Source organism: Chitinophaga sp. W3I9, assembly GCF_050434025.1.
Classification (GTDB): Bacteria; Bacteroidota; Bacteroidia; order Chitinophagales; family Chitinophagaceae; genus Chitinophaga.
Genome location: NZ_JBNPWC010000001.1, coordinates 5,270,076 through 5,327,746, shown reverse-complemented (window position 1 = coordinate 5,327,746; position 57,671 = coordinate 5,270,076). Strand labels below are relative to the sequence as shown.

General features: G+C 48.3%; 46 protein-coding genes (2 of these 46 cut by a window edge). 22 read left to right on the top strand and 24 right to left on the bottom strand.

The window, feature by feature from the left end:
* The 6 genes from QFZ51_RS21565 to QFZ51_RS21540 form a co-directional block, all read left to right on the top strand.
* Window positions 1-878, top strand: partial view of a hypothetical protein gene (locus QFZ51_RS21565; protein ID WP_429048759.1) — the 3' portion only. Its footprint begins 793 nt before the window's first position; only the last 878 of its 1,671 coding nucleotides appear in the window; its start codon lies beyond the left edge, outside the window; it ends in the stop codon at window positions 876-878.
* A 153-nt stretch (window positions 879-1,031) separates the two neighbouring features.
* Window positions 1,032-1,478, top strand: coding sequence for a hypothetical protein (locus QFZ51_RS21560; RefSeq protein ID WP_429048758.1), 447 nt, complete (start codon window positions 1,032-1,034; stop codon window positions 1,476-1,478).
* A 3-nt stretch (window positions 1,479-1,481) separates the two neighbouring features.
* Complete coding sequence (locus tag QFZ51_RS21555; RefSeq protein WP_429048756.1) at window positions 1,482-2,384, top strand: DMT family transporter; 903 nt, start codon at window positions 1,482-1,484, stop codon at window positions 2,382-2,384.
* Between the two features lie 38 nt (window positions 2,385-2,422).
* Complete coding sequence (locus QFZ51_RS21550; protein WP_429048754.1) at window positions 2,423-3,649, top strand: MFS transporter; 1,227 nt, start codon at window positions 2,423-2,425, stop codon at window positions 3,647-3,649.
* 6 nt (window positions 3,650-3,655) lie between these two features.
* Window positions 3,656-5,344: a GH39 family glycosyl hydrolase gene (locus QFZ51_RS21545; RefSeq protein WP_429048752.1), complete on the top strand. Its 1,689-nt coding sequence runs from the start codon at window positions 3,656-3,658 to the stop codon at window positions 5,342-5,344.
* Window positions 5,345-5,599: 255 nt separating this feature from the next.
* Entirely contained in the window at window positions 5,600-6,877 is a 1,278-nt protein-coding gene (locus QFZ51_RS21540; RefSeq protein WP_429048750.1) for a TCR/Tet family MFS transporter, read from the top strand.
* Window positions 6,878-6,881: 4 nt separating this feature from the next.
* Here QFZ51_RS21540 and QFZ51_RS21535 read toward each other — a convergent pair whose 3' ends face one another.
* From QFZ51_RS21535 to QFZ51_RS21525, 3 genes are all read right to left on the bottom strand, one after another.
* Complete coding sequence (locus QFZ51_RS21535; RefSeq protein WP_429048748.1) at window positions 6,882-7,916, bottom strand: hypothetical protein; 1,035 nt, start codon at window positions 7,914-7,916, stop codon at window positions 6,882-6,884.
* Window positions 7,917-8,047: 131 nt separating this feature from the next.
* Window positions 8,048-9,238, bottom strand: coding sequence for a formaldehyde dehydrogenase, glutathione-independent (fdhA, locus tag QFZ51_RS21530; protein ID WP_429048746.1), 1,191 nt, complete (start codon window positions 9,236-9,238; stop codon window positions 8,048-8,050).
* An 18-nt stretch (window positions 9,239-9,256) separates the two neighbouring features.
* Window positions 9,257-9,658, bottom strand: coding sequence for a GlcG/HbpS family heme-binding protein (locus QFZ51_RS21525; protein WP_370910470.1), 402 nt, complete (start codon window positions 9,656-9,658; stop codon window positions 9,257-9,259).
* A gap of 174 nt (window positions 9,659-9,832) precedes the next feature.
* On the opposite strand from QFZ51_RS21525, the gene QFZ51_RS21520 reads away from it, so the two are divergent.
* A complete protein-coding gene (locus QFZ51_RS21520; protein WP_429048744.1) occupies window positions 9,833-10,735 on the top strand; it encodes an AraC family transcriptional regulator in 903 nt (300 codons plus the stop codon).
* Between the two features lie 2 nt (window positions 10,736-10,737).
* On the opposite strand, the gene QFZ51_RS21515 is transcribed toward QFZ51_RS21520, so the two are convergent.
* A complete protein-coding gene (locus QFZ51_RS21515) occupies window positions 10,738-11,877 on the bottom strand; it encodes a M23 family metallopeptidase (RefSeq protein ID WP_429048742.1) in 1,140 nt (379 codons plus the stop codon).
* 180 nt (window positions 11,878-12,057) lie between these two features.
* Between QFZ51_RS21515 and QFZ51_RS21510 the strand changes: the two genes are divergently transcribed.
* Both QFZ51_RS21510 and QFZ51_RS21505 read left to right on the top strand, forming a co-directional pair.
* Window positions 12,058-13,686 carry a glycosyl hydrolase family 18 protein gene (locus tag QFZ51_RS21510; protein WP_429048740.1) on the top strand — a complete coding sequence of 543 codons (1,629 nt, stop codon included), beginning with the start codon at window positions 12,058-12,060 and terminating at the stop codon, window positions 13,684-13,686.
* A 46-nt stretch (window positions 13,687-13,732) separates the two neighbouring features.
* Window positions 13,733-14,611: a polysaccharide lyase gene (locus QFZ51_RS21505; RefSeq protein WP_429048738.1), complete on the top strand. Its 879-nt coding sequence runs from the start codon at window positions 13,733-13,735 to the stop codon at window positions 14,609-14,611.
* An 87-nt stretch (window positions 14,612-14,698) separates the two neighbouring features.
* On the opposite strand, the gene QFZ51_RS21500 is transcribed toward QFZ51_RS21505, so the two are convergent.
* Window positions 14,699-15,382 carry a response regulator transcription factor gene (locus QFZ51_RS21500; protein ID WP_429048737.1) on the bottom strand — a complete coding sequence of 228 codons (684 nt, stop codon included), beginning with the start codon at window positions 15,380-15,382 and terminating at the stop codon, window positions 14,699-14,701.
* Between the two features lies 1 nt (window position 15,383).
* Window positions 15,384-16,886 carry a sensor histidine kinase gene (locus QFZ51_RS21495; RefSeq protein WP_429048735.1) on the bottom strand — a complete coding sequence of 501 codons (1,503 nt, stop codon included), beginning with the start codon at window positions 16,884-16,886 and terminating at the stop codon, window positions 15,384-15,386.
* A gap of 159 nt (window positions 16,887-17,045) precedes the next feature.
* Between QFZ51_RS21495 and QFZ51_RS21490 the strand changes: the two genes are divergently transcribed.
* On the top strand, window positions 17,046-17,861 hold the full coding sequence (locus QFZ51_RS21490; protein ID WP_429048734.1) for a GLPGLI family protein: 816 nt from the start codon (window positions 17,046-17,048) through the stop codon (window positions 17,859-17,861).
* A gap of 63 nt (window positions 17,862-17,924) precedes the next feature.
* On the opposite strand, the gene QFZ51_RS21485 is transcribed toward QFZ51_RS21490, so the two are convergent.
* The 7 genes from QFZ51_RS21485 to QFZ51_RS21455 form a co-directional block, all read right to left on the bottom strand.
* Complete coding sequence (locus QFZ51_RS21485) at window positions 17,925-20,741, bottom strand: outer membrane beta-barrel protein (RefSeq protein WP_429048732.1); 2,817 nt, start codon at window positions 20,739-20,741, stop codon at window positions 17,925-17,927.
* Window positions 20,742-20,883: 142 nt separating this feature from the next.
* A complete protein-coding gene (locus QFZ51_RS21480) occupies window positions 20,884-21,669 on the bottom strand; it encodes a hypothetical protein (protein ID WP_429048730.1) in 786 nt (261 codons plus the stop codon).
* An 11-nt stretch (window positions 21,670-21,680) separates the two neighbouring features.
* A complete protein-coding gene (locus tag QFZ51_RS21475; RefSeq protein WP_429048729.1) occupies window positions 21,681-25,037 on the bottom strand; it encodes a TonB-dependent receptor domain-containing protein in 3,357 nt (1,118 codons plus the stop codon).
* 100 nt (window positions 25,038-25,137) lie between these two features.
* Entirely contained in the window at window positions 25,138-26,151 is a 1,014-nt protein-coding gene (locus QFZ51_RS21470) for a FecR family protein (RefSeq protein ID WP_429048727.1), read from the bottom strand.
* A 61-nt stretch (window positions 26,152-26,212) separates the two neighbouring features.
* On the bottom strand, window positions 26,213-26,779 hold the full coding sequence (locus tag QFZ51_RS21465) for an RNA polymerase sigma-70 factor (RefSeq protein ID WP_429048725.1): 567 nt from the start codon (window positions 26,777-26,779) through the stop codon (window positions 26,213-26,215).
* 52 nt (window positions 26,780-26,831) lie between these two features.
* Complete coding sequence (locus tag QFZ51_RS21460) at window positions 26,832-27,035, bottom strand: helix-turn-helix transcriptional regulator (RefSeq protein ID WP_429048723.1); 204 nt, start codon at window positions 27,033-27,035, stop codon at window positions 26,832-26,834.
* A gap of 6 nt (window positions 27,036-27,041) precedes the next feature.
* Window positions 27,042-27,395: a hypothetical protein gene (locus QFZ51_RS21455; protein WP_429048721.1), complete on the bottom strand. Its 354-nt coding sequence runs from the start codon at window positions 27,393-27,395 to the stop codon at window positions 27,042-27,044.
* 124 nt (window positions 27,396-27,519) lie between these two features.
* Here QFZ51_RS21455 and QFZ51_RS21450 point away from each other — a divergent pair, with 124 nt between their 5' ends.
* Complete coding sequence (locus tag QFZ51_RS21450; RefSeq protein WP_429048719.1) at window positions 27,520-29,070, top strand: alpha/beta hydrolase-fold protein; 1,551 nt, start codon at window positions 27,520-27,522, stop codon at window positions 29,068-29,070.
* A gap of 3 nt (window positions 29,071-29,073) precedes the next feature.
* On the opposite strand, the gene QFZ51_RS21445 is transcribed toward QFZ51_RS21450, so the two are convergent.
* The gene (locus tag QFZ51_RS21445; protein WP_429048717.1) at window positions 29,074-30,072 is read right to left on the bottom strand and encodes a lipid A-modifier LpxR family protein; all 999 of its coding nucleotides are present in this window, start codon (window positions 30,070-30,072) and stop codon (window positions 29,074-29,076) included.
* Between the two features lie 85 nt (window positions 30,073-30,157).
* Window positions 30,158-32,608: an ABC transporter permease gene (locus tag QFZ51_RS21440; RefSeq protein ID WP_429048715.1), complete on the bottom strand. Its 2,451-nt coding sequence runs from the start codon at window positions 32,606-32,608 to the stop codon at window positions 30,158-30,160.
* A gap of 182 nt (window positions 32,609-32,790) precedes the next feature.
* Between QFZ51_RS21440 and QFZ51_RS21435 the strand changes: the two genes are divergently transcribed.
* Entirely contained in the window at window positions 32,791-34,344 is a 1,554-nt protein-coding gene (locus QFZ51_RS21435) for an MFS transporter (RefSeq protein WP_429048713.1), read from the top strand.
* A 66-nt stretch (window positions 34,345-34,410) separates the two neighbouring features.
* On the top strand, window positions 34,411-34,812 hold the full coding sequence (locus QFZ51_RS21430; protein WP_429048712.1) for a DoxX family protein: 402 nt from the start codon (window positions 34,411-34,413) through the stop codon (window positions 34,810-34,812).
* Between the two features lie 2 nt (window positions 34,813-34,814).
* Here the strand turns inward: QFZ51_RS21430 and QFZ51_RS21425 are convergent, their stop codons facing one another.
* Window positions 34,815-35,405, bottom strand: coding sequence for a TetR/AcrR family transcriptional regulator (locus tag QFZ51_RS21425; RefSeq protein ID WP_370910493.1), 591 nt, complete (start codon window positions 35,403-35,405; stop codon window positions 34,815-34,817).
* A gap of 67 nt (window positions 35,406-35,472) precedes the next feature.
* On the opposite strand from QFZ51_RS21425, the gene QFZ51_RS21420 reads away from it, so the two are divergent.
* Window positions 35,473-36,270 (top strand): alpha/beta fold hydrolase, encoded by a 798-nt coding sequence (locus tag QFZ51_RS21420; RefSeq protein ID WP_429048710.1) that lies wholly within the window; start codon window positions 35,473-35,475, stop codon window positions 36,268-36,270.
* 169 nt (window positions 36,271-36,439) lie between these two features.
* Window positions 36,440-37,258: an HAD-IIA family hydrolase gene (locus tag QFZ51_RS21415; protein ID WP_429048708.1), complete on the top strand. Its 819-nt coding sequence runs from the start codon at window positions 36,440-36,442 to the stop codon at window positions 37,256-37,258.
* Between the two features lie 48 nt (window positions 37,259-37,306).
* Here QFZ51_RS21415 and QFZ51_RS21410 read toward each other — a convergent pair whose 3' ends face one another.
* From QFZ51_RS21410 to QFZ51_RS21375, 8 genes are all read right to left on the bottom strand, one after another.
* Window positions 37,307-38,104, bottom strand: a complete 798-nt coding sequence (locus QFZ51_RS21410) for a glycerophosphodiester phosphodiesterase family protein (RefSeq protein WP_429048707.1) — start codon at window positions 38,102-38,104, stop codon at window positions 37,307-37,309.
* On the bottom strand, window positions 38,104-39,456 hold the full coding sequence (locus tag QFZ51_RS21405) for a PhoPQ-activated pathogenicity-related family protein (protein ID WP_370910497.1): 1,353 nt from the start codon (window positions 39,454-39,456) through the stop codon (window positions 38,104-38,106). Before QFZ51_RS21405 ends, QFZ51_RS21410 begins: the two co-directional genes overlap by 1 nt.
* A gap of 44 nt (window positions 39,457-39,500) precedes the next feature.
* Window positions 39,501-41,210 (bottom strand): SusD/RagB family nutrient-binding outer membrane lipoprotein, encoded by a 1,710-nt coding sequence (locus tag QFZ51_RS21400; protein ID WP_429048706.1) that lies wholly within the window; start codon window positions 41,208-41,210, stop codon window positions 39,501-39,503.
* Between the two features lie 21 nt (window positions 41,211-41,231).
* Window positions 41,232-44,681: a SusC/RagA family TonB-linked outer membrane protein gene (locus QFZ51_RS21395; protein ID WP_429048705.1), complete on the bottom strand. Its 3,450-nt coding sequence runs from the start codon at window positions 44,679-44,681 to the stop codon at window positions 41,232-41,234.
* 86 nt (window positions 44,682-44,767) lie between these two features.
* Complete coding sequence (locus tag QFZ51_RS21390) at window positions 44,768-45,778, bottom strand: FecR family protein (RefSeq protein WP_429048703.1); 1,011 nt, start codon at window positions 45,776-45,778, stop codon at window positions 44,768-44,770.
* A 49-nt stretch (window positions 45,779-45,827) separates the two neighbouring features.
* The gene (locus QFZ51_RS21385; protein ID WP_429048701.1) at window positions 45,828-46,367 is read right to left on the bottom strand and encodes a sigma-70 family RNA polymerase sigma factor; all 540 of its coding nucleotides are present in this window, start codon (window positions 46,365-46,367) and stop codon (window positions 45,828-45,830) included.
* Window positions 46,368-46,468: 101 nt separating this feature from the next.
* Entirely contained in the window at window positions 46,469-46,981 is a 513-nt protein-coding gene (locus QFZ51_RS21380) for a hypothetical protein (RefSeq protein ID WP_429048699.1), read from the bottom strand.
* A gap of 98 nt (window positions 46,982-47,079) precedes the next feature.
* Window positions 47,080-47,937 carry an AraC family transcriptional regulator gene (locus QFZ51_RS21375; RefSeq protein ID WP_370910504.1) on the bottom strand — a complete coding sequence of 286 codons (858 nt, stop codon included), beginning with the start codon at window positions 47,935-47,937 and terminating at the stop codon, window positions 47,080-47,082.
* A gap of 138 nt (window positions 47,938-48,075) precedes the next feature.
* On the opposite strand from QFZ51_RS21375, the gene QFZ51_RS21370 reads away from it, so the two are divergent.
* From QFZ51_RS21370 to QFZ51_RS21340, 7 genes are all read left to right on the top strand, one after another.
* The gene (locus tag QFZ51_RS21370; RefSeq protein WP_429048697.1) at window positions 48,076-49,605 is read left to right on the top strand and encodes a sodium:solute symporter; all 1,530 of its coding nucleotides are present in this window, start codon (window positions 48,076-48,078) and stop codon (window positions 49,603-49,605) included.
* 19 nt (window positions 49,606-49,624) lie between these two features.
* Window positions 49,625-50,569: a dihydrodipicolinate synthase family protein gene (locus tag QFZ51_RS21365; protein WP_429048695.1), complete on the top strand. Its 945-nt coding sequence runs from the start codon at window positions 49,625-49,627 to the stop codon at window positions 50,567-50,569.
* A gap of 87 nt (window positions 50,570-50,656) precedes the next feature.
* Window positions 50,657-51,253 (top strand): RNA polymerase sigma factor, encoded by a 597-nt coding sequence (locus tag QFZ51_RS21360; protein WP_429048693.1) that lies wholly within the window; start codon window positions 50,657-50,659, stop codon window positions 51,251-51,253.
* A gap of 282 nt (window positions 51,254-51,535) precedes the next feature.
* Window positions 51,536-52,516 carry a FecR family protein gene (locus QFZ51_RS21355; protein WP_429048692.1) on the top strand — a complete coding sequence of 327 codons (981 nt, stop codon included), beginning with the start codon at window positions 51,536-51,538 and terminating at the stop codon, window positions 52,514-52,516.
* Window positions 52,517-52,536: 20 nt separating this feature from the next.
* On the top strand, window positions 52,537-56,004 hold the full coding sequence (locus tag QFZ51_RS21350) for a SusC/RagA family TonB-linked outer membrane protein (protein ID WP_429048690.1): 3,468 nt from the start codon (window positions 52,537-52,539) through the stop codon (window positions 56,002-56,004).
* Window positions 56,005-56,016: 12 nt separating this feature from the next.
* Complete coding sequence (locus QFZ51_RS21345; RefSeq protein WP_429048688.1) at window positions 56,017-57,495, top strand: SusD/RagB family nutrient-binding outer membrane lipoprotein; 1,479 nt, start codon at window positions 56,017-56,019, stop codon at window positions 57,493-57,495.
* A gap of 5 nt (window positions 57,496-57,500) precedes the next feature.
* Window positions 57,501-57,671: the beginning of a fibronectin type III domain-containing protein gene (locus tag QFZ51_RS21340; protein WP_429048686.1), read on the top strand. 1,050 nt of this gene lie beyond the right edge of the window; the window shows 171 of its 1,221 coding nt (coding positions 1-171); the start codon lies at window positions 57,501-57,503; its stop codon lies off the right edge, out of view.

Below are 57,671 nucleotides of genomic sequence, written 5' to 3'. Positions count from 1 at the left end.
ATTTTTCGCAGGCTACCACACTGGCTACCCTGCTTAACTTTAGCGCTACCGGTGGTACAGAAAACGCCAATATATACAGCAACGCCACACAAATGAGGTCGGATTACGCCAGGGACAGGATGGTGGAATCCGTTGTAATGCCTGAAGAGGCGCCATCGGAAAATAATGTGGCAGTGGAAAACGAAGACCTCTATTTTTATACACTGAAAAACATTAGCCTCCGCAAAGGAGAAAGGGCGCAATATCCGGTGTTTAAAAAAACGGTGAAGATCCGCCATTTTTATAAAACGGTATTGCCCGCATCTGTGATGAGTACCTACCGGACAAACGGCGATGACGATGCGGCATCAGAAGAAATGGAAGCCGCGAGTCATGCAGCGCGTAGTGCATCGCCCAACAAAGTGAACCACTTTGTTGAAATCTACAATAATACCGACAATCCATTTACATCAGGCGCTGTTTTAATCTTACAAAAAAATACACAAAAGCCCATTGCACAGGATGTGCTTAAGTTTACCGCCAAAGGCGCCTCTACGCCCATATTTATTACCACTTCGCCGGATATCCTGGTACAGGAAAAAGAAGCGCTTGTTTCGGTGAAAAAAGAGGCCAAAACGTATAACGGGTATAAATACACGTTAGCTACCGTAAAAGGCACCATTACTGTTGTTAACAGCAAGGGCCGGTTGGCCGATATACAGGTACAGAAAACAATAAGCGGCGCGGTTACTTCGGCCAGTACCAAATATAGCCAGTCACTGAACCTTGAATACAAAAACGATATCAACCAGGGACGGCAACTGGATTTTGAACTGGCCGTAAATGCCGGCGCAAAAAAATCATTCACGTATACATATGAAATGTATATCCGCGAATAAGGGGCTATAACCACGCCTGGATGTGAATAAGCAAACATCACCCTGTCCCATCCTGAAAAAACGCTATCTTATTTTAAGGGGCAAACCCAGGAAATGCCGCATAAGCAGCTTTTTCGTTAATTTGGTACAATATAATTTTACATTTCAGATAGGATGACGTTAGACACAGCAAGACAAATTGGTAGAAAGCAGGCAATCGCCGCTCAACTGGTGGCAATGATTATACTGGAGTTGATATGGTTTTTGGGAGAAGCAGGGTCCGACCTTTCGAACGGACTGATCTTTTTTATAGATGCGCAAATCAACATCGATATGCTGTTGTTTTTTGTGTTCCTTTTTTGTGCCACCTGGTTTTGGGGTGGCAGAGCCGGCATGGCGATTTTTGCTGATCCCCGCCGGTATCAGGTAACCGGAATTAAGTACAGCCTGCGAGTTTCCGGCGTAATGGTCCTCTATATATCGGTTATTTACGTGATGCATAATGGGTTTGATCCGTTATTTTATCAGGCACTTGCAGGCGCGGCTTTAGTGATAACCCTGTGTGTAGTAATTGCCTGGCTCTGGGCGTCCAGGCAGATGATGTTAAAAATGAAAAACTGATTCGTGAAAAAAAATGCTGTAGCTGACCGGACGAAAGGAATAATCAGCATCGTGTTTGTTATGCTCATTTGGGGCAGTTCATTTGCGGTTACCAAAACAGTGGTGCAGGAAGTATCCCCGTACCTGTTTGCCACGCTGCGCCATATCGTTGCCTGCGCATTGCTGTTACCATTTTATTTTCATCAGCGTAAAAAAGTAAAACAGCAGCTGCCTTATAAAAGGCTGGCGGTAATGGGCATCCTGGGAATTACGGTATACTATGGTCTGTTCAATTTTGCCATGCTTTATATCCCGGCATCTACCGGTGCACTGGTGGAGGGCCTGATACCGGTGGCTATTGCCATACCGGCAGCATTACTGCTAAAAGAGCATATCAGTGGCAGGAGTATTGCCGGTATTATATTATGTGTAACCGGAGTGGTGCTGGTAGGTTTTGTGGGAAGCCCGCAGGGAACGCATACATTGCGGGGAAGTATACTGATGCTGCTGGCAGTTTGCTGCTGGAGCGCATATACGTTGTTGTCGAGGAGCCTGAAAGATACAGATACGATCTTAGCTACTGCGGTCAGTACTTTTATTGGTTCGGCTTTCTTAATACCCATATCGGCGGTTGAATTGTACCAGCACGGGATGCCTGAAATATCGGGGAGGGCCTGGGCCGGAATTATTTACCTGGGAGTGTTTGCTTCTGCGCTGGCCTATTTTCTTTATAATAAAGCATTGGAAAGTTTACCCGCTGCCCAGGTGGGTAATTTCCTGAACTTAAACCCCGTGATCGGCGCCGTGATTGCCATGATCTTCCTGAAAGATACCTTTACTCCCTGGCAGATGGCCGGCGGCGTATTGGTGTTGGCGGGTATCTGGCTAAGTTCAAAACGGGTGAAACAGGCAAATAAAGTTGATTAGATACCGTATTTTGGGTACGCGAATCAACAGCTATTGTAATGATTACCAGCCCTGTTACGGACAAAAGAATAAAGGACAGCAATATAAGAATAGCCACCCTGCTGGCTTTTGCCATGATCCCGATGTCGGGTTTTGCCACGGATATTTACATCCCGTCACTGCCGGGTATGGCCAACGCCCTCGGCATTTCCAGCAGCCAGGCCCAGCTGACGGTGAGCCTTTTCCTGATCAGCTACGGTGTATCGCAGCTTTTTATAGGAGGCTTGCTGGACAGCTTTGGCCGGTACCGGATTGCATTGGTAGCGATGCTCATCTTTTGTGCATCGTGTGTGATCATTGCCAATACGCATAACATTTACGTCATTTATGCCATGCGGGTGCTGCATGGTATTACCATAGCGATGATGGTGGTGAGTAAGCGCGCCTTTATTGTAGACCTCTACAAGGGGGAGCAGCTGAAGCATTACCTGAGCCTGTTTACGATCATTTGGTCTACCGGGCCTATTGTGGCCCCTTTTATCGGTGGATATCTTGAAATCACCTTTGGGTGGGAATCTAATTTTTATTTCCTGGGTGGTTTTGCCGCAATATTATTCCTGCTGGAAATAATTTTCAGCGGGGAAACCATCCAGCATACCACGCCGTTTCACCCGGCGAAGATCCTGTCTATTTATTATGGGATGATCCGTACCGGCAGTTTTACACTGGGTATTGTGATGCTCGGACTGGCCTATTCGATGGTGATGGTATATAACATGTCCGGTCCTTTTATCATTGAACATTATTTTAACCTGTCGTCTGTGATCACGGGTTACTGTTCGCTGTTACTGGGCATCGCGTGGATGTTGGGCGGCTTTTTGAGCAAAGGAATGATCCGCAAACCTTTTGTGGAGAAGATCAGCATCAACCTTGCGTTGCAGCTGGTGATGGCTTTGCTGTTGCTGGTGTTGTTTTCGCTGTATGGCGGGTTGTGGACGATACTCGTGTTTGCTTTCCTGGTGCATATGGGCGCCGGGTTTACCCACAATAACTATTTTACTTTTTGTTTGCAGATATTTCCCAGGAATGCGGGGATTGCCGGCGGGCTGACGGGCGGCTTATGCAATGTAATTGTTTCCATGCTGAGTTACGGGTTGATATATGTGTTGCCTGCGGAAGATGGGAAACACCTGTCGTTTAGCTATATCTTGCTGATTATGACGAGTGGGTTGGTGATGTACCGGGTGTTCCGGTTGTACCGTGATTTTTATATAACCAGAAAATAATTGACCATGCAGAAATACCTGTTACAATTTTTTACACTCCTGCTGCTCTTAACGGCATTGCCGGGACATGCGCAACAAGACACGCTGTTGATAGGCGTAGATGCCCGGAAAAGCAAAGGGCCGCTGAAACCCATATGGGCCTGGTTTGGCTACGATGAGCCCAACTACACCTATATGAAAGATGGTAAGAAATTGCTGACGGAAATTGCTGCATTGAGTAAAGTGCCGGTATACGTACGGGTACATAGCCTGCTGGTAACCGGCGATGGCACGGCTGCGCTGAAATGGGGTTCCACCAATGCATACACCGAAGATGCCGCCGGGAATCCTGTGTACAGCTGGACGATCATCGACAAGATCTTTGATACTTTTATAGAACGGGGCATGAAGCCGATTGCGCAGATCGGGTTTATGCCGGAGGCGCTGTCGGTAAAGCCCTCGCCTTACCGCCATCACTGGCAGCCGGATAATAAGTATGGCGATATATTTACCGGCTGGGCGTATCCTCCGAAAGACTACCAGAAATTTGCGGCGCTGGTATATGAATGGGTAAAGCATTCTGTAGCGCGTTATGGAAAAGCGGAAGTGGAAAGCTGGTACTGGGAATTATGGAACGAGCCTAATATCGGCTATTGGAAAGGTACTACAGAAGAATACATCAAGCTGTATGATTACACTGCCGACGCCGTGAAACGCGCATTGCCCACTGCCAGGATCGGCGGCCCTGAAGTAACAGGCCCCAACTGGGATGTATCTGCCAAGTTTTTTAAAACCTTCCTGGATCACGTGGTGAGTGGTAAAAACTACGCCACCGGCAAAACCGGCGCGCCGCTGGATGTGATCACCTTTCACGCCAAAGGTGCGCCCAAAGTGGTGAACGGCGTGGTACAGATGAACATGGCCGCACAGCTGCGTGATATTGATAAAGGCTTTGAAATAGTAGCTTCCTATCCGTCACTGAAGAAGCTACCCATTATTATCGGTGAATCAGATCCTGAAGGATGTGCTGCGTGTTCAGAAGCATTTCATCCTGCCAATGCTTACCGTAACGGCACCATGTATTCGAGTTATACCGCCGCATCGTTTGCGCGGAAGTACGACCTGGCGGCTGCCCGTGGCGTAAACCTGGCAGGCGCAGTGACCTGGGCCTTTGAGTTTGAAGACCAGCCCTGGTTTGCAGGCTTCCGCGACCTTGCCACCAACGGGGTGGACAAACCCGTTTTAAATGTATTCCGGATGTTTGGCCTGATGCAGGGCAACAGGCTGGAGGTAAGTGGGTCCACGAACTATAACTACCAGCAGATCCTCGACAGCAGTGTGCGGGGAGCCAGGCGTGATATTAATGCATTAGCATCCGGTGATGAGCGCAGTGTGAGCGTAATGGTGTGGAACTATCATGACGACAACATTATTCCGGCACAATCATCTCCCGTAAAAATAAAAATAAAAGGACTGCCGGCCCGTGTATTACTGAAGCATTACCGGATTGATACTGCGCATAGCAACGCCTACGAAGCGTGGAAAAAGATGGGATCGCCTCAGCATCCTGACGCTTCGCAAATAGCGCAGCTGGAAAGTGACGGGCAATTACAGTTGCTGTCGTCGCCCGCATGGATGCAGCCGGAGAACGGTGAAATAGTGCTGCCAAATGATTTACCCGGACAAGGTGTATCGTTGCTCCAACTAACGTGGTAACATTTATATCTGTCGCAAACTGCCCTTTTATTGTCTTATTTTGCCCGCTCATTTGACAATGAAGTAAATATCTTTGTGCCCTGAGGTTTTCACCGGTAAAACCAGGTGTTTTACCGGTGGAACAATGATCCTGACCGGAAAGGTTTTCCATAAAAAAACAGTGCATCCTATATTTGAAACCGAATCAGGATACCCGTTGTGAGAAGGAGAAAACATCCGCCAAAGATCTGAAAGATACTTTACAAAAACACCAATATGCACACATCCAGAAAGGCAGCTATCAGCTTTATTTTTGTTACACTATTAATTGACGTAATGGGGTGGGGATTGATTATTCCCGTGATGGCAGATCTCATTGCGCAGTTAAAACACATCCCCGTTAACGAGGCCAGTACTTATGGCGCGTTGCTGTTATCCGTTTTTGCGATCACGCAGTTTTTATTTTCCCCGGTGATCGGGAACCTGAGTGATAAATACGGCCGCCGGCCGGTATTATTACTTTCCCTGTTAGGTTTTGGGATCGATTATATTATCCTGGCATTGGCGCCTGCATATGGATGGTTATTTGCAGGACGCGTTATTGCAGGTATTACCGGCGCCAGCTTTACTACCGCTGCTGCTTACATTGCAGATGTAAGCACGGATGAAACTTCCAGGGCAAAGAACTTCGGGCTGATAGGTGCGGCTTTCGGACTGGGATTTGTGCTTGGTCCGGCGCTGGGCGCATTGCTGGCCAACTGGGGCATCCGTGCGCCTTTTTATGCCGCTGCTGTATTGTGTTTGGTTAACTGTATATGGGGATACTTTTTCCTGCCGGAATCTTTAAGTAAGGAAAACCGCCGGTCTTTTGAATGGAAAAGGGCTAATCCGTTCGGATCGCTGAAATTTTTAACCAGGCATCCGGAAATCGGCGGACTGGCGTTCGGCTTCTTTCTTATTTACCTGGGCGCCCAGGCAGTGCAGAGCAACTGGAATTTCTTTACCATTTATAATTTTAACTGGAGTGAGAAAATGGTGGGTATTTCCCTCGCAGTAGTGGGAGTATTGGTAGGAGCGGTACAGGGCGGATTAACCAGGGTGGTGAACCCAAAAATCGGTAATGAAAAAAGTATTTATCTCGGGCTGGCGCTTTATGCAGTGGGATTGGTATTGTTTGGCTTTGCCACACAGGGATGGATGATGTTTGTATTCCTGATCCCTTATTGTTTGGGCGGGATCTGCGGACCGTCGCTGCAGTCGGTGATATCGGGTCATGTGCCGGCTAACCAGCAGGGAGAACTGCAAGGAGCACTGACCAGCCTGATGAGTCTTACCACTATCATTGGTCCGTTGATCATGAACAGCACCTTTGCTTATTTCACCTCCTCGAAAGCGCCGTTCCATTTGCCGGGCGTACATTTCCTGATCGGCGCTGTTTGTATATTAATCAGTATCGTTATTATCCATAAGGTGCTGAGCAGGGAAAAGAAAGAACATCCGGAGCTGCTGGACGTGATCAACAACAAAGACCTGAGCAGCACACCGATGCACTAAGTCATTACATTTTCAGCCATTTCATCATATCTGCCGTCATTTCCTGCTTGTGGGAAATGACGGTGTCTTTTCCGTTAACCCGTTTCATTTCCTGGAAAGAGTGATCGGTGGGATACACCCGGAATGTAAGGTTCTTTTTGCCCAGCCGCAGAAACTCCAGCTTTACATATTCCAATCCGTAAATGGGCGAGCTGACATCATTGGTACCTGCCGTCATAAAAATGGGAATGTTCAGTTTTGTGAGGTTGTCCATTGGAATGTCTGAGCAGAAGCTGGCCCAGCGTTGATAGGAATGCCCCTCCCATTCGCGTTGGGTATCATGAGGGGTGGCGTAGATGGAAGCGAATTGCACAAATAGTGAATCCACCTGTTGCTGTGCTTCCTGCGGGGAAATGGCGCCCTGGGCGGCTTTCATGCGCACGGCGGTTATAAAATCGTAGAACTGGTTAAGACCTGATCCATTGATGCAGGCGCAATGGGTAATTTTTTTATTCGCCACCGACAGTCCCGGTACTACCTGTGCACCTTCGGAGTAGCCATACGCTACCACTTTCGATTTATTCACGGGGAAGTGACTGTATACATAGTCGAGCACCCTGGAAGCCGCGGCTATGCGCCATTGCAAGCCGGCCCGCTGCCGGTATTCCGTTGAAGGGGACAATAGTGCAACCGCATCTGCCACACTGGCGCTGTCCTTATCTATATTGATTGTATCACAGAAATTGATGCCGGGTTTGCTGATCATTACCACGTGAAATTTATCTGCCAGTTCCAGCAACCCTTGATCAAATGAATTAGCGACAAAGGAGCCTTTCCGGAGCTGCACGAATAACGCCATCGGGTACTGACCGGAGCCATCCAGCGCCAGTAAAACTGGTTTCTTTTTGCCGATATCTTTACTGCTCACATAAAAACGAATGGTTCCAAGGGTGTTATCGTGAATGGTGAAAGCCTGCAATCCGTAATCGGCGGGTTGAGTAGGTTGGCTTTGCGATATAGCGCAATACATCAGCAGGAAAAATAAAAGGCGGAAACGCATACCGGGCTGGGTTTTGGTAAAGGAGATGAATATAAACAGGTTTCCGTGAATATACAAATCGTTGGCGGTTGGGAACTAAAACAACAATGGCCGCCGTTACTGGCAGCCATTGTTGTTTTAGTTCCCGTTTATTATGCCCTTATCATGCCATGCGGATCAATCACAAACTTTTTCGCTGCGCCTTTATCAAAATCGTGGTAGCCTCTTACCGAGTCGTTAAGGGTGATCACTTCTACATTTACGGCATCGGCTATTTTTATTTTATCGTACAGAATGGCGTTCATCAGCTGACGGTGGTATTTCATGACGGGGCACTGACCGGTATGAATGGAGTGCGATTTTGCCCAGCCGAGGCCGATGCGGATGCTCAGGCTTCCTTTCTTGGCGGCCTCGTCTACCGCGCCGGGATCGCCGGTAACATACAGGCCGGGTATGCCCAGTTGTCCGCCTGCACGGGTAATCTCCATAATTGAATTCAGCACGGTGGCCGGTTGTTCCACATTGCTGTTGTGCCCATGTCCCTTGGCTTCAAAGCCTACGCAGTCGACAGCAGAATCCACTTCCGGCGTGCCGGTGATGGCGGCAATCTGGTCGGCGAGGGAGGCCTCCTGTTTCAGGTCGATGGTTTCGCAGCCAAAGCTCCTGGCTTGTGCCAGCCGTTCATCGATCATATCTCCCACAATTACTACCGCTGCTCCAAGCAGGTGGCAGGAGGCGGCGCATGCCAGTCCTACGGGACCTGCACCAGCGATATAAACAATACTGCCTGGTCCTACGCCTGCGGTCACAGCGCCATGAAAGCCCGTCGGGAAAATATCCGTGAGCAGCGTGAGGTCCCGGATCTTTTCCATGGCCTGGTCGCTGTCGGGAAATTTAAGCAGGTTAAAATCGGCGTACGGCACCATCACGTATTCTGCCTGTCCGCCTACCCAGCCGCCCATGTCTACGTAGCCATAAGCTGCGCCGGGGCGGGCAGGATTTACATTCAGGCAGATGCCTGTTTGCCCTGCTTTGCAGTTGCGGCAACGTCCGCAGGCAATATTGAAAGGCACCGAAACGAGGTCGCCTACTTTGATAAATTCCACATCCCTGCCTGCTTCAATGACCAGGCCGGTAATCTCATGTCCCAGTACCAGTCCGGCAGGAGCGGTAGTACGTCCCCGCACCATGTGCTGATCGCTTCCGCAGATATTAGTGGACACTATTTTCAGGATCACCCCATGTTCACATTTACGGTCGCCCAAAGCCAGTTTGGGGTAATCAATTTCCCTTACCTCCACCACACCGGGTTCTATATAAGCAACACCATGATTTTTACACATACCATATCTTTTTAGAAGTTATTTAATCGCATCTGCGCCTGCCTGCGCCACTATATGATCATTTTCCACGGAGTCGCCGGATACGCCTACGGCGCCGATGATCTCATTTTTTTCATTGCGGATGACCACGCCGCCGGGGAAGGTGATGAGGCCACCATTGGAATGTTCAATATTATACAAGGAGCCGCCTGGTTGCGACAGCTTGCCGATTTCGCCGGTGGGCATATTGAAGTATCGTGCCGTGCGGGCTTTTTTCTGCGAAATATCTATAGACCCCAGCCAGGCGTCGTCCATGTGAACAAAGGCGATAAGGTTGGTACCTGCATCCACGACTGCAATGTTCATCAGTGTTTTAATTTCGGTGGCTTTGGCTTTAGCAGCAGCAATAACAGCTTCCGCCTGTTTTAACGTGATATTCATAACAGGATTTTAATGTGAAGGAATGACCAATATTAGGCATATTGGAGATGGGGGAATTGAACGATTATCCTGATTGATAGAACGATGCTATTTTTTTATTTCTTTGATGATCCAACGGGAATTTATCGATAAATTTATAAGGCGGAAAACCTGCGTTACGATAAAAATTCCACCATGAACCAGATATGCCATCTTTCTCCTATTAACCTGAGTGATGCCACTTCGCTGGATACGATGGTAGAGCACCGCCGGGTGTTTAACCTGCGGCACTGTGAGCTGAACATCTTTGAAACTTTTCACCGCTGCAGTAATGTGGCACTCTCTTATAACGGGCTGGTAGTATCCAGTATGATGCGGGGTAAAAAGATCATGTCGTTGTCCGGATCGGAAGAGTTCTTTTTTTTGCCGGGAGAAAGTGTGATCCTGCCGGAAGGCGTGTCTATGAAAGTAGATTTTCCGGAGGCGGATGAAAGGCATCCGGTGCAGTGCGCCACCCTGGCGCTCGACTGGGATATGGTGAATAAGAACCTGGCTTTTCTGAATGAGCAGTATCCCAATAAGGCGGCGCCGTTTGAATGGCAGCTGAATTTCAGCCGGTATCACTTTTTAAATAACAAAGAGCTGGCCGCCAGTATGAATAAACTGATCGGGATCAGCATGGAGAGTGATCCTGCAAAGGATGCACTGGCAGATCTCTCGCTGAAATTTTTATTACTGCGTATTATACAAACACAAAACCTGGTGGCCATTAATGATGCAGGAGTAGGTAATCACCGGTTTACACCTGTGTTGCAATATATCAGGGAGCATCTTACCCAAAAGATTACTATTGATGCGTTGGCAAAAGTATCCTGCATGAGCCGTTCCGTTTTTTTCCAGGCATTTAAAGAGCAATATGGTATTTCACCGCTGGAGTATATTTTGCAGGAGCGCATCCGGCGCGCAAAGCAGATCATGGCGGATCCTGCATTGAGTATCACGGATGTGTGTTACCAATCGGGGTTTAATAACCTGAATTACTTTATTAAATTGTTTAAACGGGCAGAGGGAATTACGCCCAGGGAATACCGTAAATAGTATCACGGAAATGTGATGACGCTATTGGAAACGGGCAGCTCACGGCGTACGGGTTGTGATTGCGGAATATACGGCGCGCTGCCAAATTTGTTGAAGTCGGGGATAGTACCCGTCAGCGTAAATTTTTCAAATACAAAGGGAAGTCCTTCTGCGCCCAGTGGCGCATCGGCGTTCGCCACATGCAGGTGAAGGTGCGGTCCGGTGGACTGACCTGTGAATCCCAGCCGGGCGATCACGTCTCCTTTCTTTACCCGCTGGCCTGCTTTTACCACGATACTTTCCGGCTGCAGGTGTTCATAAAACACGTAGGTGTTGTCCGCTATTTTTAAAGAGATATAATTGCCCGTGGCCAGGTGGGCGGCATAATCGGGGTGATTGGATAATGCGGTGCTTTCCGGGAAATCGGTTCTGGTGGAACTAACCACGCCGTCTGCCACTGCCAGTATGCCGGCGCCATAGCCGTACCAGTTAGTGATCCTGTCCTCATCGCCGGCGGCGAATTTCCCGGTGCTGTCGAGCTTTACAAAGTCAACGGCAAATCTTCCGGGGATACGTGCTACTCCATCCTTTACAAATATCACGCGGCGGTGCCCCTGTGCCCATACCGGGCTGTAAACGGCGGTCCAGGGGCCTCCTTTCAGCGGGGCGCCCAATACAATTGCCGGACTGGTTACCAGTTGTATGGCCGCGCCCGTGATGGTATATTCCGTGGCCGTATCACGAAGGGTATTTTTGAAAGATACCTGGTGAATAATTTCAGGAGGGAATTGAGCGGCGGCAGCGGAATATTCCACAAACAGCACCGCCATATTACCGGGCGGTATGGTGGCGGTGGGGGATTTCTGTCCGGGTGCAGCAAGTCGTTGCAACAGGTCGGTGTCTTTTATCAGCGTCAAAGCAGTGGTATTCTTCGCATCCTGTGCTTCCACTTTTGTGAGCAGCAGGGGCCAGGGAGAGAAGTTGGTAAGATGAATTTCGTAGAAGAGTACAGGATGTCCGCCGGTTACTACCGGTTTGGGAACGTGGTGTACTTGTATTTCAAGCGCCGGAGGCAGGGCAGGGATGCGGTTGTCCTGTGCCTGGCAGAGGAAGGCGGGCAGGATGAACAGGGGAAGCAGCGCTTTCTTTATATGGCTTATCACGGGTATTATTTAGAATGAAAAGATAAGCAACTTCTTCTTCCGTTACTGATTACCCGCGAAATATAAAAAAATATCCCTGTGACGTAGTAATGCCGTAGTGCCGGATGATGGTTCTTTTATGCGAACCTCTACTTTTGAAAGGATTAATCCACATTTCTTTTCCACCAAAAAACTACCCGTATGAAACCATTTCTAAAGCTGTTAGCTATCCTCCTTGTTTGTGCGTTTAATACCATTGCTCAAACCCCTTTCCGCGTTATTGGATATATGCCTTCCTGGGCAGGTAATGTAAACCAGGTGCAGTATAGTAAGCTTACTCATATCAATTACGCATTCCTGTTGCCTACCAGTACCGGCGGTTTGCAGGCAATCGATAACCCCGCGAAGTTACAGAGCCTGGTGAGCACTGCGCATGCCAATAATGTAAAGGTGCTGATATCTGTGGGCGGCTGGAATGATGGGAACGACAGCGGCTTTGAATCGCTCGCCGCCAACAGTACCTACCGCAATAATTTCGTGACCAACATGATCAATTTCGTGAACCAGTATGGTCTTGATGGCGTGGATATCGACTGGGAGTATCCAGATGCCGGCGCATCGGCCAATAACTATATTACGCTGATGACGCAGCTCAGCACAGAGATGCATAACAGGGGTAAACTCCTTACCGGCGCTATTGTGGGTACCGGCGGGGCCAGTATCTTAAACAGCGCTTTTGCGTTGGTAGATTTTTATAACCTCATGGCTTACGACTACAATAACTTCGACCACTCTACTTACAGTTATGCTACCCAGTCGGTGAACTACTGGCGCGGCCGCGGACTCCCAGCGTCCAAAACCGTGCTTGGCGTGCCTTTTTACGGAAGGCCCACCTGGGAGTCGTACGCTCAGCTGGTGGCGCGTGGCGCCAATCCTTATGCCGATGTATTTGATAATGTTGGCTACAACGGCATTACTACCATCAAACAAAAAACGAACCTGGCTTTTGACCAGGGCAGCGGTGTGATGATCTGGGAGTTGTCGCAGGACGCCACAGGAGCCAATTCGTTGCTGTCGGCCATTCATGAGGTAGTACTTAGCCGTACCGGCAACCCGGGCGGCAATGCGCCTGTTGGGCAAACGATATGGCTGCGCGGCAACAACAACCTGTATGTGAGCGGCGAGAATGGCACCCAGGCAATGAACTGCAACCGTACCAGCGCACAGGGCTGGGAACAGTTTACCGTAGTGGATGCCGGCGGCGGCAAAATTGCTTTACGCAGCCAGGGCAAGTATATATCATCCGAAAACGGTACGCAGGCCATTACGTGTAACCGTACCAGTATCCAGGACTGGGAAAAATTCACCTGGATCAATAACAGCAACGGCACCATTTCACTGTTGTGCAACAATGGCGGCTATATCTGCTCGGAAAATGGCACGCAGGCAATGAGCTCCTGGAGAACTACCGTTGGCACATGGGAATCGTTCAATTATGGAGCGGTGAGCGGACTGGCAGCCATCAGTAGCATCACCGCTGCCGTTGCTGCCACGCATGGGGCCATCCCGGAAGAAGCTGCCGCCGCTGCTATCAGTGTATATCCCAATCCCATCCGTTCGGGCAGTGCATTTACCGTTACCCTGCAACACTATAACCCGAAGGCGCCTGTAAAGGCTACCCTGATCAGCGCGGGCATGCAGCCCGTGGCCGTGCAGCAGCCTAATGCAAAAACCTTCAACATAAATACCGGCACCGTCGCCGGCGGCACGTATATCCTGGAAGTGATGCACGACAACAAACGGCTCGTGAAGAAAATCATTATACAGTAAACCCTCCTGATGATAAACCTATTTTCTCACCCACAATTACACATTCATGAATTCCACTGTTTTCTCACGTAATGTTGCAGCAGCCGGACTGCTGTTATTCAGTGTCAGTTTTATTTCCTGTAAGAAGGAACTGGCGAAATCAAACCTGCCCGGCAACACAACCCTGGCTGCCGCCGATGCTGCTATAGGAATTAACGCCATTAACAGCACCTGGTCTGTTAACTGGGATAATTACGCCAATGGCACTACCTACACATCTACCAATGCTGCCAGTGATTTTGGCAATGTAACCGGCTGGAACAACAACCGCGGCTACATTTCCAATGGCAACCTCCGCATCCAGCTGGATCCCAACGCGCTCTCCGCAGCCGGCGGGGTAGTGGCCAACATCGATGTATCTGACGGCGCCGCTTATGAAATGGATTATGATATCCGTTTTCACAGCCAGTTCGACTGGAGCCGTGGCGGTAAAGTAGGCTTCGGCTTTTCCATTGGTGATGGCAACACCGGCGGCGATCCCGCCTGGGATGGTAATGGCGGCACCCTCCGGCTCATGTGGTACCGTAACGACGCCAACAGGGTGTACTTCCAGCCTTACCTGTATTACAGGGACCAGCCGGGCCAGTACGGCGACGACTTCGGGCTCACTTACCCTGCCAGCGGCAGCATCCAGAAAGGCACTACTTATCACGTACACCTGTACATAAAAAGCAACACCGGCAGTAATACCGATGGTCACGTTCAGATCGTGATCAACGGCACCGTGCTGCTCGACCGGGATATCCGGTGGACCACCAACGACAGCAAACGGCTGATCAGGGGCGTAACTTTTCATACGTTCCGCGGTGGCAGCCAGTCTTACTGGGAATCATCTACCGTAGGTTATATTTACTATGATAACCTGAGCATTCATAAGATTAATTAATGAAGAAGCCCGCCGGTGCAATGCCGGCGGGCTTTTTTATGCGCATATTTTTAAAGAAGCACACGACGATCATCTGCAATAAAAAAATCAACCCAGCACAAACCGGTATCCTACACCTTTAATGGTGAGGATCTGCAGGTTGTCATCCTCTTTCAGGTGTACGCGCAGCCGGGTAATATATACATCCAGGTTGCGGCTGTTGAAAAAGGAATCATGTCCCCAGAGCAGGTCGAGGATGTTTTTCCGGTCGATGATGCCATCGCGGTTTTCGTATAGTAGTTTGAGTAATTCGCTTTCTTTGTACGACAGCTTTTTTTCTTCTACATCGTTGGCCAGTACCTGGCGATTGGTATAAAACCGGAACTTACCGATTTTGATGTGATTGGTAGCAGGAGCGGGTGTTTTATCTGATTTACGCAATACGTTTTCAATACGTACAATCAGTTCTTCCATACTGAAAGGCTTGCGGATATAATCGTTGCCTCCCAGCGTAAACCCTTTTACGAGGTCGTTGGTTTGTGTTTTGGCGGTGAGGAACAGGATGGGTACTTCCTGGTTGATAGCGCGTATTTCGGCGGCAATTTCAAATCCGTCTTTATTGGGCAACATGATATCCAGCACGCATACGGCAGGGTTTACCTGTTTGAACAATTGCATTACATGGGCGCCATCGCTTTCCAGTATTACTTCGTATCCCCGTCGCTGTAAACTTTCTTTCACTATTTTGCCCAGCGACAGTTCATCTTCGATATATAAAATTTTAATACTCATTTCATCCTGTTTTAAGCTTTATCACCCGGCGGTTTTTGTCGTAATGAATAACCGGCGCTTCTGCGAAGGGAAGCTTGATGGAAAACGTACTGCCTTTATGCAGCTCACTTTCCACTTCAATAAAGCCCATGTGCGATTGTATAATGTGAGATACATAACTGAGCCCCAGGCCATATCCTTTTATATTATGCCGGTTGCCACTGGGCACGCGGAAAAATTTCTCAAAGATCTTGTTTTTATATTCACGCGCAATGCCTATACCGTTGTCGGTTACACGCAGTTCCAGGTATTGTTTGTGATCAATGATGTGGATCAGGATATTGGGGTCCTGGCTACTGTACTTTAATGCATTATCCAGCAGGTTGTACAATACGCTGGTCATATGCAGTTTATCGGCGGTGATGATAAAGTTATGACCTGTTCTTTTCAGCGTGGTAACCGCGCGTTGTTTTTCAAACTGCAGCTTCATGGAAATCATTACGCTGCGGGTAAGGTCTGTAAGATCGAAAGGTTCTTTGTTCAAAGGAATTTCCCTGTTTTCAAACATTGATAATTTCAGCACTTTATCTACCAGCAGTGCGAGGCGGTTCATTTCATTGGCCGATATATCGAGGTATTCGAGTGTTGTTTGCAGATCTTCCAGTGCGTCAAAATTTCTCAGCGCTTCAATGGCCACACTAACAGTGGCGATAGGCGTTTTCAGCTCATGCGTCATGTTGCTGATAAAATCATTTTTGAGTTGTGCCAGCCGTTGTTGTTGTTTCAGGTTGCGGTAAAGCAGCAGGAAAGAGAAGATGGTAACAGCCAGGAGGAAAAAGGATATCAGTATCGGCTGACTGATGCGTTTCAGCAGGTACCAGGTATTGTTTTCAAATAAAACCTGGTAACTCATGGGTTTGGTAAAACCGATGGTCACCGTATTACCTTCCAGGTCATCCGGGAAGGTATTGAACATATGATTGGTAGTAGTATCTAAGGGAATGGTATTAACAGTAAAGGAAACGTTAATCTTTTCCCGTTCCAGTGCCCGTTGGTACCGGTCCACCACTTCTTTTACGGTAATAGAATCCCTGAGGGAATCTACACCGGCCAGGAACTGGAATACCGTTGTAGCGGGAACTCCTTTGGTAACGCCGTATTGTACATTCACAGAATCATCTTCCGGCATCGATGCAGGATCTACTGCCACAAACATCGTCCGCTTTCTGATGGGCATGGCAGGAGCGCTCATGGTAGAATCTCTCATTCTTTCCTGCAACACATTGGTGACACCCGTCATACCCGCACGGTCATGTACCCGCAGGCTGATATTGGAATCCAGGTTGAGCTTTACGGCCTGCAGGCGAAAAATGGTTTCCCGGAAAAGAATATTGGTGCGGGCGGTAAACAATCTTTTTTCCTCCCGGTAGTTATTGCTCAGCCAGTATGCCTGGAAAGCGGTGATCAGCAGGATGGTCAGCGCAATCAGGGAAATGGTAGCCGGTATGGAAAGTTTATATCGCACTATGTTGATTGAATGGTAAGAAATAACAATACTACCGCAAATGTATCATTTCCTGCTTCCCAACGCGGAAACATTAACCTAAATTAACATTAAATCAAGTGATGTTAACCTCTGTTCCGGCAGGAAGGAAATAGCTTTATTTTCTTAAATGTATGTAACATGAAGAAGATAATTTTTACGTTAGCCATCAGTGGATGCCTGTTAACCGCCAGTGGCCAGCAACAGCAGGGACGCGTGCTCTACGAGCGCACTGTACAGATGCAGATGCGGATGATGGGAATGGCCGCTGGTGCAGACGCAGGACCGGAGCCCGATAACATACTGCCGCATTCCAGGAAAGATAAGCTCGAAGTATTGTTTGGCAACGGGCAGTCGCTGCGCCGCGCCGTGGAGGAAGATGCTCCCGAAGAATTCGCCGGGGAAGGTGGTATGCATATCCGCATGATGGTGGCCGGCGACAACGACGTGACCTATACCAGTTTCTCCAACGACCGCGTAGTAGAACAACGTGAGTTTGCTGCAAAGAACTACCTTATTACGGACAGTATCCACCGGCTCAACTGGAAGATCACGGGCGAAACCCGTACTATACTTAATTATCCCTGCCAGCAGGCCGTAACGCAGCGTATCGGCAAGCGTTCCATGACCTCCATGGAAAACGGGCAGATGAAAACCAAAGAGGTGGCCGATACGGCCAATATCACCGCCTGGTTTACATTGGCTATCCCGGTGCCTGCCGGGCCGGACTTCCAGGGACAGCTTCCCGGGCTTATCCTGGCTGTTGACATCAACAACGGCGCTACCGTTTACCAGGCGCTGGAAGTATCGCCGCAGGCAGATCTTGCTGCCATCCGGGAGCCTTCCAAAGGGAAAAAGGTAACGGAAGAGGAGTTTAATAAAGCACGGGAGAAGCTGATGAACGAAATGCAGCGCAATGGCGGCGGCGCCACACGCAGTATCAGGATAGCACAGTAAATAACTGCCATAAGAAAGGGGCCGGATGATATCATCCGGCCCCTTTCTTATGCCCCTTACTTTTTAACGCCGGATCATCCTGATCCCCGGCGCTGCAGCATTGAAAATGCCATTCTTACTAAGACTGTAAGTGAAGCTCAACAGGAAAAAGCGTTGCAGGTTTTTCGTGCGGCTGTCTTCAATATAATTTTGGTTGGTGCTGCGGTTAATACCCACATTTTCATTCAGGATATCAAATACACTCAGCTTCAGCTCCCCGCGGTTAAAGCGAAGGAACTGGCGGCTGACAGACGCATTCCATAACGGCACCTTTGCATTAAATCCATCTGTGCGGCGGCTGTTAATAGTATAGTTAAAACTGGTACTCACATAAAAATTTGCAGGCAGCTGCCAGTTTACTTCTCCGTCATATTGTTGCAGAAAATAGCCGGTGTTGAGGGCAGGCTGCAGGGAGTAAGCTGTTTTGTAGTAATTAATCCCCCCGCCAAACGTGAGGTTCAGCTTATCCGAAGGGTTCAGGTCAAAACGTACAGAAGGCCCCAGCGTAACCGTACTGATACCGTTGGATACCTTGTTGATAAACTGCTTGGTTTTGCTGTAACCTACGTTGCTGCTGAAGTTAACCGTGCCTTTCAAGGCCCGCAGAGGCAGGCCCAGACTAATGCTGCCGGTCATGTTGAAAACACCGTTTACATTCACTGGCCGGCTGTATTTAATACCAAGACTATCCACCACATCATCATTCACAATCTTGTTCTGCGTTTCCTGGATGTTGAAGAAAGCGAACAGGTTTTTATTTCTGAAGGGGTTTACCGAAATGAAGTTGAGCTGTACGGCGTGCGTTAACTCCGGTTTCAGATCGGGGTTGCCTTCGCGGATATTGAGGGGATCGCTGATGTCCGGCACCGGTTGCAGCTGCGACATATCGGGCTGGTTGGTAATGGCTGCGTAGTTGATGCTGAGGTTCCGGTAACGGGTAAAGTCGTATTGGAAACGCAGCGATGGTAACAGGTTATAAAACGTTTGACGGATCACGGAGTCTTTGGTGCCGGCGATGATGGTGCCTTTCAGCGAAGCATACTGCCAGTTGAGGCCCGCAGCGAGACTGTATTTCTTTTGTTTTGTACGCAGACGGATACCTGCATTGGTATAGCTATAGGCATTTTCGAAGTTGTTTGTCAGCGCAGGATTTGGCTGGTCGAACTTCCCGTTATCGCCGTTGTAATCATAAGTGATTTTATCGGAAGTAGTTTTCGTATAGCTGTTGCCGATACTGAACTCCATCAGTGAGTGCTTGAATAACGGTTCCGTATATACGGCGCGGGCGTTATAGCTGTTCATATCTCCGGATATGGTATTGCGCTGGTGGATGGAATCGTAACCGGGCTGGGAGGCAGGGTGGTTATAAAAATGATTTACGGAAAGCAGGCTGCCATTGCTTTCACTGTTATTGCTACTGTTTTGCAGATTGAGTGAAAACGTGCGGCCTTTGCGCAGGAATTTTTTACGGAACAATACATCATTGCTGAAATTGGAGCCATGACCTGCGGAGTAGTTATTGCTGAAGCCTTCATTGGCCAGCTGCTGGCTTTCCGAAAGGGTTTCATATTTGCTGTAGCTTTTGCTGCGGTTTTCCTGGTAACCAAAAGACGATGATATTTTAACCGAGTGCAGGGAGTCGATCTGGATATCGGCGCCCAGGTTGAGGCGGTGGGTATTATTGATGTTGTTGCTGGTAGCGTGCTGGTTGTAGAAATAAGAGGAGTCCGGCAGGAAATACTGGCGTTGTATTTCGCTTTCCTGGTAAGGATTATAGCGGTTATAAAAGTAGCTGCTGGTAAATTCTGTTTTTTTTCCGATGATGTTATTATAATTGATCCCGCCGCCCCATACGGTTTTAATGCCGTTGCCGCTGCTGCCGCCCATGAATGCGGCGGCGGGGTCGTCGGCGCTCATGGTGAAACTGGCGTTGCCGCTGCCGCTTTGCCGCATGCGGTTCAGTTCTCCGCTGAAGCTCATCATATCCATAAAGGAGAAGCCTTCTGCATTGGTGTTGTTGGCCATGCCGATAACGGAAAGTTGCCGCGCTCCTTTGAAGGAATTGATGTTAAAGCGGCCTTCGTACCGGTCGCTGGTACCCGCGCCGGCCATGGCTTTTCCAAACATGCCTTTCTTTTTATCCTGTTTGAGTTTCAGGTTAATGGTTTTTTCGCTGTTGCCATCATCAAAGCCGGTGAGTTGTGCCGCATCGCTGAGGCGGTCGTATACCTGTACTTTGTCGACTGCATCGGCAGGGAGATTTTTAGTTGCCATTTTGGGATCTTTGCCAAAAAACTCTTTTCCATCAACCATCACGCGGTTTACTTTCTGGCCCTGTGCTTTTACGGTGCCGTCTTTTGCCACCTCTACGCCGGGTAGTTTTTTCAACAGTTGTTCTACGCTGGAATTGGGCGGTGTTTTAAAAGAGCCCGCATTATACTGGATAGTGTCGCCTACGAGTGTTACCGGTGGTGCTTCTCCGGTTACGGCTACTTCATTGAGCTGGATACTGAGGTCGTGAAGCACAAGAGCAGGGAAGTTCATCACGGGCGTTGCGTTGCTGATCGTTACCATGCGCTGGAGAGAGTGGTATTTTACATGCGTGATGAGCAGCCGGTATTCGCCGGCGTGTATGCCGTTGATTTCAAAATATCCTTTGTCGTTGGTCATGGTAAAGGAAACCAGTGAGGAGTCTTTTCCCTGCAGCAGGGTGATAGTGGCTGATGCCACTGGCCGGCCGGCACTGGTATCAGACACGGTGCCTTTGATAACACCATTCCTTTGTGCGTTGGCGGCAAGGGATAAACAGGAGATAAGAAGCCACAGGTAATATTTTTGCATAGCGGACGTTTACTTTGTTACCGAAAGTAGGTCCGGGTGTGGCAAAAGCAGGTTAACAAGCCTTGCATTAATGTTAAGGAAGGTTAATAAAATGATATTGAAGCCCTGCTCCGGTACGGGCAGGGCTTCGCAGCAACGGTGATTAGTCGAGGTACAGGGCCTTTACAGCGACGTCATATTTATTGCCGTCTGTGCCGGTGAAAGATCCCGCGTTGTTCAGTTTTTCATAGATAAAAAGGGTAACTACCTCATAAAGTTTGCCGGTAGTGTAATTCATGAGATCAATACCGAAAATGAAATCAGGATGTAACCGTTCATGCGTAACGGGGTCCAGGATATAGAAGATCGTATATCCATCAGTATTGACGGCATCCAGTGTTTGATATAACCCATAGGAGTCAAATGCAGCTTTTAACTGTGGGATGGTGTCTACATTTGTTATGTCGCCCAGGCTGAAGTCCATCATTAACAGTTGCAGGTCTACTTCACGGGGAAAGCAATGGGTAGCAAAATTGGCGGCTTTTATTTTCATAAAACCTGCAGGAGGTTTGGATTCAGCTGCCTGGGTATTGACTAACGCAATGGGAGTGGTAACTTCATCCGGCTGAAACAGGGTGAACTCGTAGGTTTGTGTGGCTTCTACCCGCAGGAGGCTGTCGAAAAGAAAAACAGGTTTATCCGCCGGGTCTTCTGTAATTCCCCATATCTGCAGCTTATTGACACCTGGTTCCAGCTTCATGAAGTCAGTCGATTGTATTTGTTTGGGATAGCCTTCCAGTCCGAAGCGGAGTGCGCTATAGGAAGTAGCGTTATTTATCTTCAGCTGTCCGAATACGATAAAATCATCTGCCGCTGTTTCCTTTTTGCAGGAAGTGTTGCTGGTCAATAAAATGATCATCACTAAAGTAAAATGAAGGAATTGTTTCATGGCAGATGATATTAAAAATTATAAGAGAAAGACAGGTTCATGTTGATCCCTCTTTTGATGCTGTAAGTTTTCTGATCGCCTTGTTTTGCGCTGTAGTTGTCTTTTAACTTTACAAAATCACTATAGCGGTAGTCGGGATTTCCGTTGGCTGGCGGGAAGTAGCTGTCGGCCGGAACATAGTACTTCAATTTAATGATCTGGTATTTACCATTGATAAAACCTGTTTCATAACCTTTGATATTACGATAGTAAAATTCTTCCTGGTTGAGCAGGTTGGTAATGTTTAGTTTGAACTCCGCTTTGTTGTGGAATAATTTTTTGGAGAATTGCAGATCCAGCTGGCTATAGGCGGCACGGAATTCTGAAGCGCCTGGCTGCCCATCTACCGCAAAGTTGGGACGGTAGCCAGTGCGGTTAAAAACGATGTTACCGCTAAAGCCGTCTTCTTCATATAGTAATCCAAGATTTACCAGATAGGGGGATTGGCCCATCAGTGGCCGGTCGAGTTCCTTCAGTAGCTCTATTTTTTTTCCGGGAGTGGCCGGATCATCTACCCGGTTGATCGTATTTACTTTCGAGGCAAACCAGGCGCCGTTACCATAGATGGTCATGTTTTTCAGCAGCCCGGAAATAAAGGCCAGGTTCTTTCTGAATTCCATTTCCAGCCCTTTGCTGGTGGCTGAATGCTGGTTTTGATAAGCCATGCCGATGGGGGTGCTGTTGAGTGAATTCACCACCAGTTCCACGGGTTTATCCAGTTTTTTATGGAAGGCAGAAACAGACAACATATCACCGGGTTTCGGATACCATTCGAAGCGCAGGTCTTTATTATCTATTTTGGTGCTGCTGATATTACCCCCGCTGATAAGCGCGTTCATAGCCGGGTCGGGGAAAGACGTAACGGATGTTTCGCGGAAGGTGGGGCGAATCATTGTTTTGCTGTAAGCTGCTCTCAGGTTTATTTTACTGGTAATGCTGTAAGTGAGATTGGCAGCGGGAAGGAAGTTCCAGTTTTTTTCGCCGGTGAGCACGGGCAGTGTGCCGTTATAGGCAAGATCGGGATGCTCTTTTTTAAATTGTGCTATCCTTCTGAGTTCAGCAAGTTGCTGATTTGCCAGTCCGAAATTTTCTGCTCTCAGACCATACACCAATCGTAGTTTTTGAAACATGCGCTGATCCAGCATAGCGTATATCGCGTGGTATTGGGAGCCTGACGCTGCCTGGTCGCCATTTTCCAGATCCCCCCAATAATAGGTCTGTCCTTTTCCCACGCCTACATGATCTGCGTCCATCTGGATATGATAAGGCAGGAATTCAACGTCCAGGCCGCGATAGGCGGTATATATTTTAAAGATATCCATCGACTGGCGGCGTTTTTTGTCCCAGCCATTGTACCCGGCTTTCACGATGCTGGTACCACGGAGGAATTGGAAAGGCTGACTGATATCCATACCCCAGGTATAATCTTTTTGTTCCACATTGGACCACAGCCGGTAAGGCCACGACCAGCTTGCCTGTGTAGCCGCATTGCTGGAGGGATTGCTGGCCTGGTAGATATCACCAAAGGTTTTATTGGCAGGGCCATACTGGAAGCTGCGCACATCATTATACACCTGGTTCATAGCGGCGTAGCCAGCCATCCAGTTGAGGGTGAGCCCACCGCGGGTGATACGGTGTTCGCCTTCCAGTTTATGTTGTTGTATGGAGGTGGACACCGGCATCACCAGGGAAGTCCGTTGCCGGCCGTGACTAAAATCATCCGTGAACTCCAGCGAGCGGTAATAGTCTTCCGCAAAACTCCGGCTATAGAGGTTCCGCAATGTGATTTTGTTTTTCCGGGTGCTATAGCCAACATTCAATAAGGCAGTGGCAATTGTACTGAAACTATATATTTTCCCTTTTCCTGCGGTGTCTGTAACGAAGTAGTCGCGTGAAAGATCGAGTCCGCGGGTAGTGCTGAATTCATCTGTTTGATTCCGGTTACGGTAAGTGATACCGCCGGTGAACCCGATCTTCCTGTTGGCTGCGGTATCCAGTTGATATACCCTGCCCATAATGTATTTGAAATTGAGATTCGGATAGACGGTGGTTTGATAGAGCCGGAAGCCATCGGGGTTAAACCGTTTACTTTGGTCTATGGCGCCTTCAAATCCATATTTATACCCGTTGGCGTCGGTAACTGTTTTTGTTGGATCTTCCTGTTGGTTGTAGAGCGACCAGGAAACGGTATTGCCGGGGATGGTACGCTGGCCGTTTTCCACTGCGAAATAGTCGCCTGTTTGCCTTTTGCCCAGGCTATAAAAATCTTTACCGGTTGTTTGGGTATTGATGCTTTCGCCAATGCTGATGACGGTGAAATTCCGGGAAGGTATGTCCAGTGTTTTCACCATCACCTGGCCACCTACAAATTCGGCGCTGGCATCAGGCGTAGCGGTTTTGTTAACCAGTATTTCGCCTACCATTTCATTGGGAATAAGGTCGAAAGCAAAGTTCCTTTTATTGGCATCAGTGCTGGGGAGTATCATACCGTCGAGCATGGCCTGGTTGTACCGTTCTGTCATGCCGCGCACCACTACATACTTATTGTCAACCACCGATACGCCGCTGATCCTTTTCAGGGCTGCGCCCACATTGTTATCCGGGAGTTTGTTGAGTTGTTCAAAAGAGATTCCGTCTGTTACGGTCGCGGCATTTTTTTGCCTGGTATAAAAGGAGGCAGTACTTTCCTTACCGGCGCTTGATTTTACCACAATACCCGCCAGCTGACCTTTTGCTCTTTTTAAGGTGAGATTTAAAGGAAAGGGTTGATTATCTTTCAGTTCAATTTTATTGATTTCTTTTGTTCCGTATCCGATGAAACTTACTGTGGCAACATAATTCCCGGGGGGCAACGTAAGGCTGAAAGCACCCTCGGCATTACTGGTGGTGCCCGTGTTGCCTACCCGGATAGTAGCGCCAACAACAGGCTGACCATTTTCCTCATCGATGATTTTGCCGGTTAATTTGCCGGGTATTTTTTTTTGCGGACTGCTTTCTGCCGGTTGTTTAAACAGGAGGATCATATTACCCTGTTGCCGGAAGTTTGCTCCGGAGCCCTGTAATAATTGTTGTAAAACTACGTCCAGTGGTTTCTGGCGGGCTTCAATCGATACTTTTTGCAGGGCATTGATCACATTGTCCTGGAAGTTAATGGTGTATCCTGTTTTTTGTTCTAATTCTTTAAAGATCTCCTTTAATGTTTTGTTGCTGGCAATAATGGTAACAGGTGTTTTAATAGGTTGCTGGCTGTAACCGGAAAAACAGATAAAGCATAGCAACCATACTGCGCCTGCTTTTTGCAGTAGTATCCTGTTTTTTAGAAGTGACAAAAACTCTCTGATAAAATACATACTTTTGAAATTGATTTTGATGTTCATGATAATTTTATGATGGACTCGCCGCCCTGCCGCAAACAGGGCGGTTTTTTTATTAGTTGCAGGACTGACCAGAGACTTCGGTCAGGCTGTCTTTTATCTGGAATTTCACCTGGCTCATGAGTGCCAGTGTCTGGAGGATTTCCGTTGCCGTCATGTTATTAAAAGTGGCGCTGAAGGTACAGGACAATACAGCCGGGTTTACTACCCGGAAATGCAGTCCGTATGCACTTTCCATGTCGTGAAGGATGCTGTGCAGCGGTGTTTGATCGTAATGGAAGCGCCGGTCTTTCCAGGCTCCGATCATATTAAATGCTATGCTGCCTTTATGTATCCCCGCCGGATCATTGGGGTGGTAATAAACAACTTCGCCCGGTGTGAGGTAAGCGACCGAATCTGCCGTTCCTGCAACGGTGGCGGCTACACGAACTTTACCGGTGGCCACGGCTACTTCGGATAATTGCTGCCCGGCAGCCGATTTGATATTAAAAGAGGTACCCAGTACGGTAGTTGTAAAAGCAGGTGCGTGGATAATAAACGGGTGACTGGAATCTTCGCTTACTTCAAAGAAGGCTTCGCCATCGAGGTATATTTCCCGGGTTTTACCGGTAAAGGAAGATGGGTAACGCAGTGTGGTTCCGCCATTGAGCCGGATCTGTGTACCATCTGCCAGTGTAATATTACCCTGGCTGCCATTGGGCGTAACCAGCGTTTGGAGCGTTGTCTCCGGTGTGCGATCAGTATGGAGGAGACGATAGGCGCCCAGGCATACTATGAGCACAACAGCAGCGGCTGCGCTGATGCGCAGCAGTTGGCGAAGTACAGGCCGGCGTGCGGGAATTGCGGGAGCGTTTCCACCGGTTAACGGGGTCAGGATCCTTTCTTCCATACCAGCAGGTAATGCGCTATCCGGTGCAGACATGAGTTCCTGTAATGGAAACAGCTGCTCTTCCAAACCGGGGAGGAGGGCGTTGTCTTGAATATATTGCTGTAAAGCAGCCTTCTCTTCCGGGTTGGCCTCGTTGGCCAGGACTTTATGCGCGAGGTGTTTTGCTTGTTGTAAATTCACGTTGACAATACTTTATACCAACAGGTACAAAATTTTGTTCCGCTACCCGTATGCCGCAGTGTTACCAAATTATGAACAAAAGGCAGAGGACATACGGATCGTTCATTTTATCCCTTAATAAGTGGAGCGTGGCCGAAACATGTTTTTCAACGGTGCGGGGAGAAATACCCATTTCTTTGGCAATTTCCTGGTATGACAATCCCTTTTCACGGCTGAGGATAAAGGCTTTGCGGCGTTGCGGGGGAAGGGTGGAAAGGGCTTCGTAATAGGTAGCTTTTGTTTCTTTGTAACGGATAGCTTCTTCCACATGTTCATATGACAGTGGCAGCGTATCTTCCGGAAGGGTAGTGGTAGCAGTGGTCACAGCCTGTTTGAGGTGATTGTACAGCTGGTTCCGCGCGCTTACAAATAAATAGGCGGTGATATTTTTTTCCTGTTGCAGGCGATCCCTTTTACTCCACAGGCTGGCAAATACTTCCTGCAAAAGATCTTCGGCGATCTCTTCCCGTTTTACATATTTTTTAAAATAGAAGAAAATCTTCGCCCCGTGCTTACGGAACAGGTCTGTGAACATTTGCTGTTCATCACCCGCATTGGGGTACGCGATATATAAAGTAGTGGAAGGCAAAATAAATAATGCACAAAATAGCTACTCATTGTTACCGGAAGGTTAAGCTTCTTTATTCATCCTGCGGTTCCAATGTAAACAGTTGCTCCACCGTAGTGCCAAAGATGCGTGCTATTTTTAATGCCAGTAAAGTAGATGGAATAAACTTACCCAGTTCTATGGCGTTAATAGTTTGCCTGGATACTTTGGCTTTCTCCGCCAGTTCTGCCTGCGTGATATTTTGTTTGGCCCGCTGCACTTTAATTGTGTTTTTCATATCGCCTTACTTGCTGTAGCTGCCAGAGAAAAGCAACCTGATGTAGAATATCAGGATACCCAGAGTGAGTACCAGCATGATAAAGTAGCGGGGAGTAGACAGCTGGAAGGTGAGTACACCTTTGCTGTGAAGATAGGTTGTTGCCACTTCAATGATGTATCCCAATGCAAAGCTGATCATGAGCGCATTGGCACGGAGGCTTTGCGCCCTTTCATCTTCTGTTTTTTCGCGGGTGAAAAAGATCAGGAATAACCCGGTGATGAGCGGCAGTTCAGAACCGGTTTGCGCATGGTTCATCCAGAAAAAAGGGATGCCTGCGAGTACCAGTGCGATGCCGAAATATTTCGTGGCTGTGAACATAGGGAGACTTGTTTTTCTGATATAAATGTAAAGTATACTTTACATAAAGACAAATTTAATTAACGGATGGAGGAGGGGCTTCATCACCGACAGAAAAATCTTATTTTTATAGATACCTTGTAAAATGAACCTATCTACCATCGCCCAAATTCCGCTGTTTATCCTGCTCCTGGTTAGCATCAAAGCCAGGTCGCAGCACATTTCCACAATAAAAGATTCCCTTTTTTCAGCCACGTTGAAAGAAATGCGTCCGCTGAATGTAGTGCTTCCGAAAAATTACGATCCCGCTGCTCCCAATGAATACGAGGTAATATATTGCCTGGGCGATATCCCGGACTTTTTGAACGTGGAATGGAGCCTTTTGCAATGGGAAGGCTTTATTCCTAAGAACACGATCCTGGTGGGTATCCCGGACTTTGAACATCATGGCGTGAACATGCGGGAAAGGGATCTTGCTCCCACAAAAACGTCTGCGAACTCAGGAGAGGCCGGCCGGTTCCTGTTGTTTTTCCGGAATGAGCTGATGCCCTATATCGGCAAGCGGTATCACGCAAAACCAGGCGGACATACCTTGTATGGCGGTTCAATGGGCGGACTGTTTGTAATGTATACGTTTTTAACCGCTCCTGACCTGTTTACGTCCTTTGTAGCCATTGATCCGAGTTTGTGGTGGGATCATTTTTATTTACATCAACTGGCAGCGGAAAAATTTGTCCGGCGCGACACCCTGAACAACACACTTTTTATCGCAGGCCGCGAAGGCGCTGCCTATCAATTCATGGGCGTGGCGGGCATGGATTCCATTCTCAAAGCAAACGCTCCTCCCGGCCTCGATTGGAAATGTGTGCAGTATAGCAATGAAACGCATTATTCCACAAACTTCAAAGGCTTTTGGGAGGGACTGAAATTTTCCTATGGTGGTTTCTACGCCTCGGCAGGAGGTTACCCTACATCCCGGAAAATTGCCATCAAGCCGGATAATGGTATCGTATTGCGCAACAAGCCGTTTAAATTAATATGCTATAACCTGGTGGCAGATGCATATCTCCGTTATACTACTGATGGTACCACACCCGGTATTTATTCTCCCCGGATAACAGGCGAAGAAACCGCCATTACCATCAACAGGGATTCAAAAGTGACCGTTAAATCTTTAGGCAAACGAAGGGAGTACGACAAATCAGCAAATGGTTTTTTTCAGGTGGAAGAAGTGTTCCCTGCGATGCCGATGCCGGCAGGAGCCCTGCCGGGCGGACTAAGGTATAAATATTATGAAGGCAACTGGGATACCATACATGATTCCAGGAAGTTGACGCCGGTAGAAACAGGTATTGCCGGAAAAGATTTTAATCTTAATAAAGTTTCAAAAAAGAATAATTACGCATTGGTACAGGAAGGATATATTAAAATCAGTGAGCCGGGGTATTATATTTTTGAGATGGGAACCGGTAATGACCATACCAGGTTGTATTTAAATAACCGGCTGATTCTTGGCGGGCATTTCAAAACAGGAGAAGGCGAGAGCTTTATGGTACCCCTGGAGAAAGGGTTTTATCCATTGCGGATTAATTATTTTCATAAAAAGAATGAAGTAGATCTTCAGCCCATTTATATTAAAACAGAAGGACAGGAAGATGTCCCCCTTCCCACAGATATGCTTTTCAGCAGGAAGTAAATATTACCAGGCAAGATAGAAAGAAATATTACCTACTTCGTGATGTGATATTCCATTGATCACCGGCGACATGGTTTTCTGGGTGAGAGAGAAGCCCGCCTTTCCAAATACGGCTACCAGTCCGCAGTCTATCCCGGCTAACAGTTTATTATTCGCATAGGTGGGGCGGTTACCCGGAAGCGGCGGCTGGCCCGGGCTTTCTACGGGCGCTACGCCTTTCACGAGCGCGTTGGTGAACATCAGCTCCACACCGGGCCGGATGATAGCATAGAGCTGCCAGTGCTTGGTGTTGGCGTATTGGGTGATATACCCGTTATAGTAAGGAAGCATTTTACCGATCCTGATCAGGGAGTAGGCAGCGAAACCATTCAGCATGGTACCGGCGTATAGCTGACCGCCTGCTGTTACCTCGGCTATTTTTTTATAGGCAGCTACCTGTTTCTCCGCCGTGAGATTGAGATTCAGGAGCACTTTGTTCCCGATCTGGTTACGCCATCCCCGTGGCCTGGTAAAGCCGAGAATGCGATGGGCGATGGTTTGGGTTTCTTTTGCCAATGCCCAGGGACCCATTACACCGGCAAACCATTCCGTTTGCAGGTTGAATTTGCGGACCGGGTTAGTGGAGTGGATAGTATGCGTAATAAACAATCCGCCGGCATAGGCAAAGTCGCCCGGCACCGGCACCACCTTCCGGAGGTCTCTGGGCGTAAACATCACCTGCATAAATCCCCAGCCATATGTATTGATGCTTTCTTTGCCAGCTTTGGGCATCCACCGGTCGGGAAAGGAGCGTGGAGGCTGCGGCCTGGTATAAAACAAATCGAACCGCGTACCATTGGTATATGCCTGGTCCGTTCCATTACCATTGAGGTTAATGAAGTCATTGTCTTCGTAAAAGCGGAACAACCGCGTATTTTCAGTGGAAGCCTGTGCTCTCAGATCATTCCAGGGTGTGCCTATTATGCCGCAGTAAATTAATACTGTTAGAATCGTCTTTTTCATCTAGCGCCTGACATCTTTGCGAAAATCGTACAATGAAGATAAATAAAGATGGTCGATCTGCCGGCATAATTAAATGATCATTTGACTATTCTGCTTTTAAGCTTTTCACCGGATTGGCAAGCGCTGCTTTTACCGATTGGAAACTAACCGTTACCAGTGCAACGAACATGGCAATGATGCCGGCCAGCACAAATATCCACCAGGAAATAGGAGCGCTGTAGGCAAAGCCCTGCAGCCACTTGTGCATGGCATACCAGGCAATGGGAGCGGCCAGCACGGCGGCAATGAAAACATACCGGAGGAAGTCCCTGCTCAGCAGTGCTGCAATATTCGCCACACTGGCGCCCAGCACCTTGCGGATACCGATTTCTTTGGTGCGCTGGCGGGCAGTGAAGGCGGCGAGGCCAAATAAACCAAGACAGGAAATAACGATGGCAATGGTCATACCGGTGTTCATCAGTTGTTCCATCTGCCGTTCCCGTTCGTAAAATTTGCGGATGGTATCGTCAAAGAAATGGTAATCGAATTTCTCGTTGGGATATACCGAGGCATATGCTTTTTGTATATCAGCAATGGTGTGTTGCAGTTGTGCGCCGGTATAACCGGCCAGCGACAACTTCACATTTACAAACCGGCAGATATCCAGGGAAGAAGTGACGAAAACAGGCTTGATCTGGTCACGGAGTGCAACGGTATGAAAATCGGCCAGTACGCCAACAACGGGTATGATTTTCGGGGATGGCCCGTCCCTCATGCCAGGCTCTACAAATTTGCCAACCGCATCTGCCGGGTTTTTAAATCCTAATGCTTTGGCGCAGGTTTCATTGATCAGCACTTCCTTCATGGTATCTGAAGGCTGCAGGTTCCTGCCGGCTACCAGCTTCAGCTGGTAAAGGGGCAAGTAGTTTTCATCGCCGAATTCCAGGTGACAATTTGCCTGCAACTCGGTTTTGCCCGTGTATTTAAGATCGGTGCCCCAATGGCCTTTGTCGGCAGGAGGGCCCTGGCTTAAGCTCACCATTTCCACCTGCGGCAGTAACCGGATCTTCTCCGCCAATACCCGTGGAAGGGTTTTGGCATATGCGCGGTTGGTGTTAAAGGTGATGATCGCATCTTTCGTAAATCCAAGATCCTTGTTCAGCATATACCTGATCTGGTTATTCACCACCAGTGAACCAATAATAAATACCAGGGAGATGGTAAACTGGAAAACTACCAGGCCTATACGAAGATATCCCCGTTGGTTTCCCTTTACCCCGGTGCTTCCTTTGAGACTTTGCACCGGCTTGAACGACGACAATATTTTTGCGGGATAGAACCCGGATAGCAGCGTGGTGAACAGGGTAATCAGCAACAGGAACACAACGGTAGGCCAGCTGAATAAATACAGCGATACACCATCAGGCATAAACGAACTGAAAATATCCAGTAAAGGTTTTACTGCTAAAAGCGACAACAGTACAGCAGCTACCGTAAGGAGGAATGTTTCCGTAAGGAAATAGACTACCAGGCTTCGTTTGTTGCTGCCCAGTACTTTCCTGATCCCTATTTCCTTTGACCGCTCCACTGATTGGGCGGTAGACAGATTGATGAAGTTGATGGCGGCAATGATCAGTATAAATAATGCAATGGCCATGAGTCCGTACATCGTAGGCAAATGTGCCTTGTGCCCGAATTCATCCGTATAGTCGCCGTTGAAATGGATATCTGCCAACGGCTGCAGCCGGAAGGCTTTGCTTTCCCCTGTTTCGGCTAATACCCGTTCGCTGGCGAAGGCGGCCAGCTGCCTGTTCAGCAGTGCTGTATCAGCGCCGGGGGTTAGTTTTACATAAGCCTGTGTGCCACCGAACATGCCCCATTGACCAAACCCAAATTCATTTTCGAACGGACTGTTCTTTACCGAAGCAAAGGAAATAAAATCGTTGAAGAGGAAATCACTGTTCCGTGGCAGGTCTTTCACAATACCCGCTACTGTTAAAGGGATAGAATCGTTGTAGTGAACGGTTTTTCCCATGTATTTTTCAACAGGCAGCTCGCCGAAGTATTTAGCTGCTTTGCTGGCGGTTAATACTACCTTAAAGGGTTCCTGTAAAGCGGTGGCAGGATTGCCGGCCAGCCAGGTATATTGAAATATGCTGAAGTATTCAGGAGAAGCAATCAACACATCGGGCTTGCCGCCGTTTTCAAATTTCTTCACCACGCCGTTGCTTCCATAAACAGCTACCTTGGGGTAAATGGGATGAATAGCCGCGAGCGTTTCAACGCCTGTAAATTTGTTGGTTAAAGCCTCCGGGGCTGAATCCGGCACACGCGACATTTTACGGGCGCCGCGTTCAGGGGAATTGAGCTGCGATACAATCCGGTAAATATTTTCTTTGCCGGGGTGAAAGTTTTCATAACTCAGTTCAAATTTAACACTGAGAAATATCACCAGGCAGGCGCTGATGCCAAGCCCAAGGCCAATTACGTTGATGGCAGCATATACCTTGTTGCGGAGCATGTTTCTCCAGGCTATTTTTATGTAACTTTTAAACATAACAGGAAGTGTGAGATTGACAGTCAAAGCGTGAAAAATATGCCAATCATCAGGAGTATTGATATTGATAACGTTATGATCCTTGTTATCATGTAAAATGTCCGCTTGCGTAACCGGCGTGTCCGGAAACGAACATCGATGAGGAAGGAAACATTTTAAGCAGTTGAACGTTAATGATTATCATGACAACCGTAGCACTCAGGAGTTCCGAAGGCAGATGGGTAATGGTAACCACCATTCTCGCTTCTGCCATGGCTTTTATAGATGGTACTGCATTGAATGTAGTGTTGCCTGCGCTGCAACACAATCTGAATGCCTCCGCGGCAGAGCTGTTCTGGGTATTAAACGCCTATATGCTCATGCTGGCTTCTCTCATATTGATAGGCGGCACGTTGGGCGACAGGCTTGGCCGCAAAAAAGTTTTCATGGCAGGCATCTTTATTTTTATCCTGGGCTCTGCCGCGTGCGGGTTTGCCGGTACTGCCACGCTGCTTATCATTTTCCGGATGATACAGGGTATTGGCGGTGCATTGATGATTCCCGGAAGCCTGTCCCTGATCACTTCTTCCATTAATGAAAATGAAAGGGGGAAAGCTATTGGAACGTGGTCGTCCGTCACCACACTGGTGACTATGGGCGGACCTATACTCGGTGGCGCCCTGGCAGATGCAGGGTTGTGGCGGTATATCTTTTTCATCAATGTGCCTATTGGCGTGGCGGCCCTGGTATTCCTGGCATTGAAGGTAAGCGAGAGCAGGGAAACGGAAGGGGATCAGCGGCTCGATTATCCCGGCGCGGTGCTTACGGCGGCAGGACTGGCACTGCTCACTTTTGGGTTCCTGCGGATGCCGGTGCTGGGTTTTCGTCACCCGGAAGTATATGGCACTATTGCAGGTGGCGTCATATTGCTGATTGTTTTTATTGTGGTGGAAAACAAAAGCCCTCATCCTATGCTACCGGTTCACCTGTTTAAGAATTTAACCTTTACCGGTACCAACCTGCTTACGTTCTTTTTGTATGCGGGTCTTGGTGCGGGTATGTTGTTCCTCTCGCTGAACATGGTGCAGGTGCAGGGGTACAGCCAACTCCAGTCGGGGCTCACCTTTTTGCCCTTTACTGTATTAATGATCATCATTGCACGTTTCGCGGGGAGCCTGGCCGATAAATACGGTCCCCGTTTATTCCTGATGGCTGGTCCATGTATTGCCGGCGGCGGTTTACTCTTGTTGTCTTTTGTAAAACAAACACAGGGCGCGGCGGATTACTGGACTACTTTTTTCCCGGGCATTGTGGGGTTGGGTCTTGGCATGTCTATCACGGTGGCGCCGTTAACCGCTGCGGTGATGGGGTCGGTGAGCGATCATTTATCCGGCACTGCCTCTGGTGTAAACAATGCCGTTACCCGTATTGCCGGTGTTTTTGCCAATGCTATTTTTGGTGCGCTGGCAGTATTGTTTTTTTCGGGAGCGGTGCAGCGGGAAATCCATGCGTTGCCACTAAGTGGTGCGCAGCAGGAGGCGGTGATCGCGCAAACGGTGAACCTGGGCAATGCGGCCCTGCCTGCGGATATTGACGCCGCGCATCAGCAGGCCATCCGTAAAGTTTATAAAGATGGGTTTATTGCCGCTTATGGAACTATTATGCGGTTATCGGCAGGGCTGGGCTTTATGGGCGGATTGATGGGCTTTCTTTTTATCCGTAAACGGCCGGCGGCGGCGTCTCCCGCAAAGCAATAGAAATACCGGTTTACAGGTATTGTTTCCGGTGGCCACTTTTCTATATTTGTATAATAACCACTCCTGATGCAAAAATTCCCTTTCCTGACCCTGAAGCAATCGTTATTCCTACTGCGTATATCTGTGGCTGTTATATTCCTGGCACATGCAATTGTGAGGATCTGTAATGGTACCATTCCCCGTTTTGGTGAGTTCATGGAAAGTAAGGGGCTGCCTGTTGGCGTAGCGTGGGTATGGGCTATTACTGCCTATGAAATTGCGGGCGGATTGTTGTTGCTGCTGGGCAGGTATACACGATTGCTCGCAGCAGGTTTTATCGTGTTGCTATTGGTGGGGGTTGTATTAATACATGCTTCCCTGGGATGGTTTGTAGGGGAGCACGGCACGGGTGGATGCGAATATAGTTTTATACTTATTGTAGCTTTGCTGGTAATTGCCGCAGAGAAGCGGCCGGAGGGGGATGTTTAATCTCATCCAAAAACAATCCGGTGCACCGACCAACGCCAGGTTTCCAATATCGCTTCATTATCCAGTTTACACAGGTCTTTCAGGATCGTAACAGATTCTATCCCGAAAAATATACTCAACGCATTTACCATGTGCCTGAAGGCTGTGGAATCCATTGTTTTCCGCAATGGTTTGAGCGCTTCTTCTATCAGTACAATACGCCGGCCGGCCCTGGAATAACCACTTTTGGGATGAATGGATTCTGATATCACAGAGCTGAGGAATAACCTGAATTCTGTTTCATTTTTTGTAAAGAGTTCGAAGTGGTAATCGATCAGTTTATTCACCCGCGCTTCCAGATCTTTTTCAGGGATGTTGGCAAAGAGGTCGTCGCTTGTTTGGGCTTTCAACTGTAGGGAGGCTTCTCTTCTTAATACTTCTGTTCCGGTGAAATAGCGGTAGGCCGTAGCTTTGGAGATACCGGCTTCTTTGGCTACCAGTTCCACGCTGATGTCTTTCCCTTGTAACAGGAGGGTGTTGGCCACTGCTATCAGGGCCTCCCGTGTTTTCAATTTCTGCGCAATCCTGCCTCCGTCCAATGATAATTTGCCCATGCGTGGTTTTAAAATTTGATTTTAGATATAAAGGTACTACTTTCGTGAGACTAAAGTCTCATTAATTATGAAGCAGCACCTAAAGGTAAGGGGAATCAATATAGCATACGATGATTACGGCAGTGGGGAAACGATCGTGTTTATCCACGGGCAGCCATTTAACCGCAGCATGTGGGATCAGCAGATCGGCGTATTCAAAACCGGCTATCGCCTGATTATGCCTGATCTCAGGGGATATGGGGAGAGTGATATGCCTTCCGGGATGACGTTGCTGGATGAACTGGCGCTGGATATCATTCATTTGCTGGAGGCGCTGCAAATAAGGAAGGCCACGTTTGTAGGGCTGTCGATGGGTGGACAGGTGCTTTTTGAATTGTACCGGTTAGCGCCGCATTTGTGCCATGCCCTGGTGCTGGCAGATACAGATGCAAAGGCCGAGAGTGCGCAAAGTTACCAGGCGCGGTTGCGGTTATCACAGGATCTGTTGGCGAAAGGAATGCAGTTTTATACAGATCAGCACCTGCATCAATTCCTCGGTAAAGCAACGATGGCAGGAAAGCCGGCTGTGGTAGCACATTTGCGCGATATGATGGTGAACACAAACCCGTTGGGCGCCTCCCTGGTGCAGCGGGGCAGGGCAGAGCGAAGGGACCATACCGTGATGTTGCCAGATATCCATTGCCCGGTATTAATTGTAGTGGGAGAAGAAGATGGGTTTACTCCCGTGGAGGTGGCGAAAGGAATGCAGGCGCGTATCAAAAATGCGCAACTCGTTGTAATAAAGGACGCTTCGCATATGCCCAATATGGAACAACCAGAGATTTTCAATCATCACCTGGAATTATTTTTACAGGGTATTCAATAGATCCGTTGTTCTTCTCACAAAAAGAAAAAAGTTTTTAATTTATTTTATTATCTTTAGGTGGAAGCTATCCAACTCTACGGATGCTTCGCTGCGGTTATACCGTTTCCCGCCTTTATTCATTCCATGAAATTTATTGAATCACAAACCAGTTCATTAACATCTGATTGCTATGAAAAAAAAGGGATTTTTAATCGACATGGATGGCGTAATCTACAAAGGCAGCGAACCTATTCCCGGTGCAGTAGAATTTATTAACGGTCTCAGAGATAAAGGCCTTCCTTTCCTGTTCCTCACCAACAATAGCCAAAGAACCAGCAGGGATGTATGTTACAAGCTGAATAAGATGGGCTTTAAGGTAAATGACACAGATATTTTTACCTGTGCCATGGCTACCGCAAGATACCTGGCTTCCAAAAAGGAAAACGGTACTGCGTATGTAATCGGTGAAGGCGGGTTACTGACGGAACTTTACAATGCCGGTTATTCTATTGTAGATGATCAGCCTGATTATGTGATTATAGGAGAAGGCAGAACGATCATGCTGGAATCCGTTGATAAAGCGATCAACATGATCATGAAAGGCGCCAAATTAATCGCCACTAATCTTGATCCTAACTGCCCCATGGGCGATGGTAAATACCGCGCAGGTTGCGGCGCACTGGTAGCTATGCTGGAATTTGCCAGCGGCATCAAAGCCTTTAGTGTGGGGAAACCCAGCCCCGTGATGATGCGCATGGCGCGCAAAGCATTGCAGCTCACTACAGATGAAACGGTGATGATAGGTGATACTATGGGAACAGATATCCTGGGTGCGGGCTCTATGGGCTTTACTACCGTACTTACCTTATCAGGCGTAACACATGAAGACGACCTCGTGAATTTTGGTTATTCGCCTGATTTTATTATTAAATCCGTAAATGATTTGCTGAATGAAGAGTTGTTTATGAAAGTAATGGGAGAACCGGCGTTCGCGGAAGCGGAGTACTAAATAATTACAGGGGCGCTTGAATGGCGCCCCTGCTTTTTTATATCCTTCTTATTCTGCAGCATGATACTGCTTCAGCCAGGTGATCAGCGCTTCCGGATGATCCGTTTGCACGCCCTGTATTCCTTTGCCCATAGCTGCCTGCCAGCTGGCAGGGCCTTCATCGGGCGACTGTACATCCAGCCACACCGCGGTGTTGTATTTGCCGGTAACCGCCAGCATCGCAGGGTCGGTGATATTATCCAGTACGGCTATACGAATTTTTTTCAGGAAGGCTTCCAGCTGTTCCGGTGTTTTTATTTCTTCAGGTAAACTGGCCATCAGCGGTACTTCCGGCGCAGTTTCCCTCCACGCTTTGTATTGTTTTTTTTCATTGAGATATACTACCACCTGTTTTTCCATGCCGGCGGCTTGCAGTTGTCTCCAGGTTTCGGGAACATCGGCGGCTTTAAAGTCGAGGTAGATGTTCAGCTTGCCCTTACATGCCTGTAATGCTTCTGCGAAAGTAGGCACCCGGTATACTTTTCCATCGGCACTGCGTACCTGCAGTTTTTGGATCTCCGCCAGCGTAAGGTCCGTTACATTGCCGGTGCCATTCGTCATTTTATCCACGGTAGCGTTGTGCAGGAGGATCAACTGCCCGTCTTTGGTGGTGCGGAGATCCAGCTCGGCGTAGTCGGCCCCGCAGCGGATCGTTTCTTCGATGGCTGCCACGGTATTTTCCGGCACGCTCACATGGTTGCCACGATGCGCTACCACCACAAATTTATTTCGTGTAGCCGGCAGCGTTTGACCAAAGGAGTTAATGGCGAGGCAGCAGGCAGCTGCCAGTAATATCATTGATTTCATCAAAGAATGGCTTTAGTATCGGTAACGAATACACGTGTACTAACGGTGTAGGTACCGCCGGTGGCATTCTGGTATTTCAGGTCTACGTAAAAGGCGCGGTAGCCATTTGGCGGCAGGGTGGTGGTTACTTTTACTTTCGACTGATGCGCCATCCCCAGGCTCTTGGATTCCCATTTGTCGTTGCGGAAATCCAGGTCTGAAGAGTTGGCCGACCACAGGATTACATCCAGTAAACGGTCGGAGGTAGCCTTGGCGGTAAGCTGTACTTTACCGCTGTGCGTGCGGGTAGTCCAGCTGCAATCGGGGTACGGCTGTTTGCTCAGCGTCATTCCGAAGAAGGCGCTGAGTCCCTGGAAGGCCTGCTGTTTATCACCCAGGTTATGACCGGCATTTGGTACATAGTTAATAAGATTTTTACCGGGGATACTGTCTATGTAATTTTTGATATTATCTACTACCCAGTATTCATCATTGGTACCCATGAATATCATTTTGGGAATAGACAGGCTGCTGCGGTAGGAGTAGGGGTCAATCATGGTGTTGATGGCCATGCCTTCGGTGGTATGCGCCGTTTGGGGGATGCCCAGTTTCACGTAGTCTTCTATCTGCACACTATATTCTTTCCAGGTTTTGATCTGGTAATCCAGGCTCACCGGCATATTCAGCACATCAATCACCATTGGTGCAATAGCTACCACACGTTTGTCGTTGGCGCCGGTAAGCCAGGTAGTCCAGCCGCGTTTGGACGCCCCGGATACTACAAAGCCATTCACTTTGCGGTTCAGTTGTTTATCTGCAAATTCCTGGATTACATCCATGGCCCTTACCGCGCTTTTTACCATCGGGAACAGCAGTGGCCAGTTGTAGTCGCCATCTTTTTTAAACTGGTGAAGGGTATATGAGATCAGCGCATCTTCTGTTAGTTTACCGAAGAGCGGCTGATTGGGAGTTTGCCGTAATACGGCTGTTACCGCGTGATTTACGGCGGCTACTTTTCCCATTTGCTGGTACAGTTCATCCGTAGGGCCGTTCCAGTTAGGTAAGCCATCTTTTACGGAGCCGCCGGTGATAAACAGCAATGCACCGTCGTATTTAATTTCGTCGGGCACAAAAATAGTGAGCTGGTGCGTCCAGGTGTATTCCCGCCATTTCTGCGAAGTAAGGAGTACGTTATAGCCTTTGCCGTTAGTAACGTTGAAAGAATCCTTCAGTTCCCATTTGAACGAAGTATCTCCGTTGTCCAGGTAGCTTTTCAGCGCGTTGGCAGGTGTTACGGTTTGTTGTGCAAAAGTATTCGCCTGGCTTAACAGGAGTACAAATGCAGTGGCGGCATTTAAAAAGAGTTGCTTCATATCCAGATAGAATTGTTTTTTATGGGTTGATGAAATATAAGAAATTACCAGGGTTTTCCGGTACCCTGGATGATCCAGGGTTTCGACCACGGACTGTTTTTGGTGCCATTGGCGCCAAAGGACGAGTAAGTGGTTACTTCCAGCCGGCCGGCAGCTGCTTCCATATTTGCTTTATTCAGGTTGCGTTCTTCCAGCATATAGTACAGTCGTACCGGCACTACGGGGCCTTTTGCATAAGGGCCGGCCTGCAATACCGGGTAGCCTGTTCTTTTATAATCCGCCCAGGCTTCGGTGGCGGCGGTCCAGCTGGCGATCCATTTCTGTATGATGATCTGTTCCTGCGTATGATTGAATTTTACGGAAGGCTGCGCGAGATAAGCGGCAGTGCTGCCGGCTACTCCCCAAACATTGAGCGATGCCTGAACGCCGGCGTTGTAATGCGCTTCCGCGTCACCGGCCGCCCATCCTTTTATGGCAGCAGCTTCTGCCAGAATAAAATGAACTTCTGATGCAGAGATAATCCTTGCCTTTAACAGTGGTCCTTTCGGTTGTTTGTATATGTCGTTGAGCCAGGAAACATGCGGGTTCCTGGATGCCTGGCTGGCATCAGGACTAAGGTTATATACTGCCGGGCCGGAAATGGCCGGGGGAAGCCCCACGTAATTTTCGTCCTGGTTAATATCATTCGCAGTAAGTCCTTTGGAGGCCAGCACGTCGGGTGAAATGTATCTTACCTTCCGCGGTTCTCCTGCTATCACGGTGTCGGTGGCTTTATAAACGTTGCCGGTGCCGGCTGGTTTGGTATCATCTACCAATAAAAAACACTGCACTTTATTGGCCCATACGCCCAACCTGGGGTCGTGCCTGGATTGCAGGGCATTCACAAATGTGCTGCACATCTTCAGCCTGCGGTAGTTGCTGCTGTCGGTGTCGTAGGCTACATTCATAGGCCAGGAATCCGCATTGCTGTTGCCGGGGAACGACATGGTCGCATCTTCTGCGCCATCAATGCTGAGGATAAGAGGATATTGCGCGGGATCGGCTACCATTTTTTCAATACCGGCTTTTGCGATGGCCGGCAGCTTCTCAGACAGCCGCATATAATACCGTAATGCGAGGGAATTGGCCATTTTACGCCATTTCGCCGGGTCGCCCTGGTAATACACATCCACGGCATCAATAGGGTTGGAATAGGCGCTTTTAGGCTTTGAAAGCAGGGTGTTTGCTTTTTCAAGATCAGCGAGTATCCCGGTGTAAATAGTTTGCTGCGGATCGAATACCGGGAGCGTGGTTTCGGGTGTGCCCTTTTCTCCCTGCAGGGCATAGGTGTAAGGCGCATCGCCCCATAGGTCCGTGATCAGGCCGAAGAGCAGCGACTTCATCACCAGTGCAACGCCCTGGTGCAGTTCACTGTTCAGTTCCACGCCGCGGTTATACACCAGCTGGTTGTTCCGCAGCATATCGTAGTATCCTGTCCAGCTGTTGGACCCGGACCAGTCGTATTCGTTGTGGGTGGTAGTCCAGCCATCTTTTTGCGTGTGCTGCATCACCCCGGCCATATCCTGGTAGCCCAGGAATACCAGCTGAAACCCTGTGGTGGTGAGCACGGTAGACAACACCAGGTTGGGATTAATGGTAGCCGGATTGGCGCCGTTGGGATTTTCGTTCATGCTGATCAGGTCCTTTTTACAGGATGTAACAGATAAACAAAGGAACCCGATGCTGAGTATAATAGATTTACGCACTGTTTTCATATATCAGAATTAAAGGAACACTTAAAAGGTGACGTTCAGTTTTGCGCCCACCGGGATAGCCCAGGGAGTAACATTGTATCTTTCAATACCTTGCTTGAACTGCATGCCCGAGCCCTGTACAGCGGTAGAAGGCTGATAGGCATTTTCAGGATCAATGCCGATTTTGGCGGCAGTCCACAGGATAATATTCCGGCTGTATACAGAGAAGCTGGCGCGTTGCAATTTCGCGGTACTGATCAGTCGCTGCGGCAGCGCATAAGTCAGCGACACTTCTCTCAGCTTCAGGTAAGACGCAGGGAATAAAAACGCCCTTGTAAACGACCAGGCGGTACTGCCGGCATAAGGAAGCGTGAGGGTGCCATCGTTACCAAGGTTTTCCAGGTAGCCGGTAGGGTTACCGTTGCTGTCGTATCCTTTTGCCCTTACGCCCGGAATAAATACGCCGCCATAAGGCAGCACATACGGACCATACGTAAAAGGAAAACTATTGTATTCCGGCGTAGGACCGCCTACCAGCGGGAAGTTATTGCCGGTGGGGATTACCAGCTGATCCTGGTGGCTCACCAGGTAATCGCGCAGTTCCTGGCCTTTCATCGTGCCGGGGTCCGTGAGCTTGTCGAGGAACAACTGGGAGTTACCATGTTCTTCTCCGTAACGGTAAGTTTGCGATACAAAGTCACCGCCATTCCGCCAGTCGAACGTCATGTTCAGTGTAAAACTTTTATAGGAGATGGACGTCTGAAAACCCATGATAAAATCCGGGTTAAAATTGCCGATCTTATTTTTTGTATTGATGGCATCTATACTTTGCCATTTACCGGTGTTATCTAATATAGGGTAGCCGTAGTATGGGGACGATTTGTCTGTAACTGTTACCAGCTGCGCATCGTAGATGTCGCCGATATCTTCTCCCACATAGGTCCAGGCGCCGCCTTTTCCTTCTTCCCAAAGAGTATAGTAAGGCATATCATCCGGCAGGGAAATGATGCGGGTTCTGTTGCGGGTGAAGTTAAAGTCTACGTCCCATCTCCAGTTCCTGGTTTGTACCGGTGTGCCGCCGAGCGTTAATTCAATGCCCCTGCTCCTGAGCAAACCCGCGTTAATACTACGGGAAGAGTAGCCCGAAGAAGGAGGTGTTTTAGGACTGAAGATCTGGTTTTTGTTTTCAACGATATAATAGGTGCCTGAAAAATGCAGGCGGTTCTGAAACAGGTTGATATCAACACCGCCTTCATACGACGTGGCGATTTCCGGCTTCAGGAAAGGATTCAGCAGGGTGCCGAACGTGGTGAGCTGCGGAATATTCCCCCAGGCGCCTACACTGCCCAAAGTAGCTACCAGCTGGTAAGGAGAAGCGTCGTTACCTACCTGCGCTGCGCCGCCTCTTAATTTGATCATATTGATATTGGCGGAGGTGATGTGCGCCATTTCATTCAGCAGCACACTCAGTGAGGCCGACGGATAAAAGTAGGAAGCGGCATCGGGGAGAGTGCTGGACCAATCGGTACGGCCGGTCACATCCACGTACGCCATTCCTTTGTATCCTATGTTCAGCATACCATAAAGACTGTTCACGCCTTTTTCAAAGGTGCTGCTGTAGAAGTTGAGGTTGGCAGGAGAAATATTCTGGATGGTATATACCCCCGGCGTATTAAGACCGGTACCGTCTTTCGTAGAGGTGGTAACGTTGCTGCCTGTCTGGTAGCGCATATTACCACCGGCAGAAACGGAAACATCGAAATGATGAATGGCTTTTTTATAGGTAAGCAATACATCCATGTTCCGCTCGTAGTTATCGAGGTTGATGATGCCATAGGCGCCACCGGGATTATTCAGGTAGCTGTTGGAAATTTTGGTTTCTCTTTTTTCACCGTAGGTATCCAGTGCATACCGCGCCATAAAAGTAAGGGACGGTAGTATTTTCCAGTCGGCCCGGATATTACCAAACAACCGGTCCCTCACAAATCCGTTCTTTACTTCATACGCGAGGAAGTAAGGATTATTGAACACGCCGTTATATTGGGTGCGTTGTTGTAATCCTTCCTGTCCGGGCATCCAGTAGTCTGCCAGGTCGCGTATATCAATGTGCGGGGAAACGCTGTATACGGCCTGCAGCGGGTTGGCGCCACGGTCGCCGGCCGCGCGGTTGTTGGAATTGTTGCGGCTGAAATCAATGTTGGTACTTAAGCTCAGCTTTGAGTTCACCTGCAGGCCGGAGTTCAGGCTCAGCGTATTTTTATAGAGATCGGTATTAGGGATAATCCCTTTGTTCGACATGTTTGCATAGGAAATGCGATAGGAGATCTTATCGTTGTTGTTGGCAACAGAAGCGCCGGCAATGGTAGTGATGCCGGTGTTGACGAAATTCTTCACGTTGTCTTTGTGCGATACCAGCGGCATGGGAATTTTTTTGCCGTTTGCATCGAGGGGGCTGTTCCACTGCACTTCTTCATAACCCATATCCAGTTCGGCGCCGAAGGTGCCATCTACATTTTCCTGGATGATGGTGCCGAAGGGATTGGTAAGCAGGTTGCCGCTGCGGGAAAAAGGAATGCCTGCCAATTGACCGGAGCCGAATTTCGTTTGCCAGTTCAGGTATTTATAGGGAATATCGAATACGGAGTTTACATATGCATCAACGGTTACCTTATTAACTTTTCTGCCTGTTTTGGTAGTGATGAGCACTACGCCATTGGCCGCGCGGGAGCCATACAATGCGGCGGCGCTGGGGCCTTTCAGGATGGTAACGCTTTCAATATTATCGGGGTTGATATCGGAAATGGCATTGCCATAATCCACCATGTTATCTTTACCGATCTGGCTGATGTTGTTCACCGTGTTGGCTACGGGTACGCCGTCTACTACAAACAGCGGCTGGTTATCACTGCTGAGAGAAGTAGCGCCGCGTATGATCATGCTTACAGACGACCCGGTGGTACCGGTGGAGTTGATGGTAACGCCGGCCACTTTCCCCGACATGGAGTTGAGCAGGTTTTCCTGTGTTACGCGGCTAAATTCCCTGCCGCCCAGTTCTTCCACAGAATACCCCAGTGCTTTCTTTTCTCTTTTAATGCCCAGTGCCGTTACCAGTACCTGGCTTAACTCTTCTACTTTTTTTTTCAGGACCACCGATAAAGATAATTTGCTGGAATCGTTAATCATATATCCGCGCAGCGTATCGGTGGTATAACCCATTTGTGATAATACGAAATGATAGGGGCCGCCAGCAGGCAGTTTAGCAAATGTAAAGATGCCTTTCTCATTGGTGACGGTGGTGGCTAATACTTTATGGTCTGCGTTCTCCATTTTCACCATTACACCGGGCAGGCTTTCATTGCTTTCATTTTTGATCAGGCCGATAGCGGCAGGGCGCGGGTTTTGCGCCAGTGCGTTTCCGGCCATCAGTTGCCAGAGCAACAGCAACAGCCAGATGATGGTGGTGAGGCGTGATTGTTTGATTTTTACACACATAATATTGTTCGTTTTAGGCAAAAGGAAGTCCGTGCAGCCTCATAGAGGTTGCCTGTGTTGTAAGTATGGGAAATTAGTTTCCGGGATTATTGTACTATGTAGATAACATCATCTTTCTGATTAATAGTAAGATTATTTAACGTACCAATAGTTGTCAGGAATTCTTTTAGTGTTTCTTTGCTACTGTCGAATGTTCCGGTGAAATTCATGCCTGTAAGGCTGCTGGCTGTATATTGGATGCTGACGTGGTATTTTTCAGACATCTGCCTGAAAACGCCGGTCAGCGGTTCATTGTTGAAAGTAATAATTTCGTTTATGCGTGAAGGTGTTTTATCTTTTTTGATAACGTCATTCACCGTTACCAGCATTTTCTGGCGGTCGTAGCGCAGTGCCTGGCCAGGACGCAGGTAAACGCCTGCTGCATGATCCGGTTTCACTACTACCTTGCCGCTGATCAGTTGTACCTGTGTGATCGCTTTCCGGTCCCACGCTGTTATTTTGAATACCGTACCCAATGCGGTGGTGCCAAGCTGGCCTGCATATACGGTGAATGGCTGCTCTTTGTTACCGGTTACACGGAACAGGGCCTGTCCTTTTAAATAAACATCCCTGCGGTTGCCGGTGAACGGCTCCTGGTATTTCACTTCGCTTTCCGGGGCCAGTTCAATGATGCTGCCGTCGCTCAGCTGCAGCGGCATTGTTTTACCGGTATTGTTCATTACGGTACGTAATGTTGCTGCAGGGGCGGTATTTGTTTGCACGGGTTTTACCGCCATTGTTTTATTGATGGGCAACGGGCGTAATATCGTCCATAGCAGTCCGCCGGAAATAATCAGCACAACGGCTGCTGCCGCTGCATACCAGCGCCTGTTTACCTGCTTCTTCTGAAAAGTATGCCCTTCGATCACTGTCATCATTTTACCGGAAACCGCCTCCGGCAATAGCTCTCCTGGCTGGAAGGAATGCCAGCTTTCTTCCGTTAAGTAAGGTTGTAAAGCCTCCGGATGCTGTGCAATGTATTCTTTTACCCATTGCTTCTCGGCTTCATTGCATTCATCCCGGAGAAACTTTTCAATAAGTGTTACTGAATGCTTCATAGTATGTATTCGTTTGAAAACGGTAAATCCCTCACTGCGTCACATTTAGTTAACAGATCAGCAATAGAAGCAGTAGCAGCAGGGAATTTTTTAACTGGCGGATCGCCCGTACAATATGGTTTTCAACTGTTTTAGGGGAGATGGATAACTGCCTGGCAATTTCTTTATGCGGGAGACCTTCAAAGCGGCTGAGTTTAAAAACATTTTTCCGGATGGGGGATAGTTGTTCTATACTGTTATACACGCGCTTCAGTTCTTCTTTTACGGAGATATCTGTTTCCACATGCCAGTTGGTGTTATCCCTTACCAATGTTTGCGTATGGCGGTCACGCACCTGTTGTTTGCGCAGGAGGTCGGTCATTACGCTTTTGCCTATACGAAAAATCTGTGTGGAGATATTGAAGCTGGTAGACAATCGCTCCCGCTTTTCCCAGAGGAGTATGAAAGTAAGTTGCACAGTTTCTTCCGCTATGTAAACGGAGTGTGTACATTTCAGAACGTAGAAGTAAAGTTTTGTGTGGTACTGTTGGTATACCATCTTAAAACTTCCGATATTCCCATTGATAATATCCTGTACAATACTTTCCATAATTGCCAGCAAATATCTGATCAGTCTAAACAAGATACAAGGAATTACCGATTATATTATTGTTATTTTCAACAATAGCATGCGATATCTCCGCGGTTCGTTTATTTCTTTAATTTTAATATTAAGGGTATAGTCGCCACACCGGGGATCGTTACCGTGAGGGAAAGATCCAGGTTGGTACTGCTGATATTTTCAATCCAGTGCGGATCGTTTTCTCCTTTGGCAGAAATGAGTTTTAACACCGAATCATGTACGTCCAGGTCCCAGGTGCCGCTGTTGCCGGCAACAGGCAGGATCAGCGTGGTACAGCCATTAATGGCAAAGGAGCCGTCGCCGTTAAACTGGTAGGTGTTATTCACGGTGCAGGTGAACAGGGCGCCGCCGGGTCCGAGCAGGGGCGCCAATGCAATGATGCTGGTGCCAGCGGGAATGTTCTGTTTATTCAATTTAACGGCTACTGCCAGCACGATGTCCTGTTGTTTCCAGGTACCCGTCACCAGTTCATACTTAGGCGATTTTTGGGGTGTTGCAGGCTTGTCTTTTTTACACGCGCCTGTAAACAGGCAGTATACAGGCAGTACAAGAAACAGATAACGGGGGATAAAAAAGCGCATGAGTGTTTGGTATTAAATGATGGAAGGATTTTCGTTCCTTCTATATATTCGTTTTGAAACGCCATATCCCTCACTGCTTAACAATTGGTTAATATCATTCAGCCCTTATCCCTGAATTTTTTGGGCGATACCCCCATGATCAGTTTAAACGACCTGGAAAACGTGTATTGATCCGGGTAGCCCATTTCCTGTGCAATTTCTTTTACGGTCAAACGGGTATCTTTCAGCAGCTGGCTGGCCTTCTGCATCCGCAGGGAGGTGAACAGCTGGATGGGAGAGTAGCGTGTTTTTTCTTTGAAGAGGGCCGACAGATATGAAGCGGAAATACAGGTTTCCCTGGAGAGGTCGGCCAGGGTGAGGTGCTGGTCCAGCTTTTGTTTCATAAGCTGGATACATTGCTCAATAATATTATCTGCGCCCTTCTTCATATAGTTGAAAACCGTGAGCCGGAAGGTGCCAAGGAAACTATAGAACCGGAAATTGGCGTACAGCAGGTTCTCTATATTATTCATGAGGTCGAGATGATGGAGGATATCATCGAACTGTGCATTGCGTCCTACGAGGGGCGGTATGGTATGAGGTTTCAGGCCGGTGCCCAGGTAGCTGTATATGTCGTCTGCCAGCTTGCCGGAAAATTGCACGGCATAGATCCGCCATGGCTCCCCTTCAGCAGGACCGGAGCGGAAGGCGGCGCCTTTCGGGAACAGCAGGTATTGATTAGGTTTGATAGTCACTTTCTTTTTCCCGGTTTCCAGCCATCCTTTTCCATGTGTTACATATAATAAGGTATACACCGGTGCGCCCTTTGGTTCACTGATTTCCAGGGCAGCATTTTCAGGATAGAGGCCAATAGTGGTAATAAAAAGGTTTCTGCCAAGCGGATGCTTTTCCAGCTTGCGTTTCAGGTGGTCCGGTAAGTTCCAGGTGGTCGGTGTGTTGGCGGCCAGGTTGTTCATCTCAATAGTAATTTAAGCTATTCTTTTCATAACATTCAACATTGTTTGATCCATAAAAATTAGTAATCTTCGTGTAACGACTGTAATTTTTTTTATCCACGTATTGAACTGGTTTTATCGACCAATCGGAGATTCATTATGCACCAACTGCCAATAATTGATCTGGCTGTAATCGCCATTTACCTGCTATGTATGATTGGAGTGGGGGTATGGTTTTCACGGAAAAACAGGAATGCGGCACAATTTACCACGGCGTCCGGAACTATACCGGGCTGGGCTTTGGGGCTTTCTTTATATGCCACGTTTTTAAGCAGTAATACTTTTCTCGGCGTGCCGGGAAAATCATTTGGCAGTAACTGGAATGCTTTTGTGTTCAGTTTATCTATGCCGCTGGCTGCTTTTATTGCGGCAAAATATTTTGTGCCATTTTACCGCCGCAGCGGGGAAGTGAGCGCATACACACACCTGGAACACCGGTTTGGCCCATGGGCAAGAACCTATGCGATGGTTTGTTTTATCCTGATGCAGCTGGCGCGGATGGGCTCCATCTTTTTTGGTGTGGCGCTGGCACTGCAGGCACTTACGGGATTGGAAATGCGTACTATCATGACCGTTACGGGAGTATGCATCATTATATATACGGTGTTGGGTGGTATGGAAGCGGTGATATGGACAGAAGTGCTGCAGGGTATTGTGAAAACTGCCGGCGCCGTAGTGATCCTCTGGCTGGTGATTACAGGTATGAACGATGGGGTGAAGGATATCTGGAAGATAGGAATGGCAGATGGAAAATTTTCACTGGGTAGTTTTTCCCTGCGGGATTTCAGCACTTCTACTTTCTGGGTGGTGTTCCTGTATGGATTTTTTATTAACCTGAATAACTTTGGTATGGACCAGAACTATGTGCAGCGCTACCATACTGCCCGTTCAGAAAAAGAAGCGTCGCGCAGTATATGGCTTTGTGTGTATTGGTACGTACCGGTGAGCATGGTGTTCTTTTTTATTGGCACTGCCTTGTATGCGTATGCGCAACAGCACCCGGAACTGCTGCTGGCGCTGAAACAGCAGGTGGCGGCAGAAAGGCAGGTGCCGGTTGCATCGCTGCAGCCAGCCGATTACGGCGATAAGGTATTGCCCTGGTTTATGGTCGCCAAAGTGCCGAAAGGGCTCATGGGATTGATCGTAGCAGCCATCCTTTCTGCGGCGATGAGTACCGTCAGCAGTGGTATGAACAGTACTGCTACTGTTTTTCTGAAAGATATTTATCAGCGGTATGTTGATCCAAAAATCACGCCTGCAAAGGAGATGCGGGTGTTGTATATCGCCACTACCTTATCGGGTTTGCTGGCTATTGGTTTTGGTATTTCGATGATTGGAGTGAAGAGTATCCTGGACATGTGGTGGGAGTTGTCTGGCATATTTGCGGGAGGCATGCTGGGATTGTTTTTGCTGGGCATTATCTCCAAAACAAAAAATGCCACGGCCGTTACCGCTACCATCATTGGTATTGTAGTCATCCTGTGGATGTCGTTATCAAAGTATCTCCCCGCCGGGTTAGTCAGCCTGCGCAGCCCATTGCATGCGCATATGATCATCGTGGTGGGAACGTTATCAATATTCCTGGCGGGTATGCTGCTATCGCGGCTGCAACGCTTTAAAACTTCCTGATTATTTAAACCCGTTTGTTATGCAAAAGAAATTTGTACCGGTGATGATCACCCCTTTTAATCTGAAAGCACAGATTGACCATGACATGGTGGAGCACCTGGTAGATTTTTATCTGGACGCCGGCGTAAAAGGTTTTTTCGCCAATTGCCTGTCGTCCGAAATGTACAGCATCAGCGAGGATGAGCGACTGGAGCTCACCCGTCACGTAGTGCAGTATGTAAATGGCCGCGTGCCGGTAGTGGCTACCGGGTCCTTTGGTCTTACGATCAAAGACAAGGCGTTGTTTACACAAAAGATCTATGACACCGGTGTGGATTCCGTGATTATGATCACCGGGCACTTCGCGAACGTAGACGAACCGGATTCCGTACTGCTGCAAAGATTCGAAGAACTGTTTTCTCTTACCGGCAATATACCCTTAGGATTATACGAATGCCCGGCGCCTTATAAACGGGTGATTACGCCGGAGATCCTGCAAACCTTACTGGCTACCAACCGCCTCATTTATCACAAGGATACTTCCTGCAAGGTGGAAAACGTGCGCGCCAAACTGGCCGTGACAGCGGGAAGCCGGCTGGAGTTCTACGACGCCCATACGCCTAATGCGGTAGCCTCTATGCAAATGGGCGCAGCAGGCATGTCGTCTATCTCCGGAAATTTTTATCCTGAAATATTGGTATGGCTGTGTAATCATGTAAATGATGAAAGCCGGCAGGAAGATGTGCATTGGATACAATCGGAGTTACAAAGAGTAGACCCGCTGATCCACATAGCTTACCCGCTGAGCGCAAAATATTTTCTGCAGTTAAGGGGCATTCCGGTGCGTACTATCAGCCGCGCGCATGCGCTGGAGCTGACGCCGGAACAGAAGGAAACCTTGCAGCAGATTTACCGTGATTTTAAAGGCTGGTGCGAGCGTTTACAGATCCGGGAAGTGGTGTCGGCGCCTTTGCCCTCACATTAAATCGATGTTATTTCTGACAGGAAGTTATGACGGCAACCGGCCAATGTGTAGTTTAGAGAAAGATCCTTATGCTAATTCACACAATAGATGTCAAGCAGCCCATACAATCCTCAGCAAAATGAACAGCTCCTGTGGGTCCGGCTCTGTAGCGGAGACCGGGACGCCTTCGGAGAAATATACCGGCGCTACTTTCCGTTGCTGTTCCGGTACTGTATCCGGTTTACAACAGACAGGGCGCTGGTAAAGGACATGTTGCAGGACTTCTTCTCGCAGTTATTTGCGCAAAGGGCCGGCCTTTCGCTTCCTGTCAGCCTGAAAAGCTACCTGATGGTATCCGCCAGGAGAAAGCTGTTCAGGTACCTCGACAAGTCGGCCCACGGCCCCGCAAGTCTCGACGAAGGCGCCGCCTCCACTTTCGCCCTGGAACTTTCCCCGGAAAGTATCCTCATCAACCGGCAGCACAGTGAAAACACCACCCGGCTACTGCAACAAAAACTAAACGCCCTTACCCTCCGCCAAAAGGAAGCCGTATACCTGCGCTTCTACGAGGGCCTTTCCTACGAGGAAATCGCCGATATCATGGTATTGAAAGAAGTAAAGTATGCCCGCACCCTCATCTACCGGGCCATCGCCGAACTAAAAGAGCTGCTCGCACAGGATGAAGCCGCACTGATGCTGCGGTAACGCGGATTTTGTCTTTCCCGCTGATTACGCTGATTATACTGATTTTGGGGATTTTACTTTTTGGATTTTTATGATTTTATAAAGGAGAAAGGGAGATATAAGCGTATATAGCCGCTTATATTTCCCTTTGCTATTAAATCAAAGAATCCAAAAAAATAAAATCAAATTAATCATTAAAATCAGCGTAATCAGTGGGAAAGACAAAATCCGCGAAAAAAGATCCATTTCTGTGAGGGTATTTTCCGCATCCGCGTCTCTAGTTATTGTACAAGGTGTTTTTTTATGAATTATAGTGAATTTGAGGCAGCAGATTTTGCTGCGGATGACTTATTCCGTGCCTGGGTGCTGGAGGATACTGCTGCGGCCTTCTGGGAAAGCTGGATAGCGGTACACCCGGAGAAGGAGGCGGTATTGCAGGATGCCCGCGCATTGGTGCTGGCACTACGGTTCCGTACCAACGAAGTAAGCATGGAAGAAATGGAGGCTGTGAAAGCGCAGATAGACCTGTTGCTGGACGAACCCGTTATTAAAAAAAATAACGTAGTTGTCCGCAGGCCGTGGTACTACGCACTGGCTACCGCTGCTGCTGTGCTGCTGTTTGCCGGCATATGGTATGCACAGGGAAGTGAGCCATCCGTTGAAAACATTTTTGTTCAGACCGGCTTTGGTGAAACCAAAACCCTGCAACTGCCCGATGGCTCTATTGTACAGCTGAATGCCAATTCATCTGTTTCTTATCCCCGCAAATGGACAAAGGAAAACGTAAGGTCAGTTACGCTCAATGGTGAGGCCTATTTTAATGTATCCAAATCTCCCGCCGGGCTGCATCCTAAATTCCGGGTATTGATGCCACAGGTAACTATTGAAGTAAAAGGAACTGCCTTTAATGTATATCACCGTCATGATCAGGTGAAGGTATTGCTGGAAGAAGGGAAGATTGTGGTGAACGACAGCCTGGATATGAAACCCGGCGATATGATGTCTTTTTCGCCGGGAGAACATCACCGGCTGCAGGCAGATCCTGTGCAACTCACCGCCTGGAAGCAACGCCGGCTCCTGTTCAGGGATACGCCGCTGATAAGCGTTGCGCAGCAGCTGGAAGATATATATGGTTATAAGATCCAGTTCGGGAATAAGAAAATGGAAAGCCTGTTATTCACCGGCTCTGTGCCTGCTGATGATCCCCCGATGTTGTTGAAAGCGATAGCCACCGTGCATCAGCTGAAAATCAAACAAGATAATTCAGTCATCATTTTTGAATAAGGTTTTTAAAATTTACAGTTATGCAAAAGAGCTTTACGAAGCTTTATGCTCCCTGGAGAGCGATGCTGTTGTTGTTGCTGCTGCTGAACACCGAAACCAGCGCACAGCAATTAATGGTAAGAAGCGGAGATACTCCGGGGGAAGCAGGAACCATCCCACTCCGGCAAATGCTGACCAACCTCGAAACAAGGTTTAACATCAGCTTTAATTATTCGCCCACACAAGTGGCGGATAAATTTGTAGCGGGGAAACAACTCCGTGTTACCGGCAGCAACCTGGAAGCACAGTTAACGAAAGTGCTTACACCACTGGGTTTGCAGGCGGTAAAATTAAGCGATCATGATTATGCGATCCGCCCTGCCGGCGGAGAAGCAGGCGCCACAAAAATGCAGGAAGTAATCGTAAAAGGTATGGTAACCGATGAAAGCGGTGTAGCCCTTCCCGGTGTAAGCGTGCATGAAAAAGGCACCTCTAATGGTACGGCCACTAACGTAGATGGACAGTTTACCATCAAAGTAGCCGGCAGCAATGCCGTTCTGGTATTCCGTTCTGTAGGCTACCAGTCAAAAGAAACGGTGGCTGGCAACGGTATGCTGCAGGTACAGCTGGCGGCTACCATACGCAGTTTGGATGATGTGGTAGTTACCGCGCTTGGTATTAAACGCCAGGAGAAAGCACTCGGTTACTCCATCGCCACGCTGAAAGGCGACCAGGTGAGCACCGTAAAAGAAGTAAACATTGCCAACGCTTTAGCCGGTAAAGTAACCGGTGTAAACGTAAGAAGCACCAGCTCCGACCCGGGCGGCACCTCGCTGGTTACCATCCGCGGCCAGAGCAGCCTGGAAGGCTATAATCAGCCGTTGTATGTAGTAGATGGTATTCCCATTGCACCGGCGGTGCGTAATCCGAAACAGCCCGTAGGACAGGTAGTAGTGGATTATGGCAGCACCATCTCGGATATCAATCCCGATGATATCGCCAGCATCTCGGTGCTGAAAGGCGCCAGCGCTTCCGCTTTATACGGCTCCCGCGCTATCAACGGTGTGATTCTCATCACTACCAAATCCGGCTCAGGTACTACAAAAGGTTTAGGCGTTTCCGTTAACTCCAGCGCGATGTTTGATCAACCCTGGCTGTTCCCGAAATTCCAGAATGAATTTGGTTCCGGCGACCGTGAAGGTTCTGATGAAACTATTTCTGACGCTTCCTGGGGACCACGACTGGATGTAGGCACCAAACACGTACAGTGGAATAGTCCTTTGGATGCGAACGGACAGCCGATTCCTACCGACTGGGTATCTTATCCCGACCGGCATAAGGATTTCTTCCGCACCGGATCTACCTTCACCAACAACATTGCCATCACCGGTAATAACAAGGATGGTAACTTCCGGTTGTCGTTTACCAACCTGAAAAATGAAGGTATCATTCCCAATACTGATCTGAAAAGAAATACGCTCAACCTTGCGGCAGGATATAATCTGAATCCCAACATTAAGGTGAGTACCAATATCGGCTATACGAAAAACAGCAGCGGCAACCGGCCTACTTTTAACCGGGGAAGCGTGAGTAACATCGTATATACCACCACGCCCAACGTGGATATCAGGCAGCTGCGCAACTACTGGCTGCCCGGAAAGGAAGGATTGCAGCAGTTTTCACATGTGCCGGGATCTACGGATAACCCTTACCTGGTGGCATATGAATTTATCAACGGGTTTGACCGCGACCGTATGACCGGTAACGTGGAATTGAATATCCAGATCACGAAAGACCTGTCGCTCATGGGCCGCACGGGAATGGATCTTTACTCTGAAACCCGCGAAAGTAAACGGCCTTTCAGTGCGGTGAAAAATCCAACCGGCGCCTATGCTTTTGAAACAGAATTTTTCAGGGAACAGAATACCGATTTCCTGTTAAGTTATAAGAAGAATATCAACTCAGATTTCTTTGTATCTGTTTCCGCAGGGGCCAACCGCATGAATCAAATCACCAAAGGCTCCGGCCAGAAATCAGATGCGCTGGTGATACCCGGCCTGTATAATATTGCGAACGCCAAAGCAGGTTCGGTGGTAAATAGTTCTGGCAGGTATACCAAACGGATCAATAGTGTGTATGGAATGGGACAGGTGAGTTTCCGTAACTACGCATTCCTGGATCTGACGGCACGTAACGACTGGTCCAGCACATTGCCGGCAGGGAACAATTCCTATTTCTATCCTTCAGCTTCCCTGAGCCTGATTGTATCCGATATGCTGGGTATTAAATCGGATGTGTTGTCTTTTGCAAAGATCCGTGCCAACTGGGCGCAGGTGGGGGGCGATACCGATCCCTATAATTTGTATAATACCTTCAGCTTTGGGCAGGACTGGGACAAAACGAAATTGGCGAATATCAGCAACGTGCTGAAAAATAACCGGCTGAAACCGCTGATTGCTACCTCGCATGAATTCGGTGCGGATGTTCGTTTCCTGAAAGGAAGAATTGGCATCGACTTTACTTATTATAACACCGTGAACCGTAACCAGATCATCAAAATACCAGTGACAATGGCCACCGGGTATTCCAATATGGTTACCAACGCCGGTAAGATCCGGAACAAAGGTATTGAGATCGGGTTGAATGCAACGCCGGTAGCAGGGCCGTTCCGCTGGGATCTGCAATTAAACTATACCCGTAACCGTAATAAAGTGCTCAAGCTGATAGATGGCTTGAACAGCTACCAGTTAGGCAGTGCCGAAGGTATCCGGTTCCTGGTAGAAGAAGGCGCTGAAATGGGCGACATGTATGCGCAAACCTGGGCTACTGTACCGGATGGAGAATTTAAAGGACAGCCTTTATTGAGTAGCGAAGGTGGTTACCAGCAGTTAAATGAGTATGTGAAGATAGGTAACTATAACCCCGACTTTATGTTGGGTATTAACAACACCTTTACCTACAAGGGATTTACCCTGAATGTACTGATCGACTGGCGCCAGGGCGGCAACTTCTTCTCTTATGTGGCAAAGAACCTCTTGAGCGATGGCCGTACACAAACCACTATTCCCGGCCGTGATCCGAAAAGCGGTGGCCTCGCCTGGAAAGATGCAGATGGCAACAACCGTACAGACGGTATGATCCTTTTCGGTTATATAGATGACGGAAATGGGAAGTATAAGCTCAACGATAATGTTACCGATCCGGAGAACTATTATGGTGAATACTACTGGAGTTTCAACGGCCGGTCTACTTTCGACGCCAGCTATGTAAAGCTCAGGGAAGCTTCTCTTACCTATACTTTCTCAAAGAAAACACTTGGTAAGCTGCCACTGGGAAATCTGAGCGTATCACTGATTGCACGCAACCTGTTTACCTGGACTGCCGCCGAACAGGGCTACGACCCGGAAACGGCCATGACGATCTCCGACGGTAGTTTCTCCCCGGGAGTAGCCAGCTGGGGATTGCCTTACACCCGTTCTTATGGCGCTAAGGTAGGTTTCAATTTCTAAACCAATAATTATATGGTTATGCAACGCATGCCTTTTAAATACCTGATACTGATCTTCGGCGTCCTCTTTGCATCCTGCGAAAAAGGATTGGAAGATATCAATGTGAATCCGAATGAATCGGAAGTGATCAATCCTGAATTCCTGTTATCCTCAGTGCTGATCAATACCGCTTACGATTATCAGAAAGAAGCTTACTTTGATAAGCCCGCTTCCGCCGGTCGTTATATTACCATGGTGCGTAATGAGGGAAATGATAAGTTCGACTGGGGACCTCAAAGCTGGGATGGATACTATTCAAAGCTGTCATCCAACCGGGAGATGATGGACCTGGCAAAGAAGCTGAATGCACCGCAGTATGTAGCTGTAGGCAAGGTGCTGGAAGCTTTTAATTTTGCATATGTCACCGATCTGTTTGGCGACATCCCTTATAGTGAAGCGTTGCTGCTGAAGAGTCAAACACTGGCCCATCCGAAGTATGATCCGCAGCAAACCGTATACCCTGCTTTACTGCAAACATTGAAAGAAGCAAATGATGAGCTGTCTGCCGTTACCGGTAAGATAGATACTTTAGCAGATGTGATGTATAAGGGTGAACCGCTGAACTGGCGCAAGTTTGCCAACTCGCTGCGTTTGCGGATGCTGTTGCGTATTTCCAAAAGCTATCCAACTGCTTTTACAGAAATGCAGCAGATCTTGAATGATAAAAGCAAATATCCCATCTTTGAAAGCAATGCAGATAATGCGGAAATTATTTACCAGGGTGCTGTGAGCGCCAATAGCTGGCCAGGCAGCCCGCTGGGAAGTTCCTTTGATGAATTTGATAAGCGCAAGCCCAGCAAAGAAATTGTAGCTGCTTTATTGCAACGCAATGATCCCCGCCTGAAGGTATGGATAGCACAGGTTGATTCGTTGACCAAATGGACAACAGATCCCAATCCCTATGTCGGCGTACCCAATGCGATTCCTGCACCTTATGATTATAATGGGGGTAAGTATCATATTTCCCGCCTTTCTTCTTTGTTCAGCAGTCCCAACGGGTCTATGCTGAAGGCCAGCATGCTTACCTACGCGGAAGTTTGTTTCATCCTGGCAGAATGCGTACAGGCAGGAAAAGTAACGGTGGCGGGTAAAACAGCGGAAAGCCTGTATTATGATGGCATCCATGCCAACATGAAATTTTATGGTGTAGACCAGACAGCTATTAATGCCGGTTACTTTGATCAGGCATCTGTGAAATATAATGGTACGCTGGAACAGCTCATTGGCCAGAAGTGGATTGCCGGTTTCCTGAAAGGCGCGGAAGCATGGTTTGATAACCGTCGCACGGGCCTGCCTAAGTTTGTACTCGGCCCAATGGCATCCACTACGGTGCTGCCTAAACGGTATATTTATCCCACCGGCGAAAGAGATACCAATGAAGAACAGTACCAGAAAGCACTCACCGTATTTGGAGCAGATAAACAAACCACGCTGATGTGGTACCTGAAGTAAAAGCTATGAAGAAAATATTGATAAGCGGGTGGCTGCTGGCCACCTGCTTTTTACAACAAGTATATGCCCAGCGTTTGCGGCCCGACAGGATTGTATTAAATGTAACAGCCGACCCTTCCCGCTCAGCGGCTGTTACCTGGAGAACGGGTGAGGCGGCAGCGGTCAGCTATGCAGAA

Coding starts and splice junctions, on each gene's coding strand:
- QFZ51_RS21560 (WP_429048758.1), top strand. CDS start 1,032: ATGACGTTAGACACAGCAAGACAAATTGGTAGAAAGCAGGCAATCGCC.
- QFZ51_RS21550 (WP_429048754.1), top strand. CDS start 2,423: ATGATTACCAGCCCTGTTACGGACAAAAGAATAAAGGACAGCAATATA.
- QFZ51_RS21545 (WP_429048752.1), top strand. CDS start 3,656: ATGCAGAAATACCTGTTACAATTTTTTACACTCCTGCTGCTCTTAACG.
- QFZ51_RS21540 (WP_429048750.1), top strand. CDS start 5,600: ATGCACACATCCAGAAAGGCAGCTATCAGCTTTATTTTTGTTACACTA.
- QFZ51_RS21535 (WP_429048748.1), bottom strand. CDS start 7,916: ATGCGTTTCCGCCTTTTATTTTTCCTGCTGATGTATTGCGCTATATCG.
- fdhA (WP_429048746.1), bottom strand. CDS start 9,238: ATGTGTAAAAATCATGGTGTTGCTTATATAGAACCCGGTGTGGTGGAG.
- QFZ51_RS21525 (WP_370910470.1), bottom strand. CDS start 9,658: ATGAATATCACGTTAAAACAGGCGGAAGCTGTTATTGCTGCTGCTAAA.
- QFZ51_RS21520 (WP_429048744.1), top strand. CDS start 9,833: ATGAACCAGATATGCCATCTTTCTCCTATTAACCTGAGTGATGCCACT.
- QFZ51_RS21510 (WP_429048740.1), top strand. CDS start 12,058: ATGAAACCATTTCTAAAGCTGTTAGCTATCCTCCTTGTTTGTGCGTTT.
- QFZ51_RS21505 (WP_429048738.1), top strand. CDS start 13,733: ATGAATTCCACTGTTTTCTCACGTAATGTTGCAGCAGCCGGACTGCTG.
- QFZ51_RS21500 (WP_429048737.1), bottom strand. CDS start 15,382: ATGAGTATTAAAATTTTATATATCGAAGATGAACTGTCGCTGGGCAAA.
- QFZ51_RS21490 (WP_429048734.1), top strand. CDS start 17,046: ATGAAGAAGATAATTTTTACGTTAGCCATCAGTGGATGCCTGTTAACC.
- QFZ51_RS21485 (WP_429048732.1), bottom strand. CDS start 20,741: ATGCAAAAATATTACCTGTGGCTTCTTATCTCCTGTTTATCCCTTGCC.
- QFZ51_RS21480 (WP_429048730.1), bottom strand. CDS start 21,669: ATGAAACAATTCCTTCATTTTACTTTAGTGATGATCATTTTATTGACC.
- QFZ51_RS21460 (WP_429048723.1), bottom strand. CDS start 27,035: ATGAAAAACACAATTAAAGTGCAGCGGGCCAAACAAAATATCACGCAG.
- QFZ51_RS21455 (WP_429048721.1), bottom strand. CDS start 27,395: ATGTTCACAGCCACGAAATATTTCGGCATCGCACTGGTACTCGCAGGC.
- QFZ51_RS21450 (WP_429048719.1), top strand. CDS start 27,520: ATGAACCTATCTACCATCGCCCAAATTCCGCTGTTTATCCTGCTCCTG.
- QFZ51_RS21445 (WP_429048717.1), bottom strand. CDS start 30,072: ATGAAAAAGACGATTCTAACAGTATTAATTTACTGCGGCATAATAGGC.
- QFZ51_RS21440 (WP_429048715.1), bottom strand. CDS start 32,608: ATGTTTAAAAGTTACATAAAAATAGCCTGGAGAAACATGCTCCGCAAC.
- QFZ51_RS21435 (WP_429048713.1), top strand. CDS start 32,791: ATGACAACCGTAGCACTCAGGAGTTCCGAAGGCAGATGGGTAATGGTA.
- QFZ51_RS21430 (WP_429048712.1), top strand. CDS start 34,411: ATGCAAAAATTCCCTTTCCTGACCCTGAAGCAATCGTTATTCCTACTG.
- QFZ51_RS21425 (WP_370910493.1), bottom strand. CDS start 35,405: ATGGGCAAATTATCATTGGACGGAGGCAGGATTGCGCAGAAATTGAAA.
- QFZ51_RS21420 (WP_429048710.1), top strand. CDS start 35,473: ATGAAGCAGCACCTAAAGGTAAGGGGAATCAATATAGCATACGATGAT.
- QFZ51_RS21415 (WP_429048708.1), top strand. CDS start 36,440: ATGAAAAAAAAGGGATTTTTAATCGACATGGATGGCGTAATCTACAAA.
- QFZ51_RS21410 (WP_429048707.1), bottom strand. CDS start 38,104: ATGAAATCAATGATATTACTGGCAGCTGCCTGCTGCCTCGCCATTAAC.
- QFZ51_RS21405 (WP_370910497.1), bottom strand. CDS start 39,456: ATGAAGCAACTCTTTTTAAATGCCGCCACTGCATTTGTACTCCTGTTA.
- QFZ51_RS21400 (WP_429048706.1), bottom strand. CDS start 41,210: ATGAAAACAGTGCGTAAATCTATTATACTCAGCATCGGGTTCCTTTGT.
- QFZ51_RS21395 (WP_429048705.1), bottom strand. CDS start 44,681: ATGTGTGTAAAAATCAAACAATCACGCCTCACCACCATCATCTGGCTG.
- QFZ51_RS21390 (WP_429048703.1), bottom strand. CDS start 45,778: ATGAAGCATTCAGTAACACTTATTGAAAAGTTTCTCCGGGATGAATGC.
- QFZ51_RS21385 (WP_429048701.1), bottom strand. CDS start 46,367: ATGGAAAGTATTGTACAGGATATTATCAATGGGAATATCGGAAGTTTT.
- QFZ51_RS21380 (WP_429048699.1), bottom strand. CDS start 46,981: ATGCGCTTTTTTATCCCCCGTTATCTGTTTCTTGTACTGCCTGTATAC.
- QFZ51_RS21375 (WP_370910504.1), bottom strand. CDS start 47,937: ATGAACAACCTGGCCGCCAACACACCGACCACCTGGAACTTACCGGAC.
- QFZ51_RS21370 (WP_429048697.1), top strand. CDS start 48,076: ATGCACCAACTGCCAATAATTGATCTGGCTGTAATCGCCATTTACCTG.
- QFZ51_RS21365 (WP_429048695.1), top strand. CDS start 49,625: ATGCAAAAGAAATTTGTACCGGTGATGATCACCCCTTTTAATCTGAAA.
- QFZ51_RS21360 (WP_429048693.1), top strand. CDS start 50,657: ATGTCAAGCAGCCCATACAATCCTCAGCAAAATGAACAGCTCCTGTGG.
- QFZ51_RS21355 (WP_429048692.1), top strand. CDS start 51,536: ATGAATTATAGTGAATTTGAGGCAGCAGATTTTGCTGCGGATGACTTA.
- QFZ51_RS21350 (WP_429048690.1), top strand. CDS start 52,537: ATGCAAAAGAGCTTTACGAAGCTTTATGCTCCCTGGAGAGCGATGCTG.
- QFZ51_RS21345 (WP_429048688.1), top strand. CDS start 56,017: ATGGTTATGCAACGCATGCCTTTTAAATACCTGATACTGATCTTCGGC.